Origin of the sequence: Litoribrevibacter albus (assembly GCF_030159995.1) — a bacterium.
In the GTDB taxonomy this organism is placed as follows: domain Bacteria; phylum Pseudomonadota; class Gammaproteobacteria; order Pseudomonadales; family Litoribrevibacteraceae; genus Litoribrevibacter; species Litoribrevibacter albus.
Map to the genome: position 1 here is coordinate 1 of NZ_BSNM01000013.1, position 55,677 is coordinate 55,677.

General features: G+C 46.3%; 68 protein-coding genes and 3 pseudogenes. 48 read left to right on the forward strand and 23 right to left on the reverse strand.

Going from position 1 to position 55,677, the window contains the following annotated elements:
- From QQL66_RS09425 to QQL66_RS09445, 5 genes and pseudogenes are all read left to right on the forward strand, one after another.
- The coding region (locus QQL66_RS09425; RefSeq protein ID WP_284380994.1) for a hypothetical protein at positions 1-284 on the forward strand (284 nt) is incomplete at its 5' end.
- A gap of 23 nt (positions 285-307) precedes the next feature.
- Positions 308-466: pseudogene (csrA, locus tag QQL66_RS09430) on the forward strand (carbon storage regulator CsrA); the annotation flags it as partial.
- A 57-nt stretch (positions 467-523) separates the two neighbouring features.
- Positions 524-709, forward strand: a pseudogene (locus tag QQL66_RS09435) (cold shock domain-containing protein); the annotation flags it as partial.
- On the forward strand, positions 706-1,236 hold the full coding sequence (locus QQL66_RS09440) for a thermonuclease family protein (RefSeq protein WP_284380996.1): 531 nt from the start codon (positions 706-708) through the stop codon (positions 1,234-1,236). The pseudogene QQL66_RS09435 and the gene QQL66_RS09440, both read left to right, overlap by 4 nt.
- Positions 1,233-2,051: a nuclease-related domain-containing protein gene (locus QQL66_RS09445; RefSeq protein WP_284380997.1), complete on the forward strand. Its 819-nt coding sequence runs from the start codon at positions 1,233-1,235 to the stop codon at positions 2,049-2,051. Before QQL66_RS09440 ends, QQL66_RS09445 begins: the two co-directional genes overlap by 4 nt.
- A 51-nt stretch (positions 2,052-2,102) precedes the next feature.
- Here QQL66_RS09445 and QQL66_RS09450 read toward each other — a convergent pair whose 3' ends face one another.
- Genes QQL66_RS09450 through QQL66_RS09470 form a run of 5 tightly spaced genes read right to left on the reverse strand, consistent with a single transcriptional unit; the run spans position 2,103 to position 4,977 of the window.
- Complete coding sequence (locus QQL66_RS09450; RefSeq protein WP_004748779.1) at positions 2,103-3,185, reverse strand: site-specific integrase; 1,083 nt, start codon at positions 3,183-3,185, stop codon at positions 2,103-2,105.
- Between the two features lie 2 nt (positions 3,186-3,187).
- A complete protein-coding gene (locus QQL66_RS09455; protein ID WP_284380999.1) occupies positions 3,188-3,715 on the reverse strand; it encodes a hypothetical protein in 528 nt (175 codons plus the stop codon).
- 10 nt (positions 3,716-3,725) lie between these two features.
- Entirely contained in the window at positions 3,726-4,025 is a 300-nt protein-coding gene (locus QQL66_RS09460; RefSeq protein ID WP_004748781.1) for a hypothetical protein, read from the reverse strand.
- Positions 4,026-4,034: 9 nt separating this feature from the next.
- Positions 4,035-4,415: a DUF4262 domain-containing protein gene (locus QQL66_RS09465; RefSeq protein WP_284381000.1), complete on the reverse strand. Its 381-nt coding sequence runs from the start codon at positions 4,413-4,415 to the stop codon at positions 4,035-4,037.
- A 1-nt stretch (position 4,416) separates the two neighbouring features.
- Positions 4,417-4,977 carry a hypothetical protein gene (locus tag QQL66_RS09470; RefSeq protein WP_284381002.1) on the reverse strand — a complete coding sequence of 187 codons (561 nt, stop codon included), beginning with the start codon at positions 4,975-4,977 and terminating at the stop codon, positions 4,417-4,419.
- Between the two features lie 342 nt (positions 4,978-5,319).
- Between QQL66_RS09470 and QQL66_RS09475 the strand changes: the two genes are divergently transcribed.
- The gene (locus tag QQL66_RS09475; protein WP_284381003.1) at positions 5,320-6,339 is read left to right on the forward strand and encodes a DNA-binding protein; all 1,020 of its coding nucleotides are present in this window, start codon (positions 5,320-5,322) and stop codon (positions 6,337-6,339) included.
- Between the two features lie 108 nt (positions 6,340-6,447).
- On the opposite strand, the gene QQL66_RS09480 is transcribed toward QQL66_RS09475, so the two are convergent.
- The 7 genes and pseudogenes from QQL66_RS09480 to mobH form a co-directional block, all read right to left on the reverse strand.
- Positions 6,448-7,638 (reverse strand): MerR family transcriptional regulator, encoded by a 1,191-nt coding sequence (locus QQL66_RS09480; protein WP_284381005.1) that lies wholly within the window; start codon positions 7,636-7,638, stop codon positions 6,448-6,450.
- A gap of 225 nt (positions 7,639-7,863) precedes the next feature.
- Positions 7,864-8,319 (reverse strand): hypothetical protein, encoded by a 456-nt coding sequence (locus QQL66_RS09485; RefSeq protein WP_284381007.1) that lies wholly within the window; start codon positions 8,317-8,319, stop codon positions 7,864-7,866.
- A 204-nt stretch (positions 8,320-8,523) separates the two neighbouring features.
- Positions 8,524-8,589 (reverse strand): annotated as a pseudogene (locus QQL66_RS21250) (SEC-C metal-binding domain-containing protein); the annotation flags it as partial.
- 14 nt (positions 8,590-8,603) lie between these two features.
- Entirely contained in the window at positions 8,604-10,562 is a 1,959-nt protein-coding gene (locus QQL66_RS09490) for a hybrid sensor histidine kinase/response regulator (protein ID WP_284381009.1), read from the reverse strand.
- A complete protein-coding gene (locus QQL66_RS09495; RefSeq protein ID WP_284381010.1) occupies positions 10,552-11,451 on the reverse strand; it encodes a hypothetical protein in 900 nt (299 codons plus the stop codon). Before QQL66_RS09495 ends, QQL66_RS09490 begins: the two co-directional genes overlap by 11 nt.
- Before the next feature lies 1 nt (position 11,452).
- On the reverse strand, positions 11,453-12,046 hold the full coding sequence (locus QQL66_RS09500) for a hypothetical protein (protein ID WP_284381012.1): 594 nt from the start codon (positions 12,044-12,046) through the stop codon (positions 11,453-11,455).
- Positions 12,047-12,282: 236 nt separating this feature from the next.
- On the reverse strand, positions 12,283-14,199 hold the full coding sequence (gene mobH / locus QQL66_RS09505) for a MobH family relaxase (protein WP_284381013.1): 1,917 nt from the start codon (positions 14,197-14,199) through the stop codon (positions 12,283-12,285).
- A gap of 162 nt (positions 14,200-14,361) precedes the next feature.
- Here mobH and QQL66_RS09510 point away from each other — a divergent pair, with 162 nt between their 5' ends.
- Together QQL66_RS09510 and QQL66_RS09515 are read left to right on the forward strand one after the other, a co-directional pair.
- Positions 14,362-14,718, forward strand: a complete 357-nt coding sequence (locus tag QQL66_RS09510) for a hypothetical protein (protein WP_004748790.1) — start codon at positions 14,362-14,364, stop codon at positions 14,716-14,718.
- Between the two features lie 677 nt (positions 14,719-15,395).
- Positions 15,396-15,563, forward strand: coding sequence for a hypothetical protein (locus QQL66_RS09515; RefSeq protein WP_284381014.1), 168 nt, complete (start codon positions 15,396-15,398; stop codon positions 15,561-15,563).
- A gap of 39 nt (positions 15,564-15,602) precedes the next feature.
- Here QQL66_RS09515 and QQL66_RS09520 read toward each other — a convergent pair whose 3' ends face one another.
- Positions 15,603-16,676, reverse strand: coding sequence for a replication initiation protein (locus QQL66_RS09520; protein ID WP_004748791.1), 1,074 nt, complete (start codon positions 16,674-16,676; stop codon positions 15,603-15,605).
- A gap of 196 nt (positions 16,677-16,872) precedes the next feature.
- Between QQL66_RS09520 and QQL66_RS09525 the strand changes: the two genes are divergently transcribed.
- Positions 16,873-18,261, forward strand: a complete 1,389-nt coding sequence (locus QQL66_RS09525) for an AAA family ATPase (protein WP_004748792.1) — start codon at positions 16,873-16,875, stop codon at positions 18,259-18,261.
- A gap of 2 nt (positions 18,262-18,263) precedes the next feature.
- Entirely contained in the window at positions 18,264-19,397 is a 1,134-nt protein-coding gene (locus tag QQL66_RS09530; protein ID WP_284381017.1) for a ParB/RepB/Spo0J family partition protein, read from the forward strand.
- A gap of 191 nt (positions 19,398-19,588) precedes the next feature.
- Here the strand turns inward: QQL66_RS09530 and QQL66_RS09535 are convergent, their stop codons facing one another.
- Entirely contained in the window at positions 19,589-20,140 is a 552-nt protein-coding gene (locus QQL66_RS09535) for a transcriptional regulator (RefSeq protein ID WP_284381018.1), read from the reverse strand.
- Positions 20,141-20,309: 169 nt separating this feature from the next.
- Here QQL66_RS09535 and QQL66_RS09540 point away from each other — a divergent pair, with 169 nt between their 5' ends.
- The 30 genes from QQL66_RS09540 to QQL66_RS09685 all read left to right on the forward strand — a co-directional run bounded on the left by QQL66_RS09540 (position 20,310) and on the right by QQL66_RS09685 (position 47,068).
- Positions 20,310-21,599, forward strand: a complete 1,290-nt coding sequence (locus QQL66_RS09540; protein WP_284381019.1) for a hypothetical protein — start codon at positions 20,310-20,312, stop codon at positions 21,597-21,599.
- Positions 21,599-22,207 carry an STY4526/YPO1902 family pathogenicity island replication protein gene (locus QQL66_RS09545; RefSeq protein WP_004748796.1) on the forward strand — a complete coding sequence of 203 codons (609 nt, stop codon included), beginning with the start codon at positions 21,599-21,601 and terminating at the stop codon, positions 22,205-22,207. Before QQL66_RS09540 ends, QQL66_RS09545 begins: the two co-directional genes overlap by 1 nt.
- Before the next feature lie 10 nt (positions 22,208-22,217).
- Positions 22,218-23,072, forward strand: a complete 855-nt coding sequence (locus QQL66_RS09550; protein ID WP_004748797.1) for a PFL_4669 family integrating conjugative element protein — start codon at positions 22,218-22,220, stop codon at positions 23,070-23,072.
- Positions 23,073-23,249: 177 nt separating this feature from the next.
- Positions 23,250-23,684, forward strand: coding sequence for a hypothetical protein (locus tag QQL66_RS09555; RefSeq protein ID WP_268905214.1), 435 nt, complete (start codon positions 23,250-23,252; stop codon positions 23,682-23,684).
- A gap of 595 nt (positions 23,685-24,279) precedes the next feature.
- Positions 24,280-24,732, forward strand: coding sequence for a PFGI-1 class ICE element type IV pilus protein PilL2 (gene pilL2 / locus QQL66_RS09560; RefSeq protein ID WP_004748799.1), 453 nt, complete (start codon positions 24,280-24,282; stop codon positions 24,730-24,732).
- Between the two features lie 29 nt (positions 24,733-24,761).
- Positions 24,762-25,658, forward strand: a complete 897-nt coding sequence (locus QQL66_RS09565) for a hypothetical protein (protein WP_284381020.1) — start codon at positions 24,762-24,764, stop codon at positions 25,656-25,658.
- Between the two features lie 4 nt (positions 25,659-25,662).
- Complete coding sequence (locus QQL66_RS09570; RefSeq protein WP_284381022.1) at positions 25,663-25,974, forward strand: hypothetical protein; 312 nt, start codon at positions 25,663-25,665, stop codon at positions 25,972-25,974.
- The gene (locus QQL66_RS09575) at positions 25,975-26,748 is read left to right on the forward strand and encodes a TIGR03759 family integrating conjugative element protein (protein WP_284381023.1); all 774 of its coding nucleotides are present in this window, start codon (positions 25,975-25,977) and stop codon (positions 26,746-26,748) included. It abuts the gene before it with no gap.
- A gap of 9 nt (positions 26,749-26,757) precedes the next feature.
- Positions 26,758-27,300 carry a transglycosylase SLT domain-containing protein gene (locus tag QQL66_RS09580; protein WP_268905210.1) on the forward strand — a complete coding sequence of 181 codons (543 nt, stop codon included), beginning with the start codon at positions 26,758-26,760 and terminating at the stop codon, positions 27,298-27,300.
- Positions 27,285-27,857 carry an integrating conjugative element protein gene (locus tag QQL66_RS09585; protein ID WP_284381024.1) on the forward strand — a complete coding sequence of 191 codons (573 nt, stop codon included), beginning with the start codon at positions 27,285-27,287 and terminating at the stop codon, positions 27,855-27,857. Before QQL66_RS09580 ends, QQL66_RS09585 begins: the two co-directional genes overlap by 16 nt.
- Positions 27,857-29,905, forward strand: coding sequence for a type IV conjugative transfer system coupling protein TraD (gene traD, locus QQL66_RS09590; protein ID WP_284381026.1), 2,049 nt, complete (start codon positions 27,857-27,859; stop codon positions 29,903-29,905). Before QQL66_RS09585 ends, traD begins: the two co-directional genes overlap by 1 nt.
- A gap of 3 nt (positions 29,906-29,908) precedes the next feature.
- On the forward strand, positions 29,909-30,652 hold the full coding sequence (locus QQL66_RS09595; protein WP_004748806.1) for a TIGR03747 family integrating conjugative element membrane protein: 744 nt from the start codon (positions 29,909-29,911) through the stop codon (positions 30,650-30,652).
- A 200-nt stretch (positions 30,653-30,852) separates the two neighbouring features.
- Positions 30,853-31,128 carry an integrative conjugative element protein, RAQPRD family gene (locus tag QQL66_RS09600; protein ID WP_284381029.1) on the forward strand — a complete coding sequence of 92 codons (276 nt, stop codon included), beginning with the start codon at positions 30,853-30,855 and terminating at the stop codon, positions 31,126-31,128.
- The gene (locus tag QQL66_RS09605; protein ID WP_268905204.1) at positions 31,125-31,364 is read left to right on the forward strand and encodes a DUF3262 family protein; all 240 of its coding nucleotides are present in this window, start codon (positions 31,125-31,127) and stop codon (positions 31,362-31,364) included. Before QQL66_RS09600 ends, QQL66_RS09605 begins: the two co-directional genes overlap by 4 nt.
- Positions 31,365-31,396: 32 nt before the next feature.
- Positions 31,397-31,768 carry a TIGR03745 family integrating conjugative element membrane protein gene (locus tag QQL66_RS09610; protein ID WP_268905203.1) on the forward strand — a complete coding sequence of 124 codons (372 nt, stop codon included), beginning with the start codon at positions 31,397-31,399 and terminating at the stop codon, positions 31,766-31,768.
- A complete protein-coding gene (locus QQL66_RS09615; RefSeq protein ID WP_284381031.1) occupies positions 31,768-32,175 on the forward strand; it encodes a TIGR03750 family conjugal transfer protein in 408 nt (135 codons plus the stop codon). Before QQL66_RS09610 ends, QQL66_RS09615 begins: the two co-directional genes overlap by 1 nt.
- Before the next feature lie 5 nt (positions 32,176-32,180).
- Positions 32,181-32,849 carry a PFL_4703 family integrating conjugative element protein gene (locus QQL66_RS09620; protein WP_268905201.1) on the forward strand — a complete coding sequence of 223 codons (669 nt, stop codon included), beginning with the start codon at positions 32,181-32,183 and terminating at the stop codon, positions 32,847-32,849.
- Positions 32,850-32,851: 2 nt separating this feature from the next.
- Positions 32,852-33,760: a TIGR03749 family integrating conjugative element protein gene (locus tag QQL66_RS09625; protein ID WP_284381033.1), complete on the forward strand. Its 909-nt coding sequence runs from the start codon at positions 32,852-32,854 to the stop codon at positions 33,758-33,760.
- Positions 33,761-33,771: 11 nt separating this feature from the next.
- A complete protein-coding gene (locus QQL66_RS09630; RefSeq protein ID WP_284381035.1) occupies positions 33,772-35,262 on the forward strand; it encodes a TIGR03752 family integrating conjugative element protein in 1,491 nt (496 codons plus the stop codon).
- On the forward strand, positions 35,222-35,635 hold the full coding sequence (locus tag QQL66_RS09635) for a TIGR03751 family conjugal transfer lipoprotein (RefSeq protein WP_138922217.1): 414 nt from the start codon (positions 35,222-35,224) through the stop codon (positions 35,633-35,635). The genes QQL66_RS09630 and QQL66_RS09635 overlap by 41 nt, the downstream gene beginning before the upstream one ends.
- 2 nt (positions 35,636-35,637) lie before the next feature.
- Positions 35,638-38,790, forward strand: coding sequence for a conjugative transfer ATPase (locus tag QQL66_RS09640; protein ID WP_284381039.1), 3,153 nt, complete (start codon positions 35,638-35,640; stop codon positions 38,788-38,790).
- Entirely contained in the window at positions 38,787-39,248 is a 462-nt protein-coding gene (locus QQL66_RS09645) for a DUF1525 domain-containing protein (RefSeq protein ID WP_284381040.1), read from the forward strand. Before QQL66_RS09640 ends, QQL66_RS09645 begins: the two co-directional genes overlap by 4 nt.
- On the forward strand, positions 39,245-40,405 hold the full coding sequence (locus QQL66_RS09650; RefSeq protein WP_284381041.1) for a TIGR03756 family integrating conjugative element protein: 1,161 nt from the start codon (positions 39,245-39,247) through the stop codon (positions 40,403-40,405). Before QQL66_RS09645 ends, QQL66_RS09650 begins: the two co-directional genes overlap by 4 nt.
- An 18-nt stretch (positions 40,406-40,423) precedes the next feature.
- Positions 40,424-41,785: an integrating conjugative element protein gene (locus QQL66_RS09655; RefSeq protein WP_268905195.1), complete on the forward strand. Its 1,362-nt coding sequence runs from the start codon at positions 40,424-40,426 to the stop codon at positions 41,783-41,785.
- Positions 41,785-42,147: a hypothetical protein gene (locus QQL66_RS09660; RefSeq protein WP_284381042.1), complete on the forward strand. Its 363-nt coding sequence runs from the start codon at positions 41,785-41,787 to the stop codon at positions 42,145-42,147. The genes QQL66_RS09655 and QQL66_RS09660 overlap by 1 nt, the downstream gene beginning before the upstream one ends.
- A 5-nt stretch (positions 42,148-42,152) precedes the next feature.
- Positions 42,153-43,751, forward strand: coding sequence for a conjugal transfer protein TraG N-terminal domain-containing protein (locus QQL66_RS09665; RefSeq protein WP_284381043.1), 1,599 nt, complete (start codon positions 42,153-42,155; stop codon positions 43,749-43,751).
- Between the two features lie 68 nt (positions 43,752-43,819).
- Complete coding sequence (locus QQL66_RS09670; RefSeq protein ID WP_284381045.1) at positions 43,820-44,632, forward strand: hypothetical protein; 813 nt, start codon at positions 43,820-43,822, stop codon at positions 44,630-44,632.
- Between the two features lie 23 nt (positions 44,633-44,655).
- Positions 44,656-45,384 carry a competence protein CoiA family protein gene (locus QQL66_RS09675; protein ID WP_284381046.1) on the forward strand — a complete coding sequence of 243 codons (729 nt, stop codon included), beginning with the start codon at positions 44,656-44,658 and terminating at the stop codon, positions 45,382-45,384.
- Positions 45,381-46,343 carry a hypothetical protein gene (locus QQL66_RS09680; protein WP_284381047.1) on the forward strand — a complete coding sequence of 321 codons (963 nt, stop codon included), beginning with the start codon at positions 45,381-45,383 and terminating at the stop codon, positions 46,341-46,343. Before QQL66_RS09675 ends, QQL66_RS09680 begins: the two co-directional genes overlap by 4 nt.
- 32 nt (positions 46,344-46,375) lie before the next feature.
- Entirely contained in the window at positions 46,376-47,068 is a 693-nt protein-coding gene (locus tag QQL66_RS09685) for an NYN domain-containing protein (RefSeq protein WP_268905189.1), read from the forward strand.
- Between the two features lie 20 nt (positions 47,069-47,088).
- Here QQL66_RS09685 and QQL66_RS09690 read toward each other — a convergent pair whose 3' ends face one another.
- From QQL66_RS09690 to QQL66_RS09730, 9 genes are all read right to left on the reverse strand, one after another.
- Positions 47,089-47,514 carry a hypothetical protein gene (locus QQL66_RS09690; RefSeq protein WP_284381049.1) on the reverse strand — a complete coding sequence of 142 codons (426 nt, stop codon included), beginning with the start codon at positions 47,512-47,514 and terminating at the stop codon, positions 47,089-47,091.
- A 21-nt stretch (positions 47,515-47,535) separates the two neighbouring features.
- A complete protein-coding gene (locus tag QQL66_RS09695; protein ID WP_284381050.1) occupies positions 47,536-48,015 on the reverse strand; it encodes a hypothetical protein in 480 nt (159 codons plus the stop codon).
- Positions 48,016-48,109: 94 nt separating this feature from the next.
- A complete protein-coding gene (locus QQL66_RS09700) occupies positions 48,110-48,541 on the reverse strand; it encodes a hypothetical protein (protein WP_284381051.1) in 432 nt (143 codons plus the stop codon).
- A gap of 17 nt (positions 48,542-48,558) precedes the next feature.
- Positions 48,559-49,107, reverse strand: a complete 549-nt coding sequence (locus tag QQL66_RS09705; RefSeq protein WP_268905185.1) for a hypothetical protein — start codon at positions 49,105-49,107, stop codon at positions 48,559-48,561.
- Positions 49,104-49,490: a hypothetical protein gene (locus tag QQL66_RS09710; RefSeq protein ID WP_284381052.1), complete on the reverse strand. Its 387-nt coding sequence runs from the start codon at positions 49,488-49,490 to the stop codon at positions 49,104-49,106. Before QQL66_RS09710 ends, QQL66_RS09705 begins: the two co-directional genes overlap by 4 nt.
- A gap of 80 nt (positions 49,491-49,570) precedes the next feature.
- On the reverse strand, positions 49,571-50,029 hold the full coding sequence (locus QQL66_RS09715; protein WP_284381053.1) for a zinc-finger-containing protein: 459 nt from the start codon (positions 50,027-50,029) through the stop codon (positions 49,571-49,573).
- A gap of 8 nt (positions 50,030-50,037) precedes the next feature.
- A complete protein-coding gene (locus QQL66_RS09720; protein WP_284381054.1) occupies positions 50,038-50,535 on the reverse strand; it encodes a hypothetical protein in 498 nt (165 codons plus the stop codon).
- A 10-nt stretch (positions 50,536-50,545) separates the two neighbouring features.
- Positions 50,546-50,791, reverse strand: coding sequence for a hypothetical protein (locus QQL66_RS09725; RefSeq protein WP_284381056.1), 246 nt, complete (start codon positions 50,789-50,791; stop codon positions 50,546-50,548).
- A gap of 34 nt (positions 50,792-50,825) precedes the next feature.
- Positions 50,826-51,089, reverse strand: a complete 264-nt coding sequence (locus tag QQL66_RS09730) for a hypothetical protein (protein WP_284381058.1) — start codon at positions 51,087-51,089, stop codon at positions 50,826-50,828.
- A 110-nt stretch (positions 51,090-51,199) separates the two neighbouring features.
- On the opposite strand from QQL66_RS09730, the gene QQL66_RS09735 reads away from it, so the two are divergent.
- The 8 genes from QQL66_RS09735 to QQL66_RS09770 all read left to right on the forward strand — a co-directional run bounded on the left by QQL66_RS09735 (position 51,200) and on the right by QQL66_RS09770 (position 55,528).
- Positions 51,200-51,598 carry a hypothetical protein gene (locus QQL66_RS09735; RefSeq protein ID WP_284381060.1) on the forward strand — a complete coding sequence of 133 codons (399 nt, stop codon included), beginning with the start codon at positions 51,200-51,202 and terminating at the stop codon, positions 51,596-51,598.
- A gap of 70 nt (positions 51,599-51,668) precedes the next feature.
- Positions 51,669-51,938: a hypothetical protein gene (locus tag QQL66_RS09740; protein ID WP_284381061.1), complete on the forward strand. Its 270-nt coding sequence runs from the start codon at positions 51,669-51,671 to the stop codon at positions 51,936-51,938.
- Complete coding sequence (locus QQL66_RS09745; RefSeq protein ID WP_284381062.1) at positions 51,922-52,302, forward strand: hypothetical protein; 381 nt, start codon at positions 51,922-51,924, stop codon at positions 52,300-52,302. The genes QQL66_RS09740 and QQL66_RS09745 overlap by 17 nt, the downstream gene beginning before the upstream one ends.
- A gap of 305 nt (positions 52,303-52,607) precedes the next feature.
- Entirely contained in the window at positions 52,608-54,308 is a 1,701-nt protein-coding gene (locus QQL66_RS09750; protein ID WP_284381063.1) for a DUF4942 domain-containing protein, read from the forward strand.
- A 152-nt stretch (positions 54,309-54,460) separates the two neighbouring features.
- On the forward strand, positions 54,461-54,646 hold the full coding sequence (locus QQL66_RS09755; RefSeq protein ID WP_268905174.1) for a hypothetical protein: 186 nt from the start codon (positions 54,461-54,463) through the stop codon (positions 54,644-54,646).
- Positions 54,647-54,658: 12 nt separating this feature from the next.
- Positions 54,659-54,901, forward strand: coding sequence for a hypothetical protein (locus QQL66_RS09760; protein WP_284381064.1), 243 nt, complete (start codon positions 54,659-54,661; stop codon positions 54,899-54,901).
- Entirely contained in the window at positions 54,898-55,284 is a 387-nt protein-coding gene (locus QQL66_RS09765) for a hypothetical protein (protein ID WP_284381065.1), read from the forward strand. Before QQL66_RS09760 ends, QQL66_RS09765 begins: the two co-directional genes overlap by 4 nt.
- Positions 55,277-55,528, forward strand: coding sequence for a hypothetical protein (locus QQL66_RS09770; RefSeq protein ID WP_284381067.1), 252 nt, complete (start codon positions 55,277-55,279; stop codon positions 55,526-55,528). Before QQL66_RS09765 ends, QQL66_RS09770 begins: the two co-directional genes overlap by 8 nt.
- The last annotated feature ends 149 nt before the right edge of the window (positions 55,529-55,677 follow it).

Sequence of the window (55,677 nt, forward strand, 5' to 3'; positions counted from 1 at the left end):
AAATATTCGGCCAAAGGCCAAGGGATGGAGCAGACCGTCCTGGGCGAAAACATAAGTACAGCGTGGACATCAAAACGGAACAAAACAAGCAGTTCACGTTCGATGTGCCATCAATGAACCCACTCGATGCTTACTTTCAGCTCACCAAACGTATTGCTTATAAAACGATACCCGGTATCGTCTCTGTATTGGTATACGCTGGCTTTCATACTGATCGAAAACCTAATTCTTCACCTCTCAGATCCTTTGAGAAGGACGAGCTGGTATTTGTAAGCCTCGTTTAATCTATTCAAAGGAACGTGTCATTATGCTCATATTAACTCGGCGAATTGGTGAAACTCTCATGATAGGCGACGACGTTTCCGTCACCATATTGGGGGTCAATGGCAACCAGGTACGAATCGGAATCAACGCACCAAAAAACATTGAGGTCCATCGCGAAGAGATATACCTCAGAATTCAGCGCGGTGATGAATATCAACCCTCCGATAACCTTGGCGGTGGTGAAAAAACGGGAAGCATCTCTGACATGGTTTACAGCAAAGGATATGGATTCATTTATTCACCGGGATTCGATGACAATATCTTCTTCCATGCTTCCGGTGTTGAAGATAACTTATTCAACGACCTCCACGAAGGTATGGATGTTTGCTTTTCAGTAGAGCGGGGCAATCGTGGCCTAGTCGCAACCGGAGTTAAGAAGGTATGAGAATCCTAGCTCCAGCGAAGTTTTTTTATTCATTTCTGATTGTTCTGTTCGCTTCAGTATCGCCCTATTCATTTGCTGAAAACTTCATGGCGAATGTTGTCGGTGTCTCCGATGGAGATACTGTAAATGTTTTGACAGATAAGCCGTGCAATTCCGGAAAAAACTGCAAAAGCGGTAAGATCCAGTATCGTGTTCGTTTAGCAGAAATTGATACGCCTGAGAAGAAGCAACCTTATGGCAGCCGTTCCAAACAGGCCTTATCGGATCTTGTGTTCGGACGCCTGGTAAAAGTCGATACTGTTGACACTGACAGGTATGGCCGCCTGGTAGCAAACCTTTATGTTGACGGGAAGTGGGTTAACGCCGAGCTTGTTAAATCTGGCAGCGCCTGGGTGTATCGGCAGTATGCAAAGTCTCCCTTACTCTTTGAATTTGAAAAAGATGCGCGAATCAACAAACGTGGCCTATGGGGCCTACCTGAAGCAGATCGTATTCCACCTTGGGAATGGCGTAGGAATAAAAAATGAGTAACCAGATGATGGACGCTTTTACCAGTGCGCTGATCCCTCAAGCGTTGAATCTTGCAGGTCAGTTCTGGTGGCTCATTCTATTGCTGATTATTGTTTCCATAACGCGCACAGCATGGTTCAAAGGCGTTTTCGGCGAATGGATCGTGAACCTCATATTACGCAAAAATTTTAAGGAGCCTGAGTACTCACTATTTAAAGATGTCATGCTGCCAAGGGAAGATGGTACTACACAAATAGATCACATCCTGTTGTCTAAGTACGGCATCTTCGTAATCGAAACCAAGAACATGAAAGGCTGGATATTTGGCAATGAAACCAGTCCGTATTGGACACAGCAGATATTCAAGAATAAGTTTAGGTTCCAGAATCCACTTCGCCAGAATTACAAACATACCAAGACACTTTCAGATCTTATCGAGGTTGACCCAGCAGTAGTACATTCGATTATTGTTTTTGTCGGTGACGCCACATTCAAAACTCCAATGCCAAACAACGTGCTAACTGCCTTCAAACTGCGCCGTTATATCAGTGAATATTCACACCCTGTCATCGACGACACTGCTCTGGAGGCAATTAAAGTATCGCTTAGTCGAGGTAAACTAGATAACTCATTCACAAACAAGCGAAAGCATATCGCTCACGCTAAATCACTAAAGAAAATGACAAATACAACCCCTGATGAAAGGGATACGACCAACTGTCCTAGATGTGGCGGTTCACTCGTTATGAGAACGTCCAAACGTGGAACAAACGAAGGAAAACAGTTCCTGGGATGCAGCAACTACCCGAAATGTCGTTTCATTCGCCATTAAGCTGACAATCAGACACCTAAATTGACTGACGGCTTACCTCAAACAGCCCTGTTAATCTTCAGGGCTACTGAGCCGTCTAGGGTTTGTATCGCTGAGAAGTGATCCTGTCTGTAACTTCCTCTCAATAATCTTGCTTGGCAGGGAAGACTTACCATCCAGGTAACGCATTGCTGTTCTGGTATCTCTCCAACCGATCCACTCTTTCAGTTCAGCAACAGAAGCTCCAGAATCTATAATCCAGTTCGCAACGCCACGGCGCATACTATGGGTACTATATTCCTCTGGATCAACGCCTCCGGATTCCAAAAGCCCTTTGAAAAGCTTGTTGATCGAGTTTGGATGTATATGGGTTTCTGAGACATCTCCCCAACGACTAACTTTTGCAAATAGCGGTACTTCGCTTTCTCTAAAGGATTTTACATCGACACCACTGCACCTTGCTTCAATCCAGTCTCTAATCGCTCGCATAGGACATAGGTTTGGCAGTGAATCCAGTTTCTTTGTCGTTCCCTGGCCATCTCTATCCGTTTTCGATTTTGGAAGAAATAACTCGAAATATGGGGTATCTCCATCCCAATGAAATTTGATGTCACAAGCACGGATGTTAATGAGTTCGTCGGAGCGCAATCCAAACCAGAACGCCGTTAGCAGCATGGCCTTGTCTCTGATAGCTCTCAGCTTCTGGCTATTCTTTTCATCCTCAATGTTCTCTTGAACTTCATCCAGGTGTGAACATACTTTTTCAATGACTCTTAACGGTGCCGGTTTTGCCTGTTTAGGCTTTTTACCAAACTTCCGCCGTATTCCCCGCATTATTTTCCGAACAAGCTCCGAATCATTAGGATTATGCTCAAAGCCGTTTTCTTTGTGCCAGCGGCCAATGAGAACCCTGCGTTGTTCCAGAGTTGCAACACTCAGCTTACCGGCGTACATCACGAGGTAATTCTTCAGATCCTCATCTGTGCACGGGAGCCGTCCACCAAAGACCTTTGTGAAGTGTTTGACCGCATTCTCCAAAGCTCTATTGGTATTGTCGTTCTCGGATGCGTCCAAAATCGTTGCTTCTTTGGCAAGCAGGTCGAGCTCAGCAGACCTTCCCACGAAAGTGGGATCATCGTCCCTTCGATCAGTCATCTTCACTGTTCCTTAACGTAGCTGTCTACGATCGACTGGATGCTTTCTGAGTTCATCACTGGAGACTCAGAGTGCGCGACTATCAACTCCAGAGGTGATTCAAGATTAGCTCTATCAATGATCACCAGAATGTGTGGCTTCTTAGCTCCCTCTGTAGAGAATGCTCTTTCAGAAAAGCTCTGCCACTCCGTCAAACCAGGCAGGGCTCTCAGTGCAAGCTGCATTGTGTTGAGCTTATGGGTTTCATCAAATGGCATTTCCGGATCGGCTATAACATCCCATGCCAGAACAAAATGTCCCCAATGAACAATCTCTACAGACCCTGGGGCTGGGATACTATCCTTGCTGCACCCAAAGAGAACTACACCTGACTCTTTGCTGTCGATCAGATAGAAGCAGATTTCTGAATCGATCGAGGAAACATCGCCATCAATATCCCAACCAGAGGCAGCAATCCTTTCCTTTAGGGCCTCTGCTTGTCGTTTCTTCTGGAGGTGAGCCGTAAAATCAATGACAATACTTTCAGCCATAATTCCTCCTTTAATCGCCTTTGCCAGAAAGAAACTGCTCATAGAATTCCTGCTGGTTCGCAGTTAGGGCTCTGAAACCCGTAAACTTTCCATCTGCATGGCGTAACTCATCAAATCGTCCCATAGTGTCCTGATATACAATCCGTCGATTGGATAGATCATAGAGCTGAGCCAACGATTCAACCGTATAATCTGCGGCGTTAGTCACAGACGCAAAATCTGGGTCATCATTATCTTTGATGAGAATGAACGTGTCGGTATCCAGGATAACTGAATAGGAAGAGGTCATTCTTTGTTTACCAATAGCCATGCACCTCTCCTAGTGGAAATCCATTGAAACATTCAGCACGTTGAAATCCCACGAGCCATAGTAAGTACGTGCAGCGAAGAAATGCCTACGCTTTTCCATATCCGAAAAGTGTTTGAGCTGCGGTTGAGGCTCAAAGATATGATCAATGCTTTTCACCTGATCAAGAATCAACAGCCCCATTTGAACAGCTTGAAAAATCACCTGGAACATCTCATCAGCTATTTCCGAAGATTGCCCGAACAGAATCAGATCTGGCGAACCAATATTTTTCATTCCGACCGTGTAGCTGTAGCCTTTCTCATGCATAACATACAGGCCGTTCTTCAACAGTGCGCGGTGTATCACTTGGTTATGGCTTTGAATGCCATCCTCAAAAACCTTCAATTCCATGTTACCTCCGAAACGGGACTACAGGGCTTGAATTAAAATAGCTCGGGTTGGCTACTTCATCCCTCGCGATCACAGACTGCGCATATTGCTTAATAAGCTCAGCTTCTAGGATTGGCTCCTGGCTAACTAAGCCAAAAGGGCGGAGAGTGCATTCATTCGTATGACGGTTCCGGTAGAGCAGGATAATGAAATGCCGGTGGCCATCTTTTTCATTGGCGCACAGTGTTTGATAGCTGGTCGTATTAACCATATAAATACCAATCAACACGCCCAGCTCTTCAACCCGCTTCCGGACTGCTCCACCAGAGGCGTTCACATACCGCTTGAACTGTTGATCAACGGCACCACAAACCGCCTCAATTGGCTCCTTTATCTGTTTGAGCCTAACCAGATCTTGTTCAGTAAAACCCGCCAATGCGATTTGCTCGCTATCGAAGGGGTCATATACATACGCATTTACCGCTATATCTGAGTTCGCGTGAAAGCCCTCCATATTCCAGGACTTGCTGCTCAACATTTTCTTGAGCTTCTTTTTGGCCTTGTGTGCCTGAATGTCATCCATAGTTATCTCCAATTACTGGGTTCTCTATCCAACGTACACCAGGTCCTCCAACCAGCAACCCCAATCAAAAGCGTAGGTTTTCGTCCAAATGCCTCCGCAGGCCTTCACCTGACCGATATTTTGAAAGCGGCCAAATATTGTGAATTTTTAAAGTCGGCGAACTTTACCCCCCTATCCTATCCAAAATTTTAAGCTAAGGCTAGATAATGTTCTATTATCACGCCTTATAATTTTAACGGGAAAGCCAAATTTTCACACTATTTCTTTTGTTGTTTCTTGTCACATGAAATATATAAAGCTATTATACTGAGAGACTGTGGATATACTCACGAGGACAGACAAATGGCTAGACCCCCGGTTATTGGATACGAGGACGTTGAAGAAGCAGTGAGAATGCTTCAGGGCAAGGGAAAGCCAATTAATCCTTACCAGGTAAGATCGGTACTCGGGAAAGGCTCTGAGGCCAAAATCCTTTATTACCTGAAAGGCATGGGGCTGGACATCGAATACCAGGACGAAGATCCGCTGACAAAGCGAATCGTTAACTTGGTGCGCCCGGTGGTAGTCGAGTTGAATGAGCAGTACGAAGAACAGATCCGAAAGGAAAAATCTGGCCTGATTGAAGAGCTGTCCTCTGAAAGAGAACGAGTTAAGTCATATCGAGACCAATTGGCCGATATGAGCGCCAAGCTGAAAGATGAGACCAGTCGCGCAGACTCCAGTTTAAAAAAGATCGAACAGCTTCAAACTGAACTTAACGCTGAGCGCAAGGCTTTGGCAGAGCAGAAGCAACGCACATTGTCCCTGGAAGAAAAACTAGATAGCACGAATACCTCATTGAAAGATACCAAGCTACACCTGGAGTCCACTAAGGCTGAGCACAAGGAGTTAGTGGTTCTGCTCAAAGATGAACACGCTCGAACCCTCCAGGGCTACAAGGAAGCGCTTGAGCAATCCAATCGATCCGCAGACCGAATGAAGACCCAATTGGAAGAGACAACCACAGTCGTCAGTAAACAGGGATTGGAACTTACGGCCCTTAAAGAACGTCTCGCCGAAGCAAGCCAAAAAGAGCAATCCTTCATTGTCCAGATAGAACAAAAGGATCGCCTAATCTCTGAGCATTCATCAAAGTTAGTCGATTTATCCTCAGAACTCGAAAAGCTTTCAACAGAGATACAGGGACACCTCAAAACGATAGCCACGCTGCGAGAGTCTGACGAGGAAAATATAAAGCTGAAATCTGAGAACGCTGCGCTCGTAAAAGCAAACGACAAGCTCTCTACCGAGCTTGATGTGCTAAAAGTGGTAATCGACAAGCTTTCCCCCAGGCAGGAGGATAAGGACAAGAAACCGGGATAAGGAGCCAATACACATTAAATTAAATGTAGTAGCTCATACCTGATCTTACAGCTTTGAAGAATAGGCTTATATTTCATCTGACAGGCAGCAATGAGCGTATAGGGGAGATTAACCCGTTGCTTTTGGTACGTTAAGCTTTTTAACGATAAAAAATTGGTAACCAAATTCGCCAAGATGAGATTTAAATAAATCTACTTCGTTTTGAATATCAATCACTGCTTGCGACCCGGTCATCTTTGGTGAAACTTGTTTCAGACGCTGTTCGAGAGGCTCGTAATAGCTCTTCCAAGCCTGCTCAGATACCGTAAAGGTATGTTGAAGTTTATATCCAGCCTTTTCTATTTGTGACTTTCGTGTATCAACGGTTTGTATATCTGGATAGTCTCGCCCCCAATGATCAATAGCGTCTTGACTCGGGCTGTCTGTTAACCAAACTAAATCACTGAATACCAAAGTGCCTTCGTCACTGAGTAACGATTTCCATTTCTTAAGGGCATTCTCGATGCCCATTATGTAAGCTGAGGCTTCTGCCCAAATAATGTCGAATTTCTGAGTACCAAAATTCAAATCCGTCATGCTTACGCACTTGGTTGATACCCGCTTACTCAGGTTGTTTTGCTCTATTTTCTCTTCTAACTTATCAAGCGCATTTTGCTCATTGTCAGTCGCCATTATTTCTGCGTTGGACAGCTTTGCCAATACGATTGTTGAATTACCCTTACCACAACCAATCTCTAAAATTCGTTCAGGTTTGGTGCCGAGTAATTGAAACGCTCTGGTCGTGTCGGCTTCACTATTCGGCCCCCAAGATTCTAGCGTCTCAAATACGCTCATGAAATCTTGCATATATTTGTCGTGTTCGTTCATGTCTTTTGATAACCATTTGATTCTTAGAGCTTGCTTCTCGTCAAACCCTTGGACTTTTAACCAATCTATATGTGCATCCGGGGCTACTTCAGTAAGCGTTTGGTGCCATGATCTACTGCTGTTTTCTCCCAATAGGGAAGACAGCAAAGCCAACGACTTTTGCTTTCGTCTAATGTCTTTCTCTAACTCGTCATAACGACATTTAAGAACAGACCTATCCAACTTACTTTCAAGGCAAGATTTGCATTCAGCTAAGGTCAATCCGCCACTTTGTAGCTGTTGAATTAAACGAACTCGCTGTAAATCTCTTTCGCTATAAACTCGGTAGCCGTTTTCTAACCTCTTACCCGAAATCAAATTAAGCTTTTCATAGTAAAGTAATGTCGTTCTCGATAGACCAACCAAGGAACCTAGCTCAGAAATACGATACACATATAACCCATACATTTGGAATGCGACATTGAATGTAAACTATAAAGTAATAGACGGGTCAAGTGTCAAATCGGATTCTTGATGCTGATTTTCAATTTTTATGCTAAATCACTTTGAGATGAATATGAGCTAGGCAGAATGTCCGCTATTTGGACATATTTGACTGTCAAATTTGATTTGGCTCTATTAATCGAGTCTGTTAGTTCAAGTTGAGACTTATTCAAATTAAACGTCTATCCACTCTGGCGAAGACACGATTCCATTTGACATTACTGCCAGCCAAGGTTGAGCAATTGCCTTTCCTGGCTCTGAATGTCGATCAACTTCATGCCCATATAATGCATCGTAACCAAGACGTTTAGCTGAGACGCATATCAACTCAATTAATCCTCTGGCGCTGTTATGTCCTACAACAGAATACGCTGTATCGAATGGTAGCCCAGTATGAGCTGCCAAATCAGAAGCCATCTTATCTAAATGTGCAGACATAGCTGGATCGTTGTACGCGACCCTCAATACATTTCCTGTTAACCACCCTTCATGCCAGTAGTCATGATTCACATTAAATGTCCTTGATGCCATCGGATTGCGCATTACCTCTCGACGCAGGTTCTCAGAGGCTGCGTAATCAGCAACCGTATCTAATAGCCTGGCGTTGGATGATAGAGATACCCTGGCCAATCTCGTTCCAGCTTCCTTTGCGAAGTTACGATTGATAGTAAAAAAGATGGCGGTATGCGGTACGAGTAAATCTTCTCCTGGTTTCTTGGGAGGGGGAAGTTTCCAAGCACTAAAGATCTGGTCGGTTCCGTGGTACCAACATGGTTTATCCAGAGCGTCCGATAATTCAGATGAAATTACGGCCTTGTCCTTCGTGACTTGATTCAGACAACACTTTTTGTATTTCTTGCCACTTCCGCAAGGGCATGGTTCGTTTCTATTACTGCCCAAGTCTACCTCTCAAATTAACTCACAGATCTTAATGAGATCGCCCGAATCATATTTCTAATATCAGCAGACGTTATCCCCTTGCTCATTACCTTGTCTGCCATAGACAGCATTTCACGCCTTACTGCCTCCGGGATGTTCGCGTCCGCAGTTATCACAATTTTGGTGGCATCTTCACACTCGTGCTCGTTGTCGCGAAGAAAACGAAGGAACTGCAATCCATCCATACCAGGCATATGGTAATCGATCAAAAGCAAGTCGAATTCAAAATCCTCGACATGCCTTATCGCATCGGATGAGCTTGAGCAAAAGGTGACTTGAACATCTTTTCTCCGGAGAAAGTCTGGCGATAGGAGCTCTTCCATTTGGCTAAGATACTGTGCGTCGTTATCAATCACCAATACCTTTAATCCATCCTCGACCACGTTATGCACATAGGATGAACTAAACCCTAAACCGTTGCCTACAGATACTACCTCAGTTCTACTTTCCAAAGCAGTTTCGTTCTCGATGGCAATTAATTCAGATTTACAATCGGCAGGAATCCGAATGGATACTTTAGTGCCAAAATCCTTTTTACTTTCAATCTCAATTGTTCCACCAAGGAAATCTGCGAATTTGTGCATCGTGGCCATTCCGATTCCCCAACCATCTCGTTTGCGCTTGATATGATTCTGCAATTGATTTGGTCGAGCCGTTAAGACCTCAATGTCTTTTTCTGTCAACCCAACACCACTATCATGAACAGTAACGAGGAGGGCTTTATCTTCTACCTTGTACGATACTTTAACGAATCCCCTATTGGTGTATTTCACCGCATTATCAATAGCATTTGAGACGATGATCGATACCAGGTCATAATCAATGTAAACCTGATCACGCATATCGCCCACAGCAAAGCAATTCCAAGATACGGCCTGTTTAGCTTTACACTTTACTGAAAACTGCTTATCGAGGTCAGAGAATAATTTTCTGACATCTACCCAATCATCATTTCTGGTTAGCGATCCGTTTTCGAGTGCGGACAAACAAAGTATCGAAGTAATGTGTCGATCAAGGGCATCAATATCAGAGAAACATTTTTTAAGCGTTGACAAAACATCTGCATGACGCTTTTCAGAGTTGTGATGGATTGCTATATCAAGAAAAGTCTTAATACTTCCGATTGGAGTTCTGAGTTCGTGAGCAGCGATCTGCAATATGTTGTGCTTTAGCTCATAGATCTGTTCTTGATGTTCAATATCACTCCAATTTTTTTCCAACTCTTTGGAAATCGTATTGAAGGATTCAGCAAATTGTGCGATTTCCCTAATTGTAGAATCTTCTGATAATCGTATTCCTCTTTCACCTCCGGCCAGTCGATTAGCTGAGACTACCATGTTAGAGAAATTCCTGGTGATGGAGCGGAGAACGACAAAAAAAATGACGACGGTTATGACGCCAAATAAAAATGAAAACAGAAGGGATTTTAGAATAGGAGAAATCGCTGCATTGGCACCGAAAATATCATTGTACGAAAGTAATAATGTACCCACATGCTTCCGGTCAGGAGGGTCACTATCTTCATTCAAAATATCATTTTCGATTACCGACTTAGTTATTGATGACGCTGAGTAGATCGGTAATTCCTTTGAACTAAGATCAGACACCTCTACACCATCATATCCATCGCTTTTTACAAAGCCGATAATGTTATTATTCGGGTCAAGAACAGTAATACTGTAGATAAAGCTGTAATCTTTCAGATCATCAAGAGTAGCGTCAATGATTTCTTTGTTACCCGCTTCAATTGCATAGGCAAGGATATTTGTTGAATGGAGCTCGGTAATACCCTTGATGTTTTTAAGCTCTAAGTCAACAAGCTTTTCATTTTGATGGTGTATGGTAAAAATGATCGGCGCGTAAATGACGATCGAAATTAGTACCACTGATGCGCAAAGTAATGTCTTATAGGAAATCCTTTTCTTACTGCTCATGTATTTCTCCATACTTCATGAGATTTCTCAAATCCAACTGAAACGCCTCTGCTAATTTTGAATTAACAACTACCTTGGCCTTAGTTGGTATCGAGGTCGTAGTAGACAACTCTCCCGTTTCATAAAATGAGTGAATTCTGTTTACCATTTCCGACAAGACAAGTTCCTTGTCGAAGTAGGCAGCGACGACGCACCCTACTCCCCCTTCAACCAATCTCGGCGTATACGCGATCGCCGGAACTTTGAGTTGATAGAGTGAATAGAGCATCGCCTTCAGCGAGTGCGGATCATAAATTATACTGGACGGTATAACAATGAATGCATCCAGATTGTTGTCCTCTACAAATCGAGCGATGAGCTGAGCCGGATTCTCAGTCTCATTCAACTCCTTCTGCACCAAGGAAAACCCACCAATTTTATCAGGCGAAACGCGCCCAAATAGGTAGTTTGTCTCACTATCAACAAAAACTCCGATACGAGGATCTCGCTCGGGATACAGTTGCTTGATCAGCTTGATGTGTATTGCGGGGTTTATATCGCTGAATACCGCCGACCGTAAGGGGCCAGAACGGTATTCAGATCGTGGAATAAAACCATTTAAAACGGGAATGTATCTGAAACGCTCGTCCAGGTTGACTGCATGGGTAGCCTCAGTGCCAATAGTGACTACCAATTCATAGTCATCGAGTGATGCCGGTAAATCAGCATACAGCCTCAGTTGCCCTGCACTTCCAGGTGCAGCCTGGATTATGGAATGAGCAAGACTGGCATATTGATCAGAATGTTCGGGGACCACAACCATGACTTCTGCACAAGCCAGTCTTGCGAGGGCATTTAGAGCGCAACCAAACAGAAGTCCGCCGATATTCCCCTGTGGAAACCGGCGCATATCATTTTTTCTTTTTATTCAGAAGTTCGGACAACTCTGCCTTGATCGCCATACGCAAATATTCAGATGGGCAGTCAGTTTTAAATGGATCAGAGTAGTCTTGTGCGAATTGGGCAACTTTGTCCTTTAGCTTAACCAGATCTTTACTGGACAACGATTTAAAATGCTCGCCTGTCTCTTCTGTAACAAGCGACATGATAACAAACTGTAGTTTTTCCTCGTTGTCTTTTGCTTCCTTCTGGAGATCTGTAATTGACGGAGCCGGTTCGCCAGATTCGTTGACGAATGGATAAAAACCTCCAACTTTCCACCAGGTCTTTATCTGAGAAATGTCGTGGTGAAATTTGTACTCAAACTGAAGCGCTTGGATAGCAGCATCAATTTTCCGCATCGGAGGAGAGTGCTCCTGAAACCACGACCGAACGGTTGTATATTTCAGGTCAGCAAAAACGCTTGGGGATTTTTCAGCAAGATAATTCTGGAATTCGGCTACCCTACCCCTTCCTTGCTTGAAGCCTATTTGGTCCAGAATGTGATTAAGTCTGTCGCCTGGTAGTTCAAAGGCTTCAAGTTCAGTGTTTCGGTTAGTGTTCATTGTTCGCGCTATCACCTTTTTGGGGTGAGTCTCCTATCATTGCAGCATGGACAGCCACAAATAGGGGCTCAGGCGACGAAAATCCTATTTACGGCACAATTTATTGTAGTTGTTGCCTCTTTTCGGGGCCAAAGTGCAATAAAAATCATAGAATCAAATATACTCATTTTGATAGCGCAAGTCCATGATGGACATCCAAAACGGCAGGATATATGGCCATCCTCCCTTCCGGCTTGTCAAAGGTGAATAGTCATAGCCTTGTTTGCACTGAAGTTTACTAAAGAGGGAAAGCATTCCCTATTGAGAAGGTATACCCTCAACTCAGATTGGGATCGTTGCCCTTCAACTGACATCCTGACAATGTTTTGGCCATTCGAGCCTCGCTGATGAATGTCAAGTGATTCCAGTTCTTTCTGGAGTAAGGTATAGACTTTCTTGTCCCCTGCCCTTTTCTCGTATAGGCGTTTCTTCAGCGAATTTTTGTCCAGGTACAGGTTGAAAATCGCCGGTGTTACCAAAGCAACGTGGTTTTCTAGGATATGTACCGGAGCCTTTGATTCATTCACTCGAATGTTCCGGCGCGAGATGCCCTTCAACAACCAGGCAACGAAGTCGTTTTGCACAAGAAGGTCTTCTTGCACTCTTCTGGAGTGCTTCCACAAGTTCTTAGCTTCACTGGAGCTAACGCCGGTACTGGCATGGACAGAGCTTTGAGCATCTTCCGGGATCTGTACTTGTGTTTGCTTAGCAGTAAGGTTTGACAGAGACTTCGTTGTTGGCAATTTGACTTCAGGCTGTCTCTGCTTGACTTGTAAAACTTCGTATTCGGCCTTAGCTTCAGGCAATTCCTTTGGGGGCTGTATAAGCGGCTTATCATCATCAATCTTTTGATTTAGTACCTCCGCGTTCTTATCCACAACAGGCTGCTGTGTTTGAGTGGCGTTTTCAGATTCCTCCGGATCACTTTTAATAACATTCCCAGCCTTATCGACCGGGAGCACTTCACCATCAAAGGTATCAGGGTTACTTGTTGGCCAGATGATTTCGTTCTTAAATCTCAAGAAAGTTAGTTTCTGTTGCCAGTTCTTAGCAAAGTCGTTTATCTCTGCGGTCCAAACACTATCCCCTTCTGAGTTCGGTATCAGTAAATCATGCTCCCTCAACACTTCAAATAAGCGCACAATGTTTTTGGGGATACCTTTGTGGCCTTCGTTTAGTAACTGGACTCTAACCGCCTCCATTGTTGCTTTTGATACCACCCATGTATCAGTTTCAGTTACCCATATGGCTGCACCTGGCTTATTGCGTTTGAGATCTCCGTCATTGATTAGCTTCCTTAGAGAAACAATCAACTTTTCATGTAGTGGTACAGCACTCGAATGATCCGTTCTTATGCCGGTATCAGCTCCGAGATTCTTAGCTACGCTTGCACTATCAGCAGTTCTTACGATTTCTGCGATGGCCTGTCCACCAAAGGTTGAGTGGGTCACTGTGCTAAAGAGTTGAGCAAGCAGTTCTGTGTCTTCAAAAACCCACTGGGCAGCTTTCCTGGTCAGCAGCCTTGGCAAAAGTGACATTGCCGCTTTTTCATGAAGCGATTTCGCTATCTTGGCGTTACTAGCTCGCTTTTTGTATCGGTAACTGTACTCTGCTTCAACTGGAATGTTTCCATACCAGGGATGCCAATGTTGGAATTCCCCTCCCCTTTCCCTATAAACAACCTCAATATCGGTTACGATCTTGCCTATATCATGCGCGAGAATCGCAATGAAAGCTCCAAACCTCCAGCGATCAGATGCTGAAGCAATATGTTCAGGTTCTGAATTTGGAGGTAATACATATCCTTGAGCGATTCTGATGCCTGCATGGAGCGCTTCGAGAGTGTGGTCAATCAAGCCTCCAGCTTTTGAATGATGATGGATTTCAGAAGCGGGAACCTCTTGAACTAACTCGGCGAATTGTTCTATTGCATAGAGGTAGTGATTAGCCCAGACCTCTTCAGTAATGCTGAAGAGTCGTTTGATCTTTCTTATCAGGGCTTGCCGCTCAGAAGTATTCAAAAGGTCCTTCCCGGATCTCGCAATCGAATACTTGGGTAATGACTGAACAACTTCGTTTTGATCCGGTTTACGTCTAAAAAATGTAGTTAACATGGGCATACCTCCGCAACGATAGGATGCCTCAGTCTAAAACCGTAAAGGAGGGAAAAAGGGTCAGTGGAGCCTGACCTAAAAAGCATCGTAGCTGTAGGTCTTGTGTAGGAAAATCTGGAGAATCGGAAACTTTAAACTTCATACTATGGTAAACGGCTGGATATGACACAAGACAAAACAAAGCTGACCGCATTCACTCTCAAGCTGAGTGACGATGATAGACAGACGATGAAGCTCGTTTGCGCCGTAGACAGTGCTTTCAAGTATCAATATCAGATGTTCGATGCTGCTGTGTACTGGGCGATAGAAAACAAAGAAAAGTTAGTCGCTATAGCAAATCCTAAAGATGGTGATAACCGCTCTTATTATGTCAGTGATACTGCTGATCAGATTAAAGTTTTGGAAGAACAGTGGAATTGCAACACCACGAGGGCTCTCTATACAGCGGTGGTGACTTATCTGAAGTTTCGTGAGGCTGGTTTAAGGGTAGATGACAAAATAGCTTCTAAGGCCTCCTAATGAGCTCCTGATTATTTAGCCTTTACGTCATTGTGAAGGCTTTCTTTCCTTTTTAAAAATAAGAAATATTGTCTTTGTGCCTTTCACATTTGGGACCGTAGGTCGGATTAACTATAATAAATACAAAGTATTTATTATCTGTTTAAAAAGAATAAATAACGGATTAATGACGGTTTAAAAACGGTAGGTCCACGGTAGGGTTTCTCGCTAATCGCCCTGTAACCCTTGATATTACTAGCCTCCTTTGTTTTTATGCTATGCCAAACCTTGGTGCTTTACTATGCCAAACCTTGCTACTGCTCTATGCGAAACCTAAGTGGTATTCACTGCCAAACCTTGGTATTATTCTACGTCAAACCCTACCCTTCCGTTTTTATACATCCCTATCCACACGATATACACAGCATATCAACACCTTAATCACAGGTTTATGCACATATGGCTGTTCTCGATCCCCTTTCCCTAGCGTAAACCTTAGTATTTGTAGTTCGATATTTAACCAGATATGCCCTTTCTATGCCAAACCTTGGTATTGCTCTATCTCAAACCTTAGTAAGGTTTGGCATAGAGTTGGGCTTGTATTGTTGCTTATCCTAGCTAAGTGGTTGTAAAAATTGACGAATTACAAATGAAATTTGTACAAAAACATAGAAATTTACCTTATTTGGGAGTTTTTTATGCTCTGCCCTACTCTATCCCAAACCTTTGCTTCCATCGCTTCTTATGGATTTGATGCCCAACTCTATCTAAAACCTAAGTATAAAATGCTGTTCCAGCGTGATTTTTGGACTTTGGGAGGCGTTTTTGGTGAGGTTTGGGGTAGAGAAAGGCCGGTAGTCAGCTAGATCCCGGCAAAAACTGAGGTTTGACGTAGAGAAAGGATTTTAAAAGTCGATTTCGTCTTTGATTTCTTGGATACGTGAGACTGGATGCTCTTCAGGCTTCGGATCGTTACCCAGAAGTGCGTTCGCTACCTTGTTGTTGGCAGCTACCTGCTTTGCAAATGTGTTGGATGCATATAGTTCGAACCGCCAATCAACTATTTTTTTGCCTTCTTTTTTAGGGATCATTTCGTAACGTTCGAGCACATCCTCGTTAACCAGGTCATCCATAACGTCTTTAAAAAGTGCCTTGTCCTGGTAGGTATTCTGATATGGGTCCTTCATTGCGCTGATCAGTGTGCTGAGCAAGATCGTATAAGGTTTACCTGGAGAGGCCTGAACCCAGCGGTGACACAATCTTTTGTAGGTTAGTCTGGTGTAGTGGCGTTTAAATTCCAGTGCTTTTGCGTAGTTGTACCGTCTGAAGTTCAAAGTAAGGATCACATCAGTGACCATTGGATGGAAGCAGACGAAGGAACGTGTTTCCTTTTTATTGCCTCTGTCCGCTATGGCCATGATTGGGAAAAATGGCGCTGATAGGTCTATTGAGTTGTCCATACTTTGTATCGAAAGTATGGAACGATTCATTATATGGAGAGCTTCTCGGATCTCAGAATACGAATATGACTTCCCTACCCTTTTGAGCTCTTCATAAATTTCATAAAGCGTGAAGGCAATCCCGACAAACTTTGTGCCAGCGTTTGTACCTGTTGTTGCTTCATAGGCTTCAGCTCTTCGTTCGGTCGCAAGCTTGCGGAGTACGTCTTCTATGATCTCTTCCCTTGCGCCTGGAAAAACAAAGACCCTTTGCTTTGTGCCACCTTTTACACGCTCAATATTTGCCGCTGTGACAGAGATCCGAAGTTCCATGTCTTTGTAGTTGGTTATGCGGGTGAATTCTGTTTCTTCTGCCGAAGCAGAACTCAGGTATTTATTGTGCTTGTCGTATAAGAATTTACCGGCGAGATCGTATATTTCGAGAGTATTGCTGTAGTTCTTGTCCAGTAGTGGATCAAGCTCGAAAAGATCAAGGTTAAGTTGCTGCGACTTAATCGGCTCCAAATCATTTTTATTCATATTTTTTATTCCTACCGCAACAAAAGCTTCATACCCAAGATCACATTAGAGCACCAAATACGGCTTATATTAACAGATTGCCCTTAAAAATTAGCATATTCACCAAATAGTGCTTTTTTTTAGTAAAGCGTGAATATAGAATCGGATTATCCACGATACGTGAAAAAAGTCAATTTGAACAGCAAAGGATACCGAAATGACCGATAACGACACCCAAAAAAGCTACCTGCTGGCTTCTCTTAAAAAGATCAGCACAGTGGTAAAACGCGGCGAGACCATCATGAAAGAGATTCCTGGCCTGGTCCGCAAGACACAAAAATCCAAGCATGATCCGGAGTGGCTGGAGGTCGCTCAGGTAGATGAACGTATTCAAAAACGTCGTTATGGTACAACTCAGGCTGCTGAGCTTGCAGGTATCAGTCACTCTCTCCTATACGCAGCAGAACAAGATGGGCGGCTACCAGAACCAGAGTATCGTTTAGATACAGCTAAGAAGGTTCGTTCTGGATACACCATGAATCATATCAATCATATTCGCCAGGTATTTAATACGGCTCCTCGAAAGCCTGAAGGTGCGTCGGCTGCTGTGGTTGGCATCCTCAACTTGAAAGGTGGAAGTCAGAAGACAACTACCTGTCACTTGTTTTCTCAGTACCTTGCTATGAAGGGGTATCGCGTTCTCTTACTTGATACTGATCCCCAAGGGTCATTGAGTTTCTTCTTTGGGAAGAGGCCCGACGATAACGTTCATTATGAAAACACCATCGCACCGTTCTTTCTGGAAGATGACGAAGCGCTGGTAGAGGCCGGACATCCAGAAGGCGCATCTCGGTCTTTGCATTATGCGATTCAGAAAACCTACTGGGACAATATCGACATTATTCCGAGTTGTTTGCAGAACCTGAATATTGATTTGATGATGCCGAAGGTTATGGATGATGCAAACGTCCCTTTCATCGACCGAATTATGAAATTGCGTAGTGGGTTGGTTGAGGTAGGAAAGGATTACGACTTCATTGTTATTGATGGAACCCCTTCTTTAAACATCAGCACGCTTAATGTGGTGTCTGCATGTGACATGGTTTTTGTGCCCACCCCAGCGGCCATGTTGGACTTTGCATCAACGCTTCAATTCGCAGGCTTGGTGGCTGAAACCATCGAGACATATGACGAAGGCGGAATCTATCCAAACGTCCCTGATATGCGTTTCTTCATTACAAAGTATTCCGGCAGTAGTTATGCACAGTTCATGGGCCAGATTATTCGCCGTGTGTTTACTGTCGAAAGAGGGGATGTTCTATCTAATGAAGCACATGCTTCTGACGAAATTGGGAAGGCTACAAACTCGACTTACTCAATCTATGAACAGAATCCCGCAGAATCTGATAATCGTAAGAGACTGAAATCAACTTGCGAGATGTTCGATAAGTTGTTTGAAGAAATGCACGATGCAGTTTGGGAAACATGTTACGAAGAGGTTCTAAGAACTTCGCATCTGGATAAAATTGATCAAATTATGGCAAACGCAGATTCAGTGAAAGCGGAACTGGAGGAAGCAAAAGCTAGAGCAGGGGAGGGTATGTAATTATGGCAAATGACAAGTATGGGAATATTGACGAGCTGCTTTCTGGGGCAGGATCGGACGAAAAAGAAGACAACACTCCGCGTCGAAGCCGGAGACCTTCTCCGGCATTGGGTGTGATGACGGGTGATAAGCGTCCAACAAGCGTTACCGATGGTTTGAAAGCCGATAAGCAGAAAGCGGAAAAAGCACTCGAAGAGGCCCAGCAGAAGTTTGAGATGGAAAAGGCAGACCTTCTGAAAGCACTAGAAGAAGCAAAAAGTTCTGGGTCTGAAGGTGCTCCTATTGTGCTCACTATGCCTGTAACTAAGCAGGAAGTGACTTTCGAGCTTCGACGGGTTGATACGTCTCTAATTGATGTTTCTCCTGAGAATGAGCGTATTCAAGAATTCCTGGATGAAATATCTCTCCAGGACATACTGCCATCCATTAAGAAACACGGGCAGCAAAAGCCTGGTACATTGCGCCCGACAAAAGATGGCCGGTTTGAGTTGATTGAAGGTTCTCGACGTTTAGCCGCGGTCAAGTTGGCAAAGCAGGAATACTTGGCACTTGTTGGTGATGTACCAGATGCAGATGTGCGAGAACTCGGCATCATCGAAAATAAGCACCAGGATGTAAGTCCATATGAAAAAGCCAAGGCCTATCAGAAGCAGATTGAGCGTGGAGAGTATGAAAATTGGACCCAGTTGGGTGCGTCCAAAGGAATTAGCTCTTCGCACATATCACGTTATCGTGCCTGCGTTGAGCTGGATGAAGTTTTTGTTCGTATCCTTCCATCGCCATCTGATATGCCACTCTCTTATGGTGAAACGATTGCGCAGTTGAAGAAGAAAGGTGAGCGCGCTCTGATTGGCAAAGCCCAAGAATTGCTTGATATGAGAAAAGTTGCCCTTAGTGAAAAGACAGAGCTTCCTGATGTAGAGGAGGTGATCAAAATTCTCAAGAGTGCTGTGAGAACTAAAGTGGAAGAGCCAAAGGCGTGGAAGCCAGTTGTATATAAATCAAAAGATGGCAAAACTCTGAAGCATTCCGTCACTAATAAGGGTGCTACCAAATTTGAAATAACTGGTGTGGACGACTCTCAGCTTGAGAAGATCCTGTCCTTCTTGACCACAACTCTTAAGGTTGATGCATAACCGAGAACGGCAGATTCCCGTGGCGGGAACTTGGATCGATAGGGGCGCATTCCCGTGGCGGGAATAGCGCCCTTTTTGTTGCCTAAGCCATTGATGATAAAGGGTTTTAGTAGGTTTTGAGCCAATAAAAACTTTAAAAAATTTAAGTGCTTAGGCGATGTTTTGACTTAAATATTTTAAAGGTCAGCGAACTAGATGTGATCCTCAGCTTTGAATCCAAGGCATCGGGAAATGTGGTCCAAGTCATCTAAGCCGTAGAAATCTAAGGTCAGTGAACCTGAACGTTTTGCCTGATTAAAGCGAATCTTTATCTGTCGCCCGAGCACCTCTCCCATGATTAGTTCGTATCGTTTAATGTCAGTATCACGGTCTTCGTCCTTACCTTGTGCTAGTGACTCAAACTTGTGGACAGGTATTCTCTTGGTCAGCAAGTTCCTCAATAGGTCTTCTCTTTTGCTTGCAGGGAACTTGGCGATAGCACGAACATGGCCCAATGTTATCCGGGTAGGGTTCTTGTGCCATAGATTTAACTCCGACTCAGACAGAGATGCCCCCGCTCTTTTGAGGTGGGTAACTGTATATACCTTCTCTATCCCTAGTGACTGTCTTATCGACTTATTGGAATAGCCTTCCTGGCTAAGTATCGCGACGACGTATGCCTTCTCTGCATCCGTGAGATCGCTTTTACCTTTGTAGTACTCAATAGCTTCATCCGCGTCGATTAGGTAGGGAAGATTGTTCATTGGATTACCCCTATTTAGTCATGTGACTAAATTACCATAGATTACCTTTTATGTTTAGTCATGTGACTAAATTATATTGGCTCTTTAGTCTTCTTGCCGTTTCAATTTAGTCATGTGACTAATTAATGAGGTGTCAGAGCCATGTTTCAACAGTAAGAGGGTGAGGGTATTGCTGCACTCTCCCTTCTATCGGGCAATATTAATTGCACAAATAAATAAAAATGCACTATTTAGGGCAATATTTATTGACATAAAATTTGGATCAAAACAGAATGTGCAATATTTATTGAACATTGGGGTTTGGTTAAAGATGAGTGCTACATCTAAGCTCGCTTCGATACTGAGCAGCGAGCAGGGACAGATAAGTTGCTTTGAGATTGAGGTTTTCTACCTCAACCAACGCCGTTCCAAGAATCCAATGTATGACGAAATCAAGGAGTCCATCCAGAGCAAGGGCATTCAAGACCCTCTTCACATCGTATTCCACCCCGTACAGAAGAAGTGGGTTTTGTCCCAGGGGGGACAAACCAGGCTTTTAATCTGCCGGGAGCTTTATGACGAAACCAGGGCTGAGAGCTTTCTTTACCCCCCTGTCTCAAAGCAGAAATTTACGTCCGACCTTGATTTGTGCATTAGTCATCTCGTAGAGAACAACCTTCGTGGTGACAATACCTTTTTGGAGACAGCAAATGCTGTGCTCAACATCAGGAATCTCTTAGCTGAAGGTTCCGAGCCAACTCAAGAGCTTTTGGCAAAGGAGATGTCCAGCAGAGGGATGCCAATCCGTCGGCAATCTATTACGGCGATGATGTACCTGGCTGAAGAGTTGGCACCATACATTACGAATCAAGCATTTCTGGATTGTGTAAGTAGGAAGGTGGTTGACTCCATCAGAACGTTACGAAATGACCTAGCGGAGGAGATGCCAAGCGAAAAGTTCGATTCCGCACTGGTTGAGTACGTTAACTCTCAACCCGGCAATCTGTCATTGAAGCAAATCAGAGAGCACTTTCAGAAGAAAGTGGTTGCCCCAACTACTCCAGGTTCTCGGTCAAATAAAGCAATAGCTAAAAGTGTTTCTGATGCGTTTGGTCTTTCTCATGTAGTGTCAGGATCAGAAGAGCTTCCTTCCGGTTTTATTGTAAGTCTCCCTCAGCATGTTGATAGCCCTCTCCAGGCCGAAGTTTGCTTCTTCCTGGCGAGTCTCTCTGGGGTCTTCGATAGCAGTGTATCCCCTGAGGTCTTAGCGGCTATGGGGCTGAAGGATATTGGTTCTGATCCAGCAGACCTTGCCTCTTGCGTAAGAGAGCATCTCAATCTGACAAATGCAGATTTGTCATCTCTTCCTTCCCGCGTCTTCTGCCATGCCAGTGAGGAAGGATTCGAGTCGTTGATTCGGCTGATCGCCGGAGTCAGGACCAGTTTTAACAGTAATAATCAATCTATGGAGAATCAGTGATGGCGTTGAGCACTAAGCTAAAGGACGAGTCATCCAGGTTCATTTCTTCCCTATTGTTGAGTGCATTAGAAGGCTGCCAGCAGGGGGATATGGAACTGGCAGAACGGCTCGGCCTGTCAATTGAGACAATGCAAAAATTAGACAGATTACGAGCCGATCAGATATTCAATATATCCGGCAACTATGTTCGTGACCTGAGTGCCCTGGAAGTATTCCAGATCGACTCAAGCAAAATATCGCGGATTATCGAATTGGCAGCGGAAGAAACTCGGCAGTACGAGATGATCGATGAGTTTTTACGTCGAGGAGCCTGCAAGACGATGATGGCTGAGTTGTTCGGAATGCGTTCGACACAGGTTGCCAGCCGGAAGAAGTTTCTGAATCTACCAACGGTAAAGGGACGCCTCCCAGTGTCTACCTTGGAAGAGCAACGTCATATCTATGATGCTTGGCTGGATTCAATAAAAATTGCCGACTACCGCGAGCGACTGCTTTATGTAGCCAGGGCAACAAACCTGTCCATGTCAAAGATCTATCGTGAGGTCCAGGAAATTGAGGAAATCACGAACAAATCCACTCAATCAAAAAAAACCAAAATCTGCGCATAAGGAGGCTCTCATGGCTGACAGCAACTCACAAAAAATGGCGGCCATTGGGGCCAAACAGGACATCGAAATTGAGCTCGCCACACGACCAGCACTTCGGTTGTGGCAGGGTAGGGAAAAAACACAAAAGCGTCACGGCATTCTCGGACTTCCTGGGTTTTGCAAGATTGTTCGGGGAATCGAGCAGGCGGTAAGAGAGGATGACCCCTATGCTGATTACCATTACCACCGTATTGAACAAGCAATCGATGACCTCACTTTCGATTTAGATAGTGAGCTGAAGGATATTCAGTCATTTATAGATGAAAACATCCCTCCTGCAATGCGCCTCCCTGACATAGGAAGCAAGAACCCCGTTGTGGTTCCCATCCGGTTTGCTTCTCGTTTGGGCTTTCAGCTTGTGTATCAACTGCTCAAGGTAGACCAAATCGTTCTCAAGGTACTTTTGGCCAACCACATCGGTCTGTTACCAAACAAGGAAAAGTTCGAGACTCTTGCGAGAGTCGAAAAGCGTGTGCGCAGTGTCCTGCATATGGTATTCAGCTATAGACATACTGGGGTTACCAGAGATGATATGGCAGCAAACAATCAAAAGGCCCAAAAGGCTAAAGAGCTGATGGGAGATTTGGAGGTTGGTTATCTTGAAGGTACAACAAGATCTGACAATGCGCCTCCATTGCCAATGAAACGACTCCAAACTATGGGCAAGGCTTTAGAAAAGGGTAAAGCGGAGAATAAATCCAAGGCTGCGGCGAAAGAAGCTAATTCAAGCAGCGAAGATGAACTGGGTGCAGAGCTCGATAGAGTACTAAAGCAGGCTGATGAAGAAATGACCCGCTCTGCTAAGAAGAAAGTGGCTACTGCCTAACAGCGCTTTGTGCGGTCATAGTGAAAAAGGTGCCAAGCGCACCTTTTTTTTAGCGGAGAGATCTTGGCTCAGTACCAGTCTGGAAGTGGATCATGACAGGTAGATAATTGGCACAATAGTAGGCTTACAGGTTGGCTCAATACCAATTTTTCTGCTTGGATCGGGAGTAAGAATTACATGTCGGTTCCTTTAAATATAAATTTAATAATACCTTTTAAGGATAATAAGGCAGGACGCCTGAATCTGTACCGGAAAGAAATTGAAGCATTCAAGGAGATGCTCGGGCAGAGAGTAGAGGAGCTCAAGGAGGAGTTGGTGAGTCTACTTGGAGAGGATTTTGAGCTGACGCTTGCAGCGCGATCGGATGGTAACTCAAGGAAGTATTACTGGCGGTTTAAGTCGAGTAAGCGGGATAGGAAGTACAACAGGCTTCATGCCGATTCTATTGTTGAGTATCTCCGCGTATTTGATGACGAAAGAAAACTTCGATTGAAAGAAACGGAAGAAGAACTCATCTACATCAATGCGAACCTTAAACTGATCAAGGGTATGTTGGATTCCATAGATCAGTCGGTCGATGAAAAAGCCGAGCTTAGGTCCGCGATAATATGAGCAGGTCATGAGAGGCATATGTCCTTGACCAAGTTGGGATCATCTGCAAAAATTCAATTACTACTTCCTGACAGCTTTCGGGCTTAGCTGCAAAGCATTGCTTTGCTACTCTTCACTTCAGAGCATCCATCAGTGCTTACCCTTCAAAACTACCGCGAATTGGTTTTGAGCAACAATCTGTTTTGTGAGTGCTAATCAGAGTATCTCTTGTCTTGGGGATATTCTGATTAGCGTTCACGACAGTGACTTTAGAATTGCTAATGAACTCGGTTAGCCAGCAAGCAAATCTTGTGATGATGATGACACTATACGAGTGGCTTTTGTGTGGCGCAGCCATGCCGTGCAAGTGCTATAAGCCTGCACGAAATCCTGGGGAACAATGATCCGAACGCCCCATAGAGGATCGTACTTTAACAGGGGTACTCGCTATACCCGAACTGCAATACCAAGCGAGCCTTGGTAAGAATTTGAATAGCCTGCCACCGCGCAGGCTTTTCTGTATTTAAAGGGTCATTTAGCGGTGACCCAAAAAAAGTAATTTCAAAGATGTGATCTTGTACTGTACCTCTGCCAAATAATGTTGGAGGTATAGCCCATGAAGAAGACCGCAATTGCTGTAGCTATGTGCTGTTTCAGCACATTGGCATCAGCGGAAAGTAAACCCTTAGACATAGGGGAGTCCAATCGCATTGAAGTAATGCAGACTGGGCGATACACCTATGTGAAAAACATCCCCCCGGTAGATCAGCTCAATCCTCTCAAGGTTGTCATCAAGACTCGGATTCCACAAAGCGTGGAAACGGTTGGCCAAACCGTTGAGTTTCTTCTTGCAAGATCCGGTTACGTGCTCGCGGATAAAACTGTTTTGAGCGAAGAGGCTAAAACACTTCTCAGTCTTCCGTTACCTCAAGTGCATCGCAATATCGGTCCAATGACTCTGGACAAAGCACTCCATACGCTGAGTGGTGATGCCTTTGAATTGGTCGTCGATCCAGTACACCGGAAAGTTGCCTACGAGTTGTCAACCAAGTTGGCGAGGAGTGAATGATGTCCAAGTCAAAATTAGGCCAGTCCCTCATGCGCACGATCGACGGTGGAAAATCCAAAGATGAGTCTTTGTCGGATATGCCTGTCGATGATGCATTCGATCAAGCCGAAATGAATGGCAGTGTTTCTGAACTCAATGCGTCAGACGCAGATTCGTTTTCTGCCAAGGAACCACGCATTGGCGAAGTGGAAGAAATCCATTCTTCTGGTGAGCAAGAGAAGCTACTTAAAGCTAAGCCCAAAAAAGTAAAAGCGCCCACGCAGAAGAAGCCGGGTAGCTTTATTGGCGTGATCGCTCTCCTTGTCTCAGTAGGTGCGGCAGGTATAGCTGGCTACTCAGTGATTAACCAAAAAGCTGGCCAGGCGGCAGCCATGAACAGCATGGAAAGTTTGGATTCGGCCATTGGCACGCTAAATACAAGAACTGACGAGTTGACAGCAGAACTGGCAGGAACTCAGAAGGGCGTTCAGTCTAATTCAGACAGCTTGGTCGGCGTTGATGGCATCCGTAAAAACATCCAAGAGTTGCAAGCAACCATCAGTGCAATGCGTGGTGAGTTGAATGCGTTCAAAGGAAGTCTGGAAGCCAACAGTGCATCCATTGACTCGCACCAAAAACAGATTGATGAGCTGAGTGATCAGATAAAAAAGCTCAACGCTAGGGCAGCGAGTGCGCCAAAGAAAGTTGTTCAGAAAGCACCGGTGAAGAAGGTGAATACTGACCCTAGCCTGATTGAAGGTGCCTACGTTGCTTCCATCGACCTTTGGGGAACACAGCCTTATGTCATGTTGCGTGAGGAAAACGGAAGCTGGGTGCCTTTAACTATGGGTGATTATTACAAGGGCTGGAGACTTGAGGGCGCTATTGGTTCTGAGGCCGTTTTCCAGAATGGCTCAAAAACAAAACGACTGACCATTAAGGAGTAGCCGTATGGAACCTGTTGAATGGATCGTTGGCCTTGTCTTGTTAATTGGCGGTTATGAGCTTTGGGGAAAAGAGGAACCTCAAGAGCCAGTCGCCGTGGAGATAGTCACTGAGCAATCGATTGTATCAGTTGAGCCCCTGTTTGAGCGGGGCCGCTATTACCGTACTGAAGACGGCTATTACATCAGCAACCTCACGCCAGCTCCTCAAAAGGTGGATGGGTGTGATCGGCCTGTGCTTACTGCGGACCTGACGGCACCAAGAGGCGATGAAGGTCAGATCCAGGTAACTGAAGTTGACATCGAGTGTGAGGGATAGATGAAAAAGCTCGCATATATCGTATTAGGCTTTTTGGTAACCACAGGAGCCTACGCAAACAATCAAAGCACACAGGGTAGCAATAGTGCGACAGTGATTTCAGATATGAAGTCCACCCTAGACAAAGAAGCTGCCGCGTCGTTAACCGAGAAAGATAGAAGCCTGGCCAAACAATGGATGCTTTCTGAAACCGACTGGGTTAAGTACAAGCAAATCATGAGTGGGCCTCGTGGAATCTGGTCCCCCGGCCTTGATCCAATCACCGCTTTAGGAGTGTCTGAGACCGACCAGCAGGAGCGGAAGCGATACGCTGAGCTTTGGATAAAGATGGAAACCAGGAGGGCGGAATTAGAAATGGCGTTTGAGGTTGAACGTCAGCGCGCGGCCAGCCGCATCCTCGGCAATCAGTTGGCAGTCAACAACACATCCTGGATAAGAGAGTGGGAAGAAAAGCGTGTTGAGGTGAACAAGCAGGTGATCCTGTTCGTTGACTCTGAGTGCAAAGAATCCTGTAAGTCGATGTTTGAAGAACTTCATGCATCCGTTGGTGACAACGCTCGACTCGACATTTTCTTCAAGCAAGGTGCTTCCTCCGATGAAATAGGCCAATGGGCCTCGTTCATGAAAATAGCGCCAGAGGTTGTTCGAGCAAGAGCGATTACCTTGAATTTCGATGAAGGCAAATCGACGGAGCTGGGGATTGATATGAACTCTCTGCCCCAGGTGAGGGTAGTCGATCTCAAGACCGGAGCAGTAACAGCAACCTACAAGTAGTGGCGAGCTATGAGAATACTTCTGATTGTCTTACTTGGACTTGTATCGGTCTCTGCAATTGCCAACCAAAGCAACGTTCCAGATATGTATCGCCTGGTAGCTGAAGAAAATCGGGTACCGGCGAAACTCTTTTACGCTCTCATTCTGAATGAATCCAGATCACTGACTTCATCAGGGGAGAGATCAAAAGTTCTGCCTTGGCCTTGGACAATCAACCATCGAGGACAGCCTCACTTCTTTCCCAGTAGAGAGAAAGCGTACTTGTTCGCGAAGTCTTTGTTAGATCGAGGGGATAAACAATTCGATGTCGGGCTTGGACAGTTGAATTGGCGATGGCAAGAGCAGCGATTTAAAGGTCTATGGGAGGCCTTCGACCCCTACACCAATCTCAATGCAGCCGCGCAACACCTACGAGAACAATACGACAGGCCAGAGTGCAATAGCTGGGAGTTGGCCGTTGGATGTTATCACCGCCCTGGTCAGCGAATACAGGACAAAGAGAGAGCAAGAAACTATACACAAAGGGTCATTTCATTATGGGCAAAAATTTAAAAGACGTTCCAACTATAGTCGTCCTGATTGGGGCGGTTTTGGCTTTCAGCCAGGCTTTCGCGGAAGAGCAGAAATCATCCCCGCATATGCCTTGGTTTGAGACCGAGGTTATCGAAGATCGAGGAGGTCAACCTATTGACCCTTATCTGCCCAAAAACAATAACACACTGGAGCACATGAAAAAGCTCTACGACGAGCGACGTTCAAAGAAGCTGGTTCACTCTCACTTTCCAGTGGTAACCGCCTCAATGTCTGTTGGTCGGGTGACGGAGGGTGAGGCCAGAGATGTGAAATACCAGATGGCAACGAGACCCATGTTCATCATCGGATACGATCCCGTTTCGATTAAATGGCTGTCTTCAAATAGAGAATTGTTGAAGGAGAAGAAAGCTATTGGACTTGTAGTGAATATCCAGACGAAAGAACAGATGGAAGAGCTTCAATCAATCGTCGGAGACGGCGTATTGATGCAACCAACTCCAGGCGATCGTTTAGCTGAACATTTAAAAATCAGACATTACCCATTCTACATGGATAATCAGGGAGTGATGCGTTAATGGCCGATCATCCATTAGAGGTTTTATTAAGGCCGCCAGTAGAGTTGTGGTCAGGAATTGTCGCCCTTTCAGCAGGCATTATTTGTGGCACCGCGCCCTCAACACTCATGATGACCCCAAGTGTGGGATATACCTCTGCTGCTATCCTTGCTGGACTTGGTTTGTATCGGCTGAATCAGGGCTCTCAAATACTCAGGTATCAGCGTAATCTCAAACGGCTCCCGCGATTTGCAATGTCATCTTCACAGATACCCTGTTACCGAAATCACCTCTATCTCGGGCAGGGATTCAAGTGGGGACAGAAACATACTCAGCGCCTTAAAGATACGTTGTCACCTGCGGCCAAGCGATACCTGGAGCCATCCAAGATCTACTCAGCAGTCAGGAAGTTCGAGAGAGACGTTGAAAATACTGGTTTACAAGCTCTGGGTCGGCTAACCAGTAAAGATCATGTGTTGAATCCCTTCAGACCGCTACCACCAATTGGAGGTAATCCTGCCATTCATGCTGTCGAGCTAAACGAAGAAGAAGTCCTTTTACCAATGAGTGAAAGGGTAGGGCATACCTTGGTTCTTGGAACGACCCGAGTGGGTAAGACACGTCTAGCAGAGATTCTGATAGAGCAGGATATTCGACGCGGCGATGGTCCGGTCATTGTATTTGATCCTAAATCTGATGCCGGGTTATTAACACGGATGTATATGGCCGCGAAACGTATGGGCAGGGAAGACGACTTTTACGTTTTTCATTTGGGGTTTCCTGATATATCCGCCCGTTACAACGCGGTAGGCAACTTTGCTCGAATTACAGAAGTAGCCAGTCGTATCTCTGGTCAGCTCTCATCCGAAGGCAACAGTGCAGCATTTAAAGAATTCGCTTGGCGGTTCATCAATATCGTTGCTCGTGCCCTTGTGTCCCTTGGCCAACGTCCGGATTACAACAATATTCTTCGGTACGTTACGGACATCGAACCTCTGTTTTGCGAATACCTGGAATGGTGGCTTCCGCGCAATGCAGAGCAGGGTTGGGTAGAAGACATCAATGACATGACTCATGATGCCGAGAAGCAATACAAGTCAAATCCCAGGTTGGCAAAACATGCAAACGCCCGAACTGAAGCATTGCGGAAATACGTTGAACAGATGGGAGTGAGTGATCCCATCGTACTTGGCTTACTCTCTGCACTGCGTTATGACCGCACCTACTTCGACAAGCTGGTAGCGTCTCTACTGCCACTTCTTGAAAAGCTCACAACCGGAAAGATTGGCAAACTCATCGCACCGGACTATTTCGATGTGAATGATGACCGTCCTATCTTTGACTGGACACAGATCATCCGGAAGCGTGGCATTGTCTATGTTGGGCTCGATGCCATGACAGACACAGAGGTTGCAAGTGCCGTAGGCAATTCCATGTTCTCTGACTTGGTATCGACCTCGGGCATGATCTACAAGCACGGGTTCCAGCACGGCATGTTAGATGGAAAAGCCAACGCAATGCCCAAGATCTGCCTTCATGCAGATGAATTCAATGAATTGATGGGTGATGAGTTCCTGCCGATGGTCAACAAATCGGGTGGCTCTGGTATGCAGATCACTGCCTACACCCAGTCCAGGGGAGACATTGAAGCTCGACTCGGCAATGCAGCCAAGGCACGCCAGGTAGAGGGCAACTTCAACAACCTGATTATGCTCCGTGTGAAAGAAAAGGACACGGCTGAGTTGCTTACCAATCAGCTACCTGAAGTGGAAATATCACAGAAGATGACCGTATCAGGTGCTTCGGATTCTTCTGATACAGAGAACAACATCGACTTTACCTCCAGTACTCAGGACCGTATCTCAATGCTTCGCGTGCCCATGCTGGAACCAAGTCATGTGACCGCGTTGCCAAAAGGACAGGCGTTTTGTCTTCTGGATGGAGGTCATCTTTGGAAAGTACGGTTTCCGCTTCCCGTTGAGGACGATGAAGAGATGCCTGAGAACTTACAGGCGCTGACCAAGGAAATGGAAAAGAACTATCACACGGCAGAAGCATGGTGGGTATAGCAGATGGCGGAATCTAGCGTAGCCAGGGCAGAGCACCCTGTTGCCAAGAAAGGTTTTATCGGGAAGACCTTGGACCTCATATTCAAGGTCATTGGGTTGCTTCTCTTTTCGGCATTAATGTCCATCATCATTGAATGGATCGGTATGGTTTTCTTCTATCCAGAGCAGGGATACACCGGGTATGAACATGCCGAAGAAATGATGCGGAAGGAAATCAGTTACCTGGGGAGCTCTCTCGATGGTGACTCACTCAATGGTGAGGCTGTCCAGGCCGCGAGTGGGAAAGTTACCGATGTAGTGAACTTCCTTTTTATTGATTCCGGGATAGTAGACATGCTGACTTCCGCAAAAACTCCGGACGCAAACGATGGTAAGTTCGTTCGGTTAGTCAAAGGGCTGATTGCAGAGTATTACAACTACTTTATGGCAGCCATTTACATTCTGATCATGTTCTTAATACGACTGTCCATCCTGGTCTTGTCTATTCCGGCGTTTCTCCTCTTTGGATTAGTTGGTGTCTCGGATGGACTTATGCAAAGGGATTTACGGCGTTGGTGCGGTGGCAATGAATCAGGGTACATTTATCACTGGGCCAAACGCTTTGCTATGCCGGTTCTGATTATGGCGTGGGTAATCTATCTGGCGATCCCCAATAGCATACACCCTAACTTCATTATCACACCTTTTGCAGTCTTGTTCGGACTTGTTTTGATGGTCATGACCAGCAAGTTTAAGAAGTACCTATAAGCGCAAAGACTTAATTTCACCTCCTCCAATGGCCGCGACTCAGCGGCCATTTTCTTATCAAAAAAGGGTCATCGAGTAATGACCCAATAAACCAGATTTCCTGCCTTTTCGTTTGTTCTAATTCCTACCATCGCAATTCCACCTGAAATTCAAGTGACTCGATGATGAACAAATTGATAACCCTTCTCTTGGTGAGCTTCATGAGCCTTCCGCAGGTGTCTATGGCGGATGTATGGGCTGAGCGTGAAGCTCTGGCAAAAATTAAAAATGAATTGGCTGCGCTGGAAGCCTTGGTGATGACCGCCAAGATGCGCAGCAACTCGAACGATCGGACGACGTTCGATTACCAGGTTCTGTTAGATGACCTGAGAAAGATCCAAGCCGGAATTTCTCATCATCTGACGGTGCCGATGGAACCAGTGGTTCCATCGTCCATCGATGCTCTCAGTAGTGACTATACGGAGCATCAAAAATGAACGCTGCTCAATCTGCTGCATTTGAAGAAGGCACGGGAGATTTTTTTACCGCTGCTGAACTTCTCTGGACTATCCAGGCAATCGGCACAACGGCAGTGTTTCTTTATGTCGCTTGGCTGTGCTACCGCGCATACGACGACTATGGGTCGGAGGTCATTACTGCAAAAGACATGGTAATCGTTTGGTTCCGTGGTGTCTTTGTGATGATGGTGCTCCTTTACCTACTTGTTAACTAACCAACCTTCAAAGTACTAAAGGAGTTAATCCTATGAAAAACCTGATCGTAACTTGCAAAGACAAACTGGCCGCAGTGAAAACTGCACTGGCCACTATGTTGTTCTTCGCCTTCTCCAGTGCTCACGCTGCCCTGCCTGATACTGCTGATCCAACCAACGCGGCTGCTGATGGTGACTACATCGGTCTGATCAAAGGTTATGCCTTTGACATTGCGATTGTACTGGGTCTTGTACTGGGTACCGTCGCATTCCTGGCTGTCGCCAAGAACATGGTCGCTGTCTACAACGACATTGGCGCTGGCAAGAAGACTTGGGGTGACATGGGTATGCACGGCGGCATGGGCGTACTGCTGCTGGTATTCGTAGTGTACCTGCTGACTGAGGCAGCCGGGATCATCTTCTAATGAAAGAACCTGGAATGAACGGACGAGAAATCGAGTTCATCCCCGACCGGCTCATCGAAGAGCCGGTCGTCTTTCGGGGACTGACCGATACCGAGGTCGTGATGATTATCGTGGCCGCAATCATTTTCTGGATTCCCGTCTGCGTACTCTTGCTCATTCCATTTGGTTGGGCGTTGTTCGGAGTGGGTATTGGCTTCGGCATGGCCATTGGCACTTTGCTGGTCGTTGGCAAATACCTGCAAGGTCTCAAGCGACGAATGCCTGACGGCTTGCATGTGGTGTACCTCAAAAAGCAAGCGCAGAAAAAATACTCATTTTTCAACTTCGGATACATCGAGGCATCACAGAGTTGGGACATCCGACGAGATCAACCCGTTAAAAAAATCAACATGGAGCCCGAGGAGTAGGCTAGATGGCAAGATTAAAGAAAGCGTTAGATGGTCGGGACTCTCACATTCTGACTCTGCGAATCCTTATCGGTATATTGGCAATTGCCTTGTTTTACTCAATTGCTGGATGGAAGGCCGCACCTGAACACATCAAGATTGATATTCCTCCCGATCTTCGTTCTGGGTCAACACGCGGTATCCAGGAACGTCACCCTTTTAACGTCTACGCCTTTGGCTATTACATCTTTCAGCAAATGAACAACTGGCCGGTTGAAGGTATTGAAGATTATAAGAAGCAAATCAATCGCCTTAGCTGTTACATCACACCACGCTTTAAAGGTGAGCTTGAGCGTGACTATGAACAACGTTTGAAACGACATGAGCTAAACCGCACTCGTGCTCTTCAGGAAATGCCTGAGCGTCCGTATACCGACAAACGTGTTTACGTTGAGTCCGGTGATTCATGGGTTGCCTTTTACGACGTGAATATCAAAGAGACGTTCCGATCAGAAATCGTGAAAGACATCTTTGTGCGTTACCCCGTTCGCATCGTTCGTTGGGATGTTGATCCTGAGTGCAACCTCTGGGGCTTAGCTTTGGATGGCTTCTATAAAAATCCGAAACGTCTTGAAGGTAACCAGCAGGAAAATGAAAACGTTCAGGACACGAGCGGCGAAGTGGCAGGAAGATAACGATGAAAAAACTACTTAATAAAGCAGCATTGATTATCGCCGCAGTTGGGTTTTATAGCAGCTCGGCTTTAGCGACAGAAATCATTCACTACACCAATCTGCCAGTGACAATCGAACTGAGAAAGGGTGAAGAGCGCAGTATTCAGTTTGGCGATCACGTTCAGGTAGGTATTACCAAAGGACAGCAGATGAAAAAGCTGTTCCGGGTACAGTCTGCTCAGGGAGCGGTGCACTTTCTTCCCTACGAGGAGTTTGATAAGCAGCGTGTCCAAATCAAGCGCCTGACAGATGGCCAAGTAATCCTTCTCGACTTGATTGCCGGGAAGGAAGATCCAAATGCGAAACCTCTGGAAGATATTCGGATACTTCTGGAATCAGAAAACATTATTCCTGAAGATGAACGTCAGGTGTCAGATTCTCCGATGGAACTTCCGACCATTACGCCAGTTGACCTGACTCGGTTTGCATCACAGCGACTGTATGGGCCGACGAGATTACATCGTGATCGCCCAGGCATTACTGAGACAACTCTGGGAGTACAGGGAGCTGTTCGCGTATTTAAGGGCGAGAACAAATACAAGACCTACTCCAAACCGATATTGGCTTACCAGGGTGGTGGTTATTACTTGGCGGCTATTCACATCAAGAACACTTCTGAAAATGAAGTGAATCTGAGCTACCTCGATCTCAATCTGCCGTTCTCTCACGCTACCTTTCAGCATCACATGTTGTATCCAAACGGTACGCCAGGCGACAGCACAGTGTTGTACCTGATTTCAGAAAAGCCATTGAAAGAGACTCTCTATCCTTGGACCTACTATCAGGACCTCAAAGCTGAGGCTGAAGAAATGGCACGACTCGAAGAAAAAGCGGAGGCGGAGAAAAAGCGCAACCGCCACAAACATAAGTAAGGGGCTTCGGTATGAAATCAAATATTGTTATCAAAGCCTTGGCGGTCGTAATCGTAGTCATCCTTTTGGTTGTTGTGATGAAGGGCCGCAAGGAAAAACAAGTTACCGCACAAGCACCTGGTCAGACGGCTGAGTTGGCCGGGTTATCTGCTATTGAAAGTGGTCCAGCACAACCGGACAACGGTCTTGCAATTGACCCACTTGAAGAAGGCTTTCTGGAAGAAGAGTACGGTGTGGACGTTGATAGTCCAGTAGAGACTATGAGAACGCTTACCAACGAAACTCGTGCTGTTCGCGAAGATTCGGTGAAGCTTCAGGAAGAGAACAAGCGTCTGAAGCAAGAAATCGACAAGCTCCTGAAGATGGAAGAAAGCCTTAACAAGCGTGTTAATAGCCGTTTCTCAAATGCTGAAAAGCAGGCTGAACAGAAACAAAGGGAGCTAGAGCATACCCAAGATCTCACTCGTGGCTTGATTGCAAAGCTAGAGAATCGGTTAGAAGAGTTACAGCAAGGCGGAAAGGAGAAGGGTGGCAGTAAGTCCGCAAACGGATATGACATTGGCAATGCCGGAATTCCCAGTGGTTTGGGATATGACGAAAACGGTATGCAGGTTGATTTTGATCAGGTTGTTTGGACGAATCCGATTGATGCCAATGTGGACCCACGCGATCCGACAAAGATAAGCCTTCCTGACTTCAGTGCAGCAGCGGAAGAAAATCTTCCTGCTTTAGCGAAAGGGCCAACCAAGTCCAAGAAGCAAACCAAAGAAGAGCGGTCTGTTAAAGCCTACACCATTCCAATCAACGGTACCTTGATTGGCTCTGTTTCCATGACGGCCATGCTTGGACGTATTCCAATCAATGGTCAGGTCATCGACCCATATCCATTTAAGGTGATGGTAGGTGAAGAAAATCTGTCTTCCAACGGTATCCATATACCAGGCGTTACCGGCATCAAAATGTCGGGTATTGCCAAGGGGGACTGGACCCTTTCTTGTGTGAGCGGGGAGATTACTTCCATGACGTTCACATTCCAGGATGGAACGATTGTGACCTTCCCGGAACCCGGCACGAAAACAACCGATCCGATCGCATGGTTCTCAGATAAGAATGGCATCCCATGCATTACTGGTCAGCGCATTACAAACGCGGCGTCTTACCTGACATCTCGGGTAGGGCTTACCGCAGCCGCTTCATATGCAAATGCCGAAGCCGCAAGCCAGTTCACTACACAATCCAATAACAATGGCGGGTTGACCAGTGGGTTGACCGGCGATCCGAAGATTGTTGCCAAAAATACAGCTATTTCAGAAGGCCTTAACGAGGTGACTGATTGGCTGGATGCACGCCAAGAAAATTCCTTTGACGCGATCTATGTGCCACCTGGTACCGAGCTCGCCATTCACATTTCAGAGGAATTAAAAATTGACTATGACCCAGAAGGTAGAAAGGTAAATCACTATGCGAATATTAACCGTCGTTCTGACCGTCACCTTGATTAGTATGTTGAGCGCCTGTGCTACCAAGGATTCCATTATCCCGGTACCAGAGCACGACATGAAGGAAGTCTACAACAGACACATGCAGGGCATTGGAGATGGTGAACTGTATGACAAGCGTTCGCTGATTCGTCGCCCAATGGTTGAGGGGGATGTGGTCTTGAGCGATTACGTTCGCACTGAGAAGACTCAGCTTGAAGCTCGATTCAAGACGCTTCCCAATCCAACCATGTACATGTTTGTTGCACCACACCTGGCTGCTGATACGCAAGTGCCTATTCCGGGCTATCTCACCGAATTCAAAATGTGGGAGCGGGAGCACTATGCGTTGCCAGGTGAGATCAGCGATATGAAATCCAGCTTTGAGGGAGAGTGAGCATGAGTTTTGCGCAAAAGCTGAAGGAAGTATTTATTCCGCCAAAAGATGATCAGGAGCCTGTTGCAAATCAACCTCAGCCAGAAGCCGAGGCTGAGGAACAGGTAGAAGGGAAGAAGAAACCTCTGACCTCGATGGACGCTGCTCGCATCTATGGCAGACCTTCATCGTTTGTGCAGAAACTTCCCTGGTACGAGTTCCAATCTGAATCTCAGACCATCCTTCTCGATGACGGCAAATCCGTAGGAGCTGTTTTTGACATTGTTCCGATTGCTACTGAAGGCCGTTCTTACAACTGGCTTCAGGATCGTCGAGACATGATTCAGGATGCTCTTCAAGACTGTTTCGAGGAGCTTCCAACTGGGCCGTGGATCATTCAGCAATACACCTATGACGACGACAACATGGAGGAGTACATCGACAAACTCCGTGCTTATCCGAAGGCTTATTGCAAGGATACCAAGTACACCAAAGAGTGGTTGGACATCATGGAGGCGCATTTACGGGGCATCTGTAAAGAGGGCGGTCTTTTTGAGGATAAAGAAGTCCTTGATGCTCCTTGGGGCGGTAAGATCCGCCGTATCAAAATGGTGGTCTATCGCAGACTTCCGCCAAAGTGGAAATCTTATGCGGGCATGACGCCGGAAGAAGAGCTGAATGATGTAATCCAGAAACTGGAGACCGCGTTCAGGGATGCTGGTATTTCGCTGATCCGGAATAACGGGAAAATGTTCTACGAGTGGATGTTGGGTTGGTTCAATCCTCGTCCACTTCTGACAAATGGCGATAAGCGCAAATTCCGTGAGTTAGCCAGCTACGTTGATGAGGATGATCTTCCCTACGGCGATGACCTGGCAGAAAGTCTGTTTTTCAATTTGCCGAAGTCAGACGCTGAAAATCAGACATGGACCTTTGATGAGCTACCTCATCGCTGCATCCGCGTACACAAACTCCGTCGCACTCCAAAGATTGGTCAGATCTCAGGTGAAGTTGGATCTGTGACTCCTGATGGGGCGTCAACCGGCAAAGCCAGTTGTATGATGGACAAAATGCCGCCCGGTACCATTATGGCTACCACGATCATCATTACTCCCCAGGATGAAGTTCAGAACCACATTAATCGTATTCAGGATAAGTCAAAGGGCGAATCTGTAGATGCGACGATGGCACGCAAGGACTGCGATACCGCCAAGAACCTGATGGGCAATAAACACAAGCTGTACCGTGCCATGATGTGCGTGTATATCCGGGGCGAAAACCTGAAGGATCTGCGTAAGAAGTCAAACCAGGTCAGTACGATGTTGCTGACCAACCAGTTAGCGCCTGTGCGCGAAGAAGATGAATCTCTGGGTCTGGACGCCTACATCTACAATCTGCCAATGGTTTACGAGCCAAAGATGGATCGTAATTACAAAGCCACTCGTCCGGTCTGGTCTCAGCATCTGGCAAACCTTTCGTCTGTCTTTGGCCGACATCGCGGTACCGGCAATCCGGGTCAGACCATGTATAACCGTGGCGGTGAGCCGATCTCATTTGATCCCTTTCATGGACAAGACCGGAAGAAAAACGCGCATGGGTTAATCCTGGGTCCTACGGGTGCCGGTAAGTCTGCATCTATTACCAATATGGCCTCTCAGATTATGGCTTTATTGCGGCCACGTTTGTACATCATCGAGGCCGGAAATTCCTTTGGTCTTCTGGCGGACTACTTCGCTGACAAGGACATGACCGTTAATAAGGTGCAGTTAAAGCCAGGTGCTGGTGTAACGCTGCCGCCATTCGTTGATGCAGAAAAGTTGCTTGACGGTGACGAAGAGGAGCTTCTTGGCTCTCGAATCGTCAGTGATGCCTCCATGATCACTGAAGATGACCTCAGAGCTCATATCCCTGAGAAAATCAAAATCGACGATACCTACAAAACCTATAACGAACTGACTGAGCTGGAGCGAAAGCACGTTCGAGATAAGGCCGCTATGGATGTCATCGCCGAGATGATGATGGCTGAAGACAGCGACGGTGACGATGAGGGAGATGAACAGCGCGACATTATGGGTGAGATGGAAATCATTGCCACACTCATGATCACCGGTGGTGAAGAAGAAGAGGCTAAAAAGCTCACCCGTGCTGACCGTCGAATGATCCGGGATGCCATTCTCAATGGTGCCAGAAAAGCGCGTTCTGAAGGTCGCCGCACCATGACTTTGGATGTCGCTGACGGCTTCAGCATGATCAACAAGAATGACAACTACCCAGAGCACAGAAGAATGCGTGCTTTCGAGATGGGTGAGTCTCTGCGGATGTTTTGTGATGGCTTTGAAGGCGAGGTCTTTAACACCGATGGTGAAGCCTGGCCTGATACCGATGTGACCATCGTGGATCTGGCTACCTTTGCCCGTGAAGGTTACAACGCCCAGCTTGCTATCGCCTACACCTCCATCATGATGCGCATTAACAACCTTGCGGAGAAGCATCAACACGATGAGCGTCCTATCGTCATGTTGACGGACGAGGGCCACATCATCACAACGAACCCGCTGTTGGCACCGTTTGTTGTGAAGGTTGTAAAAATGTGGCGTAAGTTGGGTGCCTGGTGGTGGGTAGCCACGCAGAACATGGCGGACTTCCCGAATGCCGCGAAGAAGATGCTCAACATGATTGAGTGGTGGATCTGTCTGGTAATGCCTCAAGACGAGATCGAAGACATCGCCCGATTCAAGAGCCTCAACGAAGAGCAGAAGCAACTCATGCTCTCTGCGAAGAAGGAGCCCAAAAAATACACCGAGGGGGTGGTTCTTTCGGAAAACATGGAAGCCCTATTCCGAAATGTACCGCCTTCACTTTTCCTCAGCCTTGCGGGAACTGAGAAAGACGAAAAAACAGAACGCGCCAAGTACATGAGGCAGTTTGGTATCACGGAAGTTGAAGCGGCTGAATATGTCGGTCGCATGATTGATTACTACCGTGGTATCGCTGAAAAGCCGGAAGACCCCAAGCCACGCAAAGCGATGAGCAAGGAGAAAGCGTTAGCCAGAGAAACGCTCGCTCGTCTTGAGCGTGAGAGTGCCGCACTGTCAGAAGAACAAGCAAATTCTGAAGTGTTGAAGGTATTGCAGGAAGATATTGAGGCTGACCAGGAAGAAGGAGTTTCTGTATGACGCCCATAAGACTTCTTTGCGTACTCATGGTGCTTGGCTGCCAGTCGGCATTAGCCAATCAAATCAGCAATATCCGTGTATTTCACACGGATGCTGTTCCGGTTCGAGAAGACCTCAAACTGCCGCCCAGCATGGTGGTTCATGTGTACAACATGGACACCAAAAACAATGCCACGGCCAAGCTCAACGAGATGGTGAAAGCCAAGCTTGGCTCGAACGTTGGACCTTCCAATTATCGGGATGCCAATCAGCAAGCGTTCAGTGAGGTACTTAATGGACCTCACTGGCGCTCGCTTTATAACGAAATGGAAGCTGGTGGCGAGGCCATCGAGTACGCCATTCGATTCAGAATCAAAAAGCTGCCAGCCATTGTGTTTAACGATAAGTCAGTGGTCTACGGCGTTACCTCTTTACAAGAGGCGATCAGAATCTTCAACAACAAAGGGGGTGATAGATGAAGAAACTACTGTTTGTCGTCATCGCGCTCTGTTTATCCGGCATAGCAGGTCAAGCATTCGCGTATCCGGATACATGGACGCAGTTTGACCCGAATGACCTTGATGCTGCTCGTGACGAGACTATGGGGAATACCCAGCAAATGCTGGAGGAGCGGGGGAGTGTTGAGTGTATCGCATGTCATGGTGAGACGAACGATCAATACGATGGGGTAATGAACACCCTTGAGATCAGTGAGGCTACCATGTCGGCGGCATTGTCCTGCATGAATTGGGAGCTTCGCGGAATATGCGTTTGGATGACCTGTTTGGTTCCACCGGTCTGTTCATTCAGTACGTCATTAAAGGTGAAGAACCATGTCCCTGATCTTGTTATTCAGTCCTATGATCGGGCCAATGGCGAACCTTGGACGGAATCACAGGATATTAACCAGGTCTCTCAGGGTGATGCCGATTCCTCTTGGGTAACAACCATCATCTCCTGGATTGAGGATTATAACGTTGATGATGTCGGTATCCGTGGTGGGGTGAGTACGGAAGCGAAGAAAGATCAGCACGCCAACCTCTACTTCAAGCTGGTGGATGCCTACGGCAACCCGTCGCTGATCGCGTATAACGCTTTGGCTCAAACGACGTTCGGCCTAGTCTGTGCCGGACAGACGTTTCCGTTTTTCCCGTATTTCATATCCAACCTGGACTCTATTGCCTGGCGTTGGGACGTGCCGGAGATGTTCTATCCGCAGTCATGGTTACCGCTGGTCAACACCTGGGATCTTGGTTCAGTGACCAACAATTACGGTGCAATTTACCCGCGTCACGGGTTTATGACGGCTCAAGACCCCTTGAAGGCAGGGGTGCTGTCCGCGTTCCGTGCCGCACATTTCATCACTCGCTCTGGTGAGCCACATCTGTATTACACCATTGATAAGGCCGACCAGGATGGATACTGGCCATCTGACCCACTGGATCAGGACAGAGAAGACACGGGTATTTGGCAGATGCTTTACCCTCGTACCGACAGCTCCTGCCAGCGTTTCCCGTATGGCGGAAATCCTTCGAGTAACCGGCGTTCTACAGACGGCAGTTATATCTGGAATTTCTGGAAATCTTACAAGTGCTGCACGCGGCAAGGCCAGCAATTGATTTTTCATACGGGTTAATCAAGGGGAACAACGACAATGCTAATCAGATTACATAAAAGTCTGGCTGTCATGCTGTGTGCTGCACTTTCAGGTGTAGCAACCGCAGACAGTCTCGAACACTCGCCACGTCTGAAGGGGGCCATCGATTACGAAATTGGTGGCGGTTACATTTCAGATGCACCTACGCGAATCCATACCGTGCCCATTCTGGAGTTAGGGATTGGCTGGGACCTGAATATGGAGTGTGGTGAATTCGATCCGCGTATTTCGGTGAGCAACCAGCTCAATGGTATTACTGATGGTTTCAGGAACATGATGGATAACATCATTCAGTCTGCAACCGGTGCGGTAGCGAGTTTGCCTGCTCTGGCAATTCAACGAGCCAATCCTGGTCTGTATGACATGCTTCAACAGGGCATTTTGCAGGGCAAGATGGATTTTGAGTGGGCTGAAACCTCCTGTGAGGAGATGTCTCGGGTATTGATGGGAGAGCAGTCCTTCCCGTTTGAGAAGTACAAGCTTTCCATCAAAACCAATAACTGGGCCGAAGAAATCAATTCTTCAGGCGGAGACGCCATTCGTGCGAAAGAAGCGCTTGATGATACCAACCACGGTAATGCCGGTGCAGAGTGGGCTTGCGGTACTAATAAAGGGGGAACCGGACAGCAACCTATTCGTGCTCTGACTGATGTGGTTCAGGTCGGCTATAACATCATGTTCGATAGGGCAAACAGTTGTGCCACTTCGACCGTAGGACCCGCTGACGGTCAGGGTACTCCCCTCTGGGAATACTGGAACGGGCCGGTCGCTGCCTCGAACTGGTCAACACGAGTTCTTGGTGACATTGAGATGCGAACCTGTGATGGCTGCAAGAAGATGCGAGGCACGCCGGGCAAAGGTTTGACTTACATGCACAGGGATATGACTGATGACCTAATTGAGGATCTGGAAGATCTGGTTACTGGTGCAACTCAGTTAACCTGGCAGAACCTTAACCGCGTTTCAGCTCCTCCTGGGGTAATTGTTAATGACGCCATCATCATGGCCGTTCGCAAGCGTGATGCTCAAGGGCAGGGTGAAATGATCCGCAAGCTTGCGGGTGAGATTGCCTACGCTCGATTGGTCGAGCAAGGACGCTTGTTAACTCAATTGCTTAGAACTGGCGTCAAGGAGCCAAATGTTGCGGCGTTCGAACCGGCCAAGATTGTCGTGAACGATGCGATTGATCAGTTGCAGGTTGAACTGGACCAACTTGATCTTGAAATCAAAACCCGACAAGCCATTGCTCAGAACACAATTCTCAGAATCCTGGGACAGGAAGAGAAGAGCGTTCAGAACACTCGCAAAGTTGATCGTGGTAAGGCGTCAGGGACCAACCAACTGGGACAGCCGAACTGATGAAAAACATAGGCAAATTCTTTGTCATCAGCGTTGGGGGCCTTCTGGCCCTCATGGTGCTGGGCATGATTTTCAGCGCCATCTTTGATGTCAAACCTGACGAAATTAAGGGTGTAGACCTGATTGGTGGGTGGATGTGGTATCGCATCGGCTTTTACGTGGCTGTAATGGCAGCGTGGACACCAATTTGCCGGTTTATGACGAGGCCTCGGTTTAATCCAGGCGAACTATCCGATGAAGACCAAGCACGATATGCAGAAAAGCGAGAGCGAGATGTTCAGTATTTGAAGTCACAGTGGTGGAAAGTCGTGCTCATGCTGGCGTTCTTTGAAGTGGTCATCATCCAGCAATTTGGGCTCTGAAAAGAATGGTAGCGAATAATCTTCTCGAAATTTACACCCTGTTATTTGGGTGGAACATGTATGAAGCCATTTGGGATGTCCTTGTGGGATCTGGTTTGGCTTTGATTCCGTTTATCGCGGCGGTTATCACAAACTTCCGAGACAACTATGAAGACAGCGATGCCGAATCGACCATTAAAGGACTAGAGATCAAGGTCGTAAGCATGATTCTGGTGTTGATGCTCTGCGTGATTCCTTATAAAGGTTGGGAAATCGACTTGGCCACGGTCAAATATGACCTGGAGATCCCCGACTGCAATCCTCCGGCGAATACGGAAGGGCAGGGGGATAATACGGCCACCGCTTATGATGACAGCTTTGCTGATATGGGCGGAATCGGCGTGTATAAGCCAGTAGCCTGGTCGTTCGTGGAATTCCTGTCCAGCGCAGTCACCCATACAACAATCAAGTCCATGTCCTGCGTGAACAACTATGAGTTCATGCTCATGCGTATCAGCCAGATCACCATTCAAGATCCAGAACTGAGACAGCGTGTTCGTGACTTCCATGAAGTTTGCTACAAAAAGGCACTGGAGCGTTTCGAGCTGAATCCTATCGCTTTACCGGCAAATATCTCAGCGGTTCAGGATGTAGACTGGATCGGCTCTCGAACCTTGCTGAATGCGGTGGATGAATACTACCAACATCCAGAGGCCTACATGAGGAATATGGATAGGTTTGGATTCAATCGGCAAGCGGCAATCAGGGATTCTGACGCTGCGCATGAAACTGGCGCTCATCCGTACTGCCGGGAAGTCTGGCTTGGTGAAGAAGGTCCTGGTGTCGTGAACGAAGCCCTCGGCTTGAGACAGCTTATCCTCGATGACATCCCAGCCGATGAAGCCGGTGATATTCTTGATGATTGGATGGATTGGGGATCTCAGGTGGTTACTGTGGGTGTTGCAGATGACAACACCAAAGAAGACCTCATCATCAAGATGATCATCCAGGCGGATGCTGCGAACCTCAGTTCTCAGACCGATGTGGACCTGAGCAATAATTTTGACACTGACAAGTCATGGTACAAGGAGGCCGCGGATGTGGTGTTCGCTGGAGCAGGCCTGTTTACCAGTATTGATGAGTTCTTGCAGACCCATACAATGAGGCAAATGGTTAAAGTGGCTGGTCCGATGATTCTGGCTTTGATCCAGATGGTCGTCATTATGGCTGCACCGTTTGTGTTGCTGTTCGGCCAGTACCGGCTGAGCGCCTTTGTATCTATCGCCTTGGTCTACTTCAGCTTTGAGTTTATCAATGCAATCTGGGCTGCTGCATTCTGGTTTGATAACCGGGTATTGGACATTTACATGTCCCAAGCGGGTTGGTTTGATATAGCTACCAACAGCTTCTTGGTCTCTGCCGTCAGTGCTGGTTCCATTATCCTTCTACCTGGTATTTGGCTGTCCATTATGGCCTATGCAGGTGCGGGGATGGTTCGCGGAATGGGCATGGGTGGTGTAGGCGGCGGTTCCGCCTCCGGATCGGGTTCTTTCCGAGGGGCTTCTGGTCGAGCTGGAGGTGCTGCTTATCGGGCCTACCGTGGTAGAAGCGGCGGAAAGAAATAGCAATCGGAGCTCGTTAGTCGAATGGCCCCTTGTGGGCCATTCTTCTTCATAGACAGAGGAAACTGGTAATGACAGACCTTGAGCTGCTAATAGAGGTAGGGCGAAATTGCGTAGATATGCAGCTTTGCCGAGTTCTCGACGACTATCAGGGGGAGCGACTCGCTTTGGATAAGACGAATTCACTGGTGTTTGGAGAGGGGCTATCCCGAAGTATGCGTGGAAGCTATGTGGTGCCAGGCTTCCTTCACTCATCCGGATTATACCCAGAATACTACAGCATTTATCTAAGGGCGTTGTCTGCGCCGGACTGGGTAAGAGAAGAGTTTGCCATCTGGTTGGAGGCACGCAATGCGCTTCCTTACTTGAAAAGCCCTATGCCATACGAAGAATTGTTTCGGCTCGATCCCGATATTAAGGCAGCGCTTCTTGTGCATGAGAGTAGAAGAGTGGATTCCTTGGAAGATGCGAGTGAATACATAGATGGATTCACAAGTGGGCATCACCGGGATGTCGTGGATCTCCTGAGCAATGCCGTCAACAATGTGCCTCCTGGGGAATTGAGAGGCTGTTGGGTCTATATGGATGAGAATTATCTCATCCAGTTTGATCATGTACTGGATAGCTTGCAGTGTTTTCGATGCGACTACATTGTCAACGGTTCTGACTACAAGGGAGCCCATGAAATAGACGATGATTTAACTCAGTCCTTGGATAGAATATGTGCGGCCACCTCGGAAAATATAGATGACCAGGTTAACCGAGAAATCATCCGTTACTGGAATGATCGAGTGAAGAAACTAGCTGGCGATCCTGTTTCAAAGAGACTTAGAGCGAGATCAATGAAAGATATTGTTCAGGTTAAATGTAGTCATGGAAGTTAACAAAGATTTTCAAGGAGTGAAGAGTGAAAGAACTAAAAATACCATTTGCAAGACTAGATGACGGTGGTCTGGTTGGCGTTAAAGATGTGCAAAAAGAATCATGTAACTACTTTTGTCCAGACTGTGGTAGTGAGCTAGTACTAAGAAAAGGTGATATTCGACAGAAGCATTTTTCTCATAAGAGCAAAGCGCATTGTGCGGCCAGCTATGAAACAGAAATTCATCGCGCTGCCAAAGAAGTCATAAAAAATAGCTCCATGTTGTTGATTAATCGAAGAACTAAAATTGGTGAATTATCCAGAGCCTTGATGGATAAGAGTGGGGCTGAATATTGTGATAAAACAAAAAAATACCTTATTCGATACGACAAATGTAAGGTAGAACCAACAATTCGAGCATTAGGAATAGATATTAGGCCAGATGCACTTGTTTTTGTAAAAGCTCAACCGATAGCTATTGAAATCAGAGTGACCCACGGTGTTGAAGACAATAAAATAGAGTTTTATGAGCAGATAGGAATAGATTGCTTGGAGATAAATTTGGAAAGGTTGCCGGAAGCGGCGTTAGATTCAAATGCTGAATTTAATCGGTTGGTGTTGGAAAAGTCCGACAGGTTATGGATTCACAATAATCATGATCTAAGACGCCTCTTGGAATTTGAAGGAGCTTCATATGAGGCAAGCCTTCCTTTCTTAGGACAATATGAAATAAAAGATAACGCAGGGATTCACTCTGCTTCGGAACAAAGATGAAAAATACATTCAAAGCGAGTCTCGCATTCGGAATAATTTCAATATCTGCGTGTTCAACGTTTGGAAAGAAATCACCGGACCAACTGGTATTTGATGCAGGTATAAACAAAGACAACAAGGCTGTTATAGAAGCCATTCAATCTGGCGCATACGCCAAGCCTGAAATCGAAGCCATCGCTCAAAAGGCTATGGATCAGCGTCTTTGCAGTCTGGCCTATGACGTGACGAGCAATTATCAACTCGATCCAAATCTGAAAAGCAAATATCAGACGTTGTTTCAATGCTTGTTGCTTGATAAGCAGTATGATGCTGCCTTGTCGATGTTAAAGCAAGGTGCTAATCCGGAATTCATAAAGGAAGCACGATACGAGCGTAACGATGCCCTGGAGGAGGCTACTGCATGGGGAGCGATTGATGTTGTTGACGAACTCCTAAGATTGGGAATGAAGCCAACCAGTAAAGCGTTCTATCTTGGAGTCTCTGGGCACTATCATTCAAGCTATGAAACAGCAGTGAAGTTTGTTGATATGTTCAAACCATTTATGTCCAGCTTCGACCTAGATTATGTCTTCGTGAACAAGCCATTGCTCTACGAGGTAACGACAGAACGGAAGTTCAATGTCGAGCAAAGACGAAATCTCGCGAAGATGCTTCTTGATAACGGGGCAGATCCCAACAAGGGAATCAATAAAACTGAGTATGGTTCAGCGCGCAATGTTGATTACATTGAAACTCCTTATATGGCGGTTAAAGGTATTCCTGAGTTTACTTCTCTTTTTCTGGCTTATGGGGCGAATCCAGAATATGAACAAATGCGTGAGCAGGCCAAATTCTTGGCAAACCTAAAGCCAGGAGACAAAGCTCAACAGGGACTAATTATCGAGATAAAAAGCAATATGGCATTGGTGCAGGAAGAAAGCGGCCAGAGGTGGATTCAGTTGCAAGGGATTGAGCCTTAATAATGACGATAGGGAAAATGCAGGATTCATCGTTGAATAATATTGCGTTATTCATAGACGCGGACAATGCACCGGCGTCAAAAATACAGATTGTTCTGTCTGAATTGGCGACCTATGGGGTCGTAACAATAAGGAGAGCATATGGAAATTGGAAAAATCCTGCATTGAAATCTTGGGAGGAAATATTGCATGAGGCATCGATACAGCCGATTCAACAGTTCGACCTAACAAAAGGAAAAAATGCTACAGACATAGCTCTAACCATTGATGTGATGGATACAATTTACAGCAAGGATGTATCTATTTTCTGCTTTATGTCATCTGATTGTGACTTTACACCTCTTGTGACGAGAGTAATTTCCGAAGGCAAAATGGTAATAGGATTCGGTGAAAGTAAAACCCCTTCAGCGTTCGCTAATGCCTGCTCAAAGTTTCTGGATTTAAATAAAGTCGGCGACAAAAAAATCGGCTCTGATTCAGAATCTATGAAACAAGATACGAAGCTTATAAATCTTCTGAGGCAGGCGATCAATGCTTCCGAAGAGGAAGATGGTTGGGCATCTCTTGCCAGAGTAGGTTCCCACATATCAAATCATAGCTCCTTTGATCAGAGAAATTATGGCTTTAAAAAGCTTAGCGATATGTTTGGCACAATTGATTTGTTTGAGGTGAAAAAAATTTCTGGGCAACTAATGGTTAGAGATAGAAGAAGAAAATCTGTGTAGATGGCAAAACATATAACAGATCATTTGTTTTCCGTTGGTTGATAGTTTGGGGATCTTTTTCCATTCGTTACGCAAATGAAGCTGCAACTGTAGTGACCTCGGTATGGCATGGCACTCAAGGTTACAGATTCGTGGGTTGGCGTTATTTGGCAATATCCTGACTCATTACTGTTATGAGGGTTTCCAGTTTCACCGCCAATGGAACAAAACTGAAACTCTTTGTAGAAATCCGATGCGGTAAATTTCACATGGCAACCACCAGAACCAGGGTACCCCTTGAACAGGTAGTAGCTGTCTAGTTTGGCTTTCCCGTGTTCCCAAAGACTGCAATCTGTTTTGCGTCCTTGATAATCTAATTCTGTCGCTAGGTGCATGAGAATCATTTCTGCATTGGCAAGGCAGGAAATGCCAGAAAGAGTAATAACCATCATCATTTTGTGTAACATGCATATCGTCCCTTTAATAATTTATGAAAATGGCTTTGGTGGATCATTGTCATAATAGTGTTTTGGATGTCCATCCCAGATGTCATCAGCATTTCGCTCCCGTTGGTCATGCGCTTCTGGTGAGCTTGATGGCGTTTGCCTGATCCAGGCAAAGAAAATTACGGTGATGACAAACCAGATGATGCTAAACACCTTGGCTACTATCCAACGTAAAACCCGATACGGCCAAAACCGTTTTAAAGAAGAATCCATTGCGGTTCCCTCCTGTTTGATAGCACGGCCTGAACCCAGCCATACCAATAAGGCTCCAGTGATGGCGGAGATCACATGAAGCCACGGTGATACGAGCTGCCAAGGCTTACCAGAGAATAGTGGACCCAGGCCATACGCAATCAGAGCTGCAATCCCTGCCACCGCAAGAATTATCAGTCCGAGTACGTTGTAGAACCGTTCACGACGACTGAACGGATAATCAGTTAATTTGTTCTGCAATCTGATCATATTCTAACCAACTGGGTCCGGCCCAGATATATCAAGTCATGGCAGAGATTATACCAAGAGTTATCCACCAATTTCTGTGGATAATCTCCGTGTATTACGCGGCCACCTCATTCCAATCCCAAGGCGTAAAACGGGTTTCCGATGCTTCCAGCAGCTCAAGAACGGCTGTCTCCCCTTGGGCCACGGCCTGCCGTACATCTTCAATATTAACCACATCCTTCTCATAGTCCATCCAGGACAGGTGCTGATCCTCCTTGCCATTGGAGCGATAGTGGCTTTCACCGCCCTGATTGCAGTTGTGCTCCTGCCAGTAATAGCTGTATGAGATGCCTTGTTGCCGGAGATGATCGAGAATTACTTCGAGCCGAAGATCGCCACGACAGTTAATCCCGCCAATTTGGAGTTTGGTAATACTTTCGGAGTCATCCGATACCTGGTTGAGAATCTCGATGTCAGTTGAGGCGAAGAGGGCTGTGACCTTTTCGGCATGTACGGTACGGACGATCATAGATGTTTCAATTGTCATGGTAAGGTTCCTTCTGGTTAAAAAAGAGATAGTTGTGTTTCTCTAAATCCCAACTCCGAAGAGGGGAAGTTTTCTGAAAGCTTGCGTGCGAGGTCGGTCTCGTCGGCAAACCGAGTATTTGGTTGAAGTAGCGGTTCCAGCACCTCCTTTGCTTGGTATAACTCAACGTCTGAAGGGAAGACCCAATAACAGTTACTTGGGCAGCTCATGCAAACACCAAGAGAAGACAGAGCATCTTTGATTGAAGTATCTGCCCACTGAGGAAGTCGAATCTCTACATGACCGTGCATATTGACTCGGACCTTCTTCCAACCAAATTCTTTATGTTCGTCTCCGATCAGGTAGCAGAGAGGTGACTGCTCCCGGTACAGCTCCTCGGCAACATGCTGTAGACTTTCTTTGTCCAGCTCGGACCCATGCGTATGGCGATAGCCAGTATGAGAAGCCCACTTACCGTAGAAGCCCCATCCTCCGCACGATTTCTCCGCATAGCCTTCGAGGCCAGACACGATAATCGGTATTCTTTGCACGGATTCTTCTTCTGCAAAGGCACCGTTGAGGCTCATGATTGCGAAGCCTCGCTGGTGGCAATGACAGATTCATTCAATGAAACCGACTCTTCACAGTCATGGCAGTAGGATTCATCGTATGTCGCATAGAGGACGAATTCCTGAGCATTGACATCCCACGATGCGAATGCGTCCTTAACCACATTCTCACCGCCGCATTTTGAGCACGTCAGTTCGTATGCGCCGACTGGTGGCCGGTTGCGAACCGCTTCAAGTCGGTACTCCTGCTCTTTTCCAAATGCGTGACATTGGTTTTCAGCCCACTTCATCACGCCGGATGGGATATGCTTTTTCAACTCATCCATCACCCAGATCGGCATAAAGTACCCGGTACTGTTATTGGCCTCAGTAAGAGTTTTGCTCAGGGTCTCTTTGCACATGATTTTGTCCTCTGCTTCCGTAAAATCTGTTTCATAATCAGACTCTCACGAAAGTTCGAACTAGCAACTGTACTTAGGCGCTAAGAGCGGTAAATCTCGATGAATATCTCCCGTGCTGCCTGCTCTGCTTTAAGACACATTTCCACATCAAACCAGCCAAAGTGACAAGCTTCGTGCTCAATGCCGAGTTTCTCTGCTAGACGCTTATATGCATCACTTCTGGTAAGCCTGCCTGATTTGTAAAGCGCCTCGAACGGCGATTTACAGCGCTTCCTTGCTTCACGCATCTCAGTGGTTGCGAGGGTGCCAAGCGGTATGTTGGTGAATGGGTGCATACCAACATAAGAGCCACATCCTTTACAGCGATATGCCCACGGCCAGTCTCCGTAGGACCGACCATAAAGGTCATCATGATGGACAATTTCCACTGTATCGCCGCAATGCTGGCACTCCGATGGGATAGGAAGAGGATTTTTGACCCGGTTCATAGCCTTTCGACTTGGGTTCCAAGGTGTCTTCGGTAATGGGGGTGAGTGCATGGTTGGACCTATCGAAAAACAACACGTTGGGTGTGTGTCACGCATTGGTTTTGAACTCTGTGGCAGACCTCAGCAATGATGTAGCCGCTGAATGGGAGAGCGAAGATGGTATTTGAGAGATTGAACCGATTGCTCCCGCATTGGCCTGTCATGTCCGGCAGGTAATAACAACTGAGTGCGAAGTAGTCGCCGTCATAGCAGTACCGGTCGTCGTCATCGCAGTCCAGGCGATAAATGGGTGTGGCGTCCTGGGTAGACTGTTTATTTCCAAGGTAGTAGGTGAGCTTGTACCCTAGATCCGGCTTTCCAAGTCGGATGAATAGAAGAAATTCACCATCATTGAAATACGGGTCAATTTCTGGGATTTCGTCGAGCGTATTGTCATTGCTACCGATAATGTAGAAGTCTTCTATGGACAGCACGCCAGTGTCCTGGAAATCATCGGGCTTGCAGCCAGTCAATGCTGTGATGACGGCTAATAAAGAAAATATAAATAGGCATTTCATGTTGGATTCCTTACGCATAAAGTGCGGTGTGAAAAATATGTTCAACCGTGAAACCACGGAAAGGCTCGGTGGTATCAACAATCTCCTGCAATTGCTCAATGCTGAACTTCGCAAGAACGTCTTCTTTGTAGTGTTCATATAACCCAGCTACGCCACACATCGTGGCCACGCGCAGAAGGTTCCTGCGATCGTCATCTGAAGCTTTTGTTTGTCCAGCAAGTACCGCCAACAGACGGTCCAATATGTCCTTATCCATTTGACTACCTTTGCTTTGAATGAAGAAAATATGCTCAGTTGAACTGCAACTTCAGCGTCCGCTTTACTCGAACTACCTTCACCTCACCCAAGTAGCTATATCTGCGCTGGAAGTGATAGTCGTCCCAATGCTCGAAGTCAGGCGCATCTTGTTCTCCGACACGCTTCACTTTGTTCTCTGTCTTCTTGCCGTAAAGCTTGTAGACATTTCCCGATTCAAAGACGACGGTATCTGGATTTCTGGCGTTAACAATCGCAGCATTACCTCTTTCCACGATGGACATTGACTCTTGGTGCATGACGGCATCTCCCTATTGATGATTCCAACGTACCCCAGAAACCTGAACTAGCAACTCCGGTAAAAAGTCAGTATTTTTGGGCAATCAACCAAGGATTAGGGGGGCATATAGTGAAGGTCTGCTGGCGACAGCTTGTTTTGGTAGTGCTTGTCAGTGGCGCATGTTCAGGTGCGCAAGCGTCAGAACAAGAACAGGTATCCTTCTCCCTGGTCCGCCTGGCTCAAGAACGCTCCTTCCATGCGGGACGCTACCAACCAATCATCGAGGGCCGATTCAACATACAAGTAACATTCAATGGCCAGACCATCAGCCAATATCAATTCAGTCCTGGCGCTGCTCTGGGAATCACTTCAACAGTGGCATTTGTAGCTGACCAGAGAGGGCAAGCATTTACCTTAGAAGGCGACACAGATTCACTTAAAAATGGTCAGTGCATCATGTATCTAAGATCTGGTGGGAGTGTTGTACGTCATTGGGCTTTAATGGCTTTGCACAACTGTCTTGAATGAGTTGCTGGATCAGAATCGCGTGAGATATTCGAGTAACAACTAACAAATCGAGTATCGGCGAGGTTTCGATATGGCAATGGCAGAGTACATTGCTCAGCCGCCATTTGTAGGCAGTCGAAGGCAGCTTAGCGATATTGAAAAAGACCACATCGTCTGTTTACTAAGGGCAGTGGAGCGTTTACCCATACTAAGCCAGCACGCAGTAGACGGTGTTGAGACAAAGGTGTCCTATGAGGTGCTGTGCAGGTGTCTGGAGGGTATCCACAAGAACCATCTTGAACTTTCTAAATATGCAACTGCCGTACTGAGTGAGGAAGGGACGGATGAAAAATCAATTTAAGTTGACCAAACCTTGCGCCAATTGCCCTTTCCGTAATGATGAGAGTGCTATTCACCTGGAGCCAGGTAGAAGGGAAGAAATCATCGAAGGTCTACTGTCCGGCCAAGACATGACGTTCCATTGCCATAAGACGGTTTACAGGGAAGACGGGCGAAACTTTGATGAGGAAGGAAACTATCATCCTAAAGATATTTGCCAGTGCCCCGGTGCCGCAGCCGTCGCCAGAAAATATGGACGCGACACTGTTATGGTTCAAGTTGCTACGCGAATGGGGGTAATACCTGAAAACCACTACGACTCAGCCTTAGATCTGACCATTGACAAAGACCAACTAAACGTCGATCCGCAAAAAGCGAAAATATAGAAACCGCACGAATCCGCGATAGTTGCTAGTTCTGAAACCCGTGAGATATTCGATGAAAAGCGAATACATTTCACGAGGCGAAGACTATGGATCTCTTTCCTGATTTTGAAACCACAATCCCAAGAACGCTATCGGAGCTTATTGAAGCCAAGGATAAGAAGGGGATTGTTGACCTGCTGCGAACTCTCCGAAGCGACCAATTTGACGAGACTGTCTGGGAGGCTGGCCTATCAACAATAGGCCATCACCACGGTAAGCCAGCCATGATAGATCACGTTATGCGGCAGCTTTAAGGGGGGGTGAACATGGACAATCAGTTTTATCCCACACCCGTATCCCTTGGTGTTAAGGCCTTCAATAAGTTCAAAAACCGGAGAATAACGCGACTACTGGAACCGCAGGCCGGACGTGGAGATCTTGTGGACGTGGTGCATGAGCTCGCATCGGGACGCTACAGCAAGGTTGAGGTGGATTGCTGTGAGATTGATTTTAATAATCAAGCAATTCTTCGGGAGAAGAAGTACCGAATCGTTGGCCATGATTTTTTGTCATACCGGGGAGCCTGTCTTTACAGCCATATTTTGATGAATCCTCCCTTTGCTTCTGGTGTTCAGCATGTCCTTCATGCATGGAATCTTCTGTTCCACGGTGAGTTAGTGGCCATTCTGAATGCGGAGACGATACGCAATCCGTATACAAAAGAGCGTCGTTTCCTGGTAGACATCATCGAGCAGCACGGATCTGTTGAATTCGTCTCTGAAGCATTCTTGTCACCGGATACACAACGAAAGACGCCGGTAGAAGTAGCCATTATCCATCTTGAGAAGGAATCCAATTTCAAAGCGGAGTTCATAGACAACCTAAAGAAGGAAAAGGTTGAGGAGGGAATGAGAGCCGACGACATCGAGGTTCCTAAAGATTTGGTCGTGCCCAAGTCAAAAATCCAGAACATGGTCATTGCGTTTGAATGTGCTGTTGAGGCAGCCAGAAGCGCGGCTAAAGCGAACGCACGCGCCAATTATTACGCCAATATGTTAGGACGCTCGATTACTGATGAAACGACCAACTGTCATGATTCTGAAAGTTGCGTAAAAAGCGTAACTAGCGAACTGAATGAAGCCTATCTGAAGCTGAAGGAGCGGGCTTGGTCATCCGTACTCCGTTCAACGGAAGTCCTGGATAGACTTTCAAGTCAGGCACAGAAGCGCTTGGAAAGTGAGTTTGCGTCCATCTGTGACCTTGAATTCACGGTCGAGAATATCTACGGATTTCTGCAAGGGTTGGTGGAACAACAAGGAACCATTCAGATAGAAATGATTTGCGACGTTTTCGACATGATCAGCAAGTATCACCCGGAAAACCGCGCCTACTATCAGGGATGGAAGTCAAACCAGAAACATAGGGTCAATGCCTACCGCGTTCTTATGACGAGGTTCATTATCCCTGCCAATCGCAGAGACTACTACTCATGGTCAAACAGTTTGGCATGGGATGATCAGCAGATGTTCACCGACTTCGATAAAGTGTTTGCGATGCTCGACGGACAGCATCATAAAACGCCTTATGGTGTCGTGAACCTATTTTGTGACAAGTACAAAGAGCTGAGCAGTGGTGAAAGGTGTTCAAGTGACTATTTCGACATTCGCTTTTATCCGAAAGCTGGGACATTTCATATCTTTCCGAGGCGTAAGGATCTTATCGACAGATTAAACCGTATTGTCGGCAAACATAGGGCGTGGTTGCCTCAGAGCGATCAGGATGGTTCAACAGGTTTCTGGGAGCAGTACGACAAGGCCGAGGTGGTTACCCGTCGCATGGACCTAAGTAGGCTGAATTCGTGGAGACTGAATCACGGCAGCGATGGTGAAAAGGAGAGGGAAGCCAGCAAGCTGCTGGAGCAGCATGAGATGGCTTTGGAAAGGCTAGGAATTGATTTTGACGGAAGCAATGCAATTACCGATCAACGCGATGATGAAAGGCAAATACCACTCCTGAAGGCCTCTTGATCGGATAAATGCAAAAAAGTGAATTTAAGGGGTTGCTGGTTCAGAAAGTCATGAGAGATTGAAAGTAACAAAGATGTTGAGTGCTCCTTGTGAGTGTGTTGAGTGAGGTAGGCCCCTTCGGGGGCCATTTTTCTTTCTGGCAGGTAACCGATATGACGGAACAAATGTGGAAGCGACAAGAAATCAATCTCAAAGGCAAGATAACCCGTTTGGCCAATAAGATGAAAAGCGCGGATATGTTATCGGACAAACTGGAGATTAATCGTCAGGTCAAGGAGGCAAGGGAAGCGCTTAAACAGCACCGGCTTAATTTCTTTGAGATGACATCTTCAAACTAAACGGTGGCTTTCATGGACATTGTAATTAAGAACATAAGCCTTCTCACGGTCGAGCGGGGAAGACTAATGCTTTGCATCCCTACCGAAGATGGGGCTCATACCTACCAGCAAATTGATAACCCTTATCTTATTGCTCGCCTTAAAAGCGCTGCGACGAAGGACTCCATCGGTAAAGCAAGTATCAGCATCACTGTATCCGGTTCTGATGGAAGTAGTGCTGTTTCAACCAGTGGTCAGGAGGATAATCAGGAATGAATAATCAAACAGCCTTCTCCTCAGTAGAGGAAGAAACGGCGCTTACAGCAATGTGTATCTGGGAAGCTCTACTGGAGCGTATGTCCGGCAAAGACTGCGATAACGTGTATTCGCAGAAGCGGGAAGAAGTCGGCGCATGTGAGATGCGGTCCATCGTACTTCATTTATTGGCTCCAGCGGTCGAGACTGCATACGAAGTAGTCAAAGATGAATACCAAGACCCTTTTGATTGGGAGTTTGTACCGGCGTTTCTTGAACTGGCCGAACCCGTCCTGTCCCGTGGACTATGGGCAATTACGTCGATTGAAGCTGAGCAGATAGGTAAAGAGATTCTGCTTCAGTATCAGCAAGTGAATGTGAATGGCGGAGGTACAGATGAATAAGGCGGAATACGAGCATCTTCAGACGATGGTGCTTTTGATTGCCAAGCGTCATCTGCGGGAGTTTACATCTGACTACATGAGAATATTGTGTATCAAAAATGGGCTGATAAAAGAGGACGTAACTGAAGACGATTTCGGTGGAAAGGTGATTGTTCCTTTGGTCAAGAGCAAACAGCTACAGCTAGTTCGGTCAATCCCTGCTGGACAATCAAGCATTCCAGTCTGGGCATTGAACGCTCCGTAAACGCAGCCATGCTGGCACAAGGATGTAGAAATTGAGCATTTTAGAAAAGGGTCATCTGCTGGTGGCCCTTTTTTTATGTCTCCTAAAAGTCCCTCCAGTAGAATACCGTTGGACAAAACTAAGTGTTAGTGGCCAATTAAAATGACCCA

Coding starts and splice junctions, on each gene's coding strand:
- QQL66_RS09530 (WP_284381017.1), top strand. CDS start 18,264: ATGGCAAATGACAAGTATGGGAATATTGACGAGCTGCTTTCTGGGGCA.
- QQL66_RS09750 (WP_284381063.1), top strand. CDS start 52,608: ATGGACAATCAGTTTTATCCCACACCCGTATCCCTTGGTGTTAAGGCC.
- QQL66_RS09445 (WP_284380997.1), top strand. CDS start 1,233: ATGAGTAACCAGATGATGGACGCTTTTACCAGTGCGCTGATCCCTCAA.
- QQL66_RS09680 (WP_284381047.1), top strand. CDS start 45,381: ATGAAAAATACATTCAAAGCGAGTCTCGCATTCGGAATAATTTCAATA.
- QQL66_RS09465 (WP_284381000.1), bottom strand. CDS start 4,415: ATGGAATTGAAGGTTTTTGAGGATGGCATTCAAAGCCATAACCAAGTG.
- QQL66_RS09655 (WP_268905195.1), top strand. CDS start 40,424: ATGCTAATCAGATTACATAAAAGTCTGGCTGTCATGCTGTGTGCTGCA.
- QQL66_RS09460 (WP_004748781.1), bottom strand. CDS start 4,025: ATGGCTATTGGTAAACAAAGAATGACCTCTTCCTATTCAGTTATCCTG.
- QQL66_RS09740 (WP_284381061.1), top strand. CDS start 51,669: ATGGCAATGGCAGAGTACATTGCTCAGCCGCCATTTGTAGGCAGTCGA.
- QQL66_RS09715 (WP_284381053.1), bottom strand. CDS start 50,029: ATGCACTCACCCCCATTACCGAAGACACCTTGGAACCCAAGTCGAAAG.
- QQL66_RS09510 (WP_004748790.1), top strand. CDS start 14,362: ATGACACAAGACAAAACAAAGCTGACCGCATTCACTCTCAAGCTGAGT.
- QQL66_RS09525 (WP_004748792.1), top strand. CDS start 16,873: ATGACCGATAACGACACCCAAAAAAGCTACCTGCTGGCTTCTCTTAAA.
- QQL66_RS09550 (WP_004748797.1), top strand. CDS start 22,218: ATGGCTGACAGCAACTCACAAAAAATGGCGGCCATTGGGGCCAAACAG.
- QQL66_RS09610 (WP_268905203.1), top strand. CDS start 31,397: ATGAAAAACCTGATCGTAACTTGCAAAGACAAACTGGCCGCAGTGAAA.
- QQL66_RS09600 (WP_284381029.1), top strand. CDS start 30,853: ATGAGCCTTCCGCAGGTGTCTATGGCGGATGTATGGGCTGAGCGTGAA.
- QQL66_RS09455 (WP_284380999.1), bottom strand. CDS start 3,715: ATGGCTGAAAGTATTGTCATTGATTTTACGGCTCACCTCCAGAAGAAA.
- mobH (WP_284381013.1), bottom strand. CDS start 14,199: ATGTTAACTACATTTTTTAGACGTAAACCGGATCAAAACGAAGTTGTT.
- QQL66_RS09495 (WP_284381010.1), bottom strand. CDS start 11,451: ATGCGCCGGTTTCCACAGGGGAATATCGGCGGACTTCTGTTTGGTTGC.
- QQL66_RS09745 (WP_284381062.1), top strand. CDS start 51,922: ATGAAAAATCAATTTAAGTTGACCAAACCTTGCGCCAATTGCCCTTTC.
- QQL66_RS09640 (WP_284381039.1), top strand. CDS start 35,638: ATGAGTTTTGCGCAAAAGCTGAAGGAAGTATTTATTCCGCCAAAAGAT.
- QQL66_RS09570 (WP_284381022.1), top strand. CDS start 25,663: ATGGAACCTGTTGAATGGATCGTTGGCCTTGTCTTGTTAATTGGCGGT.
- QQL66_RS09770 (WP_284381067.1), top strand. CDS start 55,277: ATGAATAAGGCGGAATACGAGCATCTTCAGACGATGGTGCTTTTGATT.
- QQL66_RS09545 (WP_004748796.1), top strand. CDS start 21,599: ATGGCGTTGAGCACTAAGCTAAAGGACGAGTCATCCAGGTTCATTTCT.
- QQL66_RS09705 (WP_268905185.1), bottom strand. CDS start 49,107: ATGAGCCTCAACGGTGCCTTTGCAGAAGAAGAATCCGTGCAAAGAATA.
- QQL66_RS09565 (WP_284381020.1), top strand. CDS start 24,762: ATGCGCACGATCGACGGTGGAAAATCCAAAGATGAGTCTTTGTCGGAT.
- QQL66_RS09620 (WP_268905201.1), top strand. CDS start 32,181: ATGGCAAGATTAAAGAAAGCGTTAGATGGTCGGGACTCTCACATTCTG.
- QQL66_RS09475 (WP_284381003.1), top strand. CDS start 5,320: ATGGCTAGACCCCCGGTTATTGGATACGAGGACGTTGAAGAAGCAGTG.
- QQL66_RS09645 (WP_284381040.1), top strand. CDS start 38,787: ATGACGCCCATAAGACTTCTTTGCGTACTCATGGTGCTTGGCTGCCAG.
- QQL66_RS09515 (WP_284381014.1), top strand. CDS start 15,396: ATGCTCTGCCCTACTCTATCCCAAACCTTTGCTTCCATCGCTTCTTAT.
- QQL66_RS09720 (WP_284381054.1), bottom strand. CDS start 50,535: ATGAAATGCCTATTTATATTTTCTTTATTAGCCGTCATCACAGCATTG.
- QQL66_RS09700 (WP_284381051.1), bottom strand. CDS start 48,541: ATGACAATTGAAACATCTATGATCGTCCGTACCGTACATGCCGAAAAG.
- QQL66_RS09725 (WP_284381056.1), bottom strand. CDS start 50,791: ATGGATAAGGACATATTGGACCGTCTGTTGGCGGTACTTGCTGGACAA.
- QQL66_RS09630 (WP_284381035.1), top strand. CDS start 33,772: ATGAAATCAAATATTGTTATCAAAGCCTTGGCGGTCGTAATCGTAGTC.
- QQL66_RS09580 (WP_268905210.1), top strand. CDS start 26,758: ATGAGAATACTTCTGATTGTCTTACTTGGACTTGTATCGGTCTCTGCA.
- QQL66_RS09695 (WP_284381050.1), bottom strand. CDS start 48,015: ATGATCAGATTGCAGAACAAATTAACTGATTATCCGTTCAGTCGTCGT.
- QQL66_RS09520 (WP_004748791.1), bottom strand. CDS start 16,676: ATGAATAAAAATGATTTGGAGCCGATTAAGTCGCAGCAACTTAACCTT.
- QQL66_RS09470 (WP_284381002.1), bottom strand. CDS start 4,977: ATGGATGACATTCAGGCACACAAGGCCAAAAAGAAGCTCAAGAAAATG.
- QQL66_RS09595 (WP_004748806.1), top strand. CDS start 29,909: ATGGCGGAATCTAGCGTAGCCAGGGCAGAGCACCCTGTTGCCAAGAAA.
- QQL66_RS09660 (WP_284381042.1), top strand. CDS start 41,785: ATGAAAAACATAGGCAAATTCTTTGTCATCAGCGTTGGGGGCCTTCTG.
- QQL66_RS09440 (WP_284380996.1), top strand. CDS start 706: ATGAGAATCCTAGCTCCAGCGAAGTTTTTTTATTCATTTCTGATTGTT.
- QQL66_RS09730 (WP_284381058.1), bottom strand. CDS start 51,089: ATGCACCAAGAGTCAATGTCCATCGTGGAAAGAGGTAATGCTGCGATT.
- QQL66_RS09490 (WP_284381009.1), bottom strand. CDS start 10,562: ATGAGCAGTAAGAAAAGGATTTCCTATAAGACATTACTTTGCGCATCA.
- QQL66_RS09615 (WP_284381031.1), top strand. CDS start 31,768: ATGAAAGAACCTGGAATGAACGGACGAGAAATCGAGTTCATCCCCGAC.
- QQL66_RS09710 (WP_284381052.1), bottom strand. CDS start 49,490: ATGTGCAAAGAGACCCTGAGCAAAACTCTTACTGAGGCCAATAACAGT.
- QQL66_RS09670 (WP_284381045.1), top strand. CDS start 43,820: ATGACAGACCTTGAGCTGCTAATAGAGGTAGGGCGAAATTGCGTAGAT.
- QQL66_RS09755 (WP_268905174.1), top strand. CDS start 54,461: ATGACGGAACAAATGTGGAAGCGACAAGAAATCAATCTCAAAGGCAAG.
- QQL66_RS09555 (WP_268905214.1), top strand. CDS start 23,250: ATGTCGGTTCCTTTAAATATAAATTTAATAATACCTTTTAAGGATAAT.
- QQL66_RS09760 (WP_284381064.1), top strand. CDS start 54,659: ATGGACATTGTAATTAAGAACATAAGCCTTCTCACGGTCGAGCGGGGA.
- QQL66_RS09765 (WP_284381065.1), top strand. CDS start 54,898: ATGAATAATCAAACAGCCTTCTCCTCAGTAGAGGAAGAAACGGCGCTT.
- QQL66_RS09665 (WP_284381043.1), top strand. CDS start 42,153: ATGGTAGCGAATAATCTTCTCGAAATTTACACCCTGTTATTTGGGTGG.
- traD (WP_284381026.1), top strand. CDS start 27,857: ATGGCCGATCATCCATTAGAGGTTTTATTAAGGCCGCCAGTAGAGTTG.
- QQL66_RS09585 (WP_284381024.1), top strand. CDS start 27,285: ATGGGCAAAAATTTAAAAGACGTTCCAACTATAGTCGTCCTGATTGGG.
- QQL66_RS09575 (WP_284381023.1), top strand. CDS start 25,975: ATGAAAAAGCTCGCATATATCGTATTAGGCTTTTTGGTAACCACAGGA.
- QQL66_RS09635 (WP_138922217.1), top strand. CDS start 35,222: ATGCGAATATTAACCGTCGTTCTGACCGTCACCTTGATTAGTATGTTG.
- QQL66_RS09650 (WP_284381041.1), top strand. CDS start 39,245: ATGAAGAAACTACTGTTTGTCGTCATCGCGCTCTGTTTATCCGGCATA.
- pilL2 (WP_004748799.1), top strand. CDS start 24,280: ATGAAGAAGACCGCAATTGCTGTAGCTATGTGCTGTTTCAGCACATTG.
- QQL66_RS09450 (WP_004748779.1), bottom strand. CDS start 3,185: ATGACTGATCGAAGGGACGATGATCCCACTTTCGTGGGAAGGTCTGCT.
- QQL66_RS09500 (WP_284381012.1), bottom strand. CDS start 12,046: ATGAACACTAACCGAAACACTGAACTTGAAGCCTTTGAACTACCAGGC.
- QQL66_RS09535 (WP_284381018.1), bottom strand. CDS start 20,140: ATGAACAATCTTCCCTACCTAATCGACGCGGATGAAGCTATTGAGTAC.
- QQL66_RS09625 (WP_284381033.1), top strand. CDS start 32,852: ATGAAAAAACTACTTAATAAAGCAGCATTGATTATCGCCGCAGTTGGG.
- QQL66_RS09690 (WP_284381049.1), bottom strand. CDS start 47,514: ATGTTACACAAAATGATGATGGTTATTACTCTTTCTGGCATTTCCTGC.
- QQL66_RS09605 (WP_268905204.1), top strand. CDS start 31,125: ATGAACGCTGCTCAATCTGCTGCATTTGAAGAAGGCACGGGAGATTTT.